Origin of the sequence: Frankia sp. AgPm24 (genome assembly GCF_023243055.1) — a bacterium.
Taxonomy (GTDB): domain Bacteria; phylum Actinomycetota; class Actinomycetes; order Frankiales; family Frankiaceae; genus Frankia; species Frankia umida.
Genome location: NZ_JALKFW010000157.1, coordinates 1 through 57,671 on the forward strand (window position 1 = coordinate 1; position 57,671 = coordinate 57,671).

Annotated in this window: 39 protein-coding genes and 1 pseudogene (1 of these 40 running past the window's edge); 26 read left to right on the forward strand and 14 right to left on the reverse strand. The window is 71.5% G+C overall.

Annotation, left to right across the window (positions count from 1 at the left end):
- On the reverse strand, window positions 1–1,736 hold a 1,736-nt coding region (locus tag MXD61_RS07675; protein ID WP_374628583.1), incomplete at its 3' end, for a tetratricopeptide repeat protein.
- Between the two features lie 27 nt (window positions 1,737–1,763).
- On the reverse strand, window positions 1,764–2,189 hold the full coding sequence (locus MXD61_RS07680) for a hypothetical protein (protein WP_248812143.1): 426 nt from the start codon (window positions 2,187–2,189) through the stop codon (window positions 1,764–1,766).
- A 662-nt stretch (window positions 2,190–2,851) separates the two neighbouring features.
- Between MXD61_RS07680 and MXD61_RS07685 the strand changes: the two genes are divergently transcribed.
- On the forward strand, window positions 2,852–4,174 hold the full coding sequence (locus MXD61_RS07685) for a low temperature requirement protein A (protein ID WP_248812144.1): 1,323 nt from the start codon (window positions 2,852–2,854) through the stop codon (window positions 4,172–4,174).
- Between the two features lies 1 nt (window position 4,175).
- Here MXD61_RS07685 and MXD61_RS07690 read toward each other — a convergent pair whose 3' ends face one another.
- Window positions 4,176–6,806 carry a type ISP restriction/modification enzyme gene (locus tag MXD61_RS07690; protein WP_248812145.1) on the reverse strand — a complete coding sequence of 877 codons (2,631 nt, stop codon included), beginning with the start codon at window positions 6,804–6,806 and terminating at the stop codon, window positions 4,176–4,178.
- On the reverse strand, window positions 6,803–7,807 hold the full coding sequence (locus MXD61_RS07695) for a YafY family protein (RefSeq protein ID WP_248812146.1): 1,005 nt from the start codon (window positions 7,805–7,807) through the stop codon (window positions 6,803–6,805). The genes MXD61_RS07690 and MXD61_RS07695 overlap by 4 nt, the downstream gene beginning before the upstream one ends.
- Window positions 7,808–7,955: 148 nt before the next feature.
- On the opposite strand from MXD61_RS07695, the gene MXD61_RS07700 reads away from it, so the two are divergent.
- Window positions 7,956–8,507, forward strand: coding sequence for a DinB family protein (locus MXD61_RS07700; RefSeq protein WP_374628594.1), 552 nt, complete (start codon window positions 7,956–7,958; stop codon window positions 8,505–8,507).
- A gap of 37 nt (window positions 8,508–8,544) precedes the next feature.
- A complete protein-coding gene (locus MXD61_RS07705; RefSeq protein ID WP_248812148.1) occupies window positions 8,545–8,982 on the forward strand; it encodes a VOC family protein in 438 nt (145 codons plus the stop codon).
- A 57-nt stretch (window positions 8,983–9,039) separates the two neighbouring features.
- Here MXD61_RS07705 and MXD61_RS07710 read toward each other — a convergent pair whose 3' ends face one another.
- Window positions 9,040–10,212 carry an NADH:flavin oxidoreductase gene (locus tag MXD61_RS07710; protein WP_248812149.1) on the reverse strand — a complete coding sequence of 391 codons (1,173 nt, stop codon included), beginning with the start codon at window positions 10,210–10,212 and terminating at the stop codon, window positions 9,040–9,042.
- Window positions 10,213–10,464: 252 nt separating this feature from the next.
- Between MXD61_RS07710 and MXD61_RS07715 the strand changes: the two genes are divergently transcribed.
- Both MXD61_RS07715 and MXD61_RS07720 read left to right on the forward strand, forming a co-directional pair.
- On the forward strand, window positions 10,465–13,962 hold the full coding sequence (locus MXD61_RS07715; RefSeq protein WP_248812150.1) for an aminoglycoside phosphotransferase family protein: 3,498 nt from the start codon (window positions 10,465–10,467) through the stop codon (window positions 13,960–13,962).
- Between the two features lie 86 nt (window positions 13,963–14,048).
- A complete protein-coding gene (locus tag MXD61_RS07720; protein ID WP_248812151.1) occupies window positions 14,049–15,962 on the forward strand; it encodes a class I adenylate-forming enzyme family protein in 1,914 nt (637 codons plus the stop codon).
- Window positions 15,963–16,010: 48 nt separating this feature from the next.
- Here the strand turns inward: MXD61_RS07720 and MXD61_RS07725 are convergent.
- Window positions 16,011–16,643, reverse strand: a pseudogene (locus MXD61_RS07725) (polysaccharide deacetylase family protein); the annotation flags it as partial.
- Window positions 16,644–16,824: 181 nt separating this feature from the next.
- On the opposite strand from MXD61_RS07725, the gene MXD61_RS07730 reads away from it, so the two are divergent.
- Complete coding sequence (locus tag MXD61_RS07730) at window positions 16,825–18,156, forward strand: YncE family protein (RefSeq protein WP_248812152.1); 1,332 nt, start codon at window positions 16,825–16,827, stop codon at window positions 18,154–18,156.
- A gap of 432 nt (window positions 18,157–18,588) precedes the next feature.
- Here the strand turns inward: MXD61_RS07730 and hypB are convergent, their stop codons facing one another.
- Window positions 18,589–19,272 carry a hydrogenase nickel incorporation protein HypB gene (gene hypB, locus MXD61_RS28750; protein ID WP_372512179.1) on the reverse strand — a complete coding sequence of 228 codons (684 nt, stop codon included), beginning with the start codon at window positions 19,270–19,272 and terminating at the stop codon, window positions 18,589–18,591.
- Between the two features lie 373 nt (window positions 19,273–19,645).
- Window positions 19,646–20,092: a hydrogenase maturation nickel metallochaperone HypA gene (locus MXD61_RS07740; protein ID WP_248812154.1), complete on the reverse strand. Its 447-nt coding sequence runs from the start codon at window positions 20,090–20,092 to the stop codon at window positions 19,646–19,648.
- 240 nt (window positions 20,093–20,332) lie between these two features.
- Here MXD61_RS07740 and MXD61_RS07745 point away from each other — a divergent pair, with 240 nt between their 5' ends.
- The 9 genes from MXD61_RS07745 to hypE all read left to right on the forward strand — a co-directional run bounded on the left by MXD61_RS07745 (window position 20,333) and on the right by hypE (window position 31,133).
- Window positions 20,333–21,304, forward strand: a complete 972-nt coding sequence (locus MXD61_RS07745; RefSeq protein WP_248812155.1) for a hydrogenase — start codon at window positions 20,333–20,335, stop codon at window positions 21,302–21,304.
- Between the two features lie 66 nt (window positions 21,305–21,370).
- On the forward strand, window positions 21,371–22,978 hold the full coding sequence (locus tag MXD61_RS07750; RefSeq protein ID WP_248812156.1) for a nickel-dependent hydrogenase large subunit: 1,608 nt from the start codon (window positions 21,371–21,373) through the stop codon (window positions 22,976–22,978).
- Complete coding sequence (locus MXD61_RS07755) at window positions 22,975–23,628, forward strand: hydrogenase maturation protease (protein ID WP_248812157.1); 654 nt, start codon at window positions 22,975–22,977, stop codon at window positions 23,626–23,628. The genes MXD61_RS07750 and MXD61_RS07755 overlap by 4 nt, the downstream gene beginning before the upstream one ends.
- Entirely contained in the window at window positions 23,621–24,886 is a 1,266-nt protein-coding gene (locus tag MXD61_RS07760) for a hypothetical protein (protein ID WP_248812158.1), read from the forward strand. The genes MXD61_RS07755 and MXD61_RS07760 overlap by 8 nt, the downstream gene beginning before the upstream one ends.
- Window positions 24,859–26,058 carry a hypothetical protein gene (locus tag MXD61_RS07765; protein ID WP_248812159.1) on the forward strand — a complete coding sequence of 400 codons (1,200 nt, stop codon included), beginning with the start codon at window positions 24,859–24,861 and terminating at the stop codon, window positions 26,056–26,058. The genes MXD61_RS07760 and MXD61_RS07765 overlap by 28 nt, the downstream gene beginning before the upstream one ends.
- Window positions 26,055–28,634, forward strand: coding sequence for a carbamoyltransferase HypF (locus MXD61_RS07770; protein WP_248812160.1), 2,580 nt, complete (start codon window positions 26,055–26,057; stop codon window positions 28,632–28,634). The genes MXD61_RS07765 and MXD61_RS07770 overlap by 4 nt, the downstream gene beginning before the upstream one ends.
- A gap of 5 nt (window positions 28,635–28,639) precedes the next feature.
- Window positions 28,640–28,945 carry a HypC/HybG/HupF family hydrogenase formation chaperone gene (locus tag MXD61_RS07775; protein WP_163548216.1) on the forward strand — a complete coding sequence of 102 codons (306 nt, stop codon included), beginning with the start codon at window positions 28,640–28,642 and terminating at the stop codon, window positions 28,943–28,945.
- Window positions 28,942–30,048 (forward strand): hydrogenase formation protein HypD, encoded by a 1,107-nt coding sequence (gene hypD / locus MXD61_RS07780; RefSeq protein ID WP_248812161.1) that lies wholly within the window; start codon window positions 28,942–28,944, stop codon window positions 30,046–30,048. The genes MXD61_RS07775 and hypD overlap by 4 nt, the downstream gene beginning before the upstream one ends.
- Window positions 30,045–31,133: a hydrogenase expression/formation protein HypE gene (gene hypE, locus MXD61_RS07785; RefSeq protein WP_248812162.1), complete on the forward strand. Its 1,089-nt coding sequence runs from the start codon at window positions 30,045–30,047 to the stop codon at window positions 31,131–31,133. The genes hypD and hypE overlap by 4 nt, the downstream gene beginning before the upstream one ends.
- A gap of 27 nt (window positions 31,134–31,160) precedes the next feature.
- Here hypE and MXD61_RS07790 read toward each other — a convergent pair whose 3' ends face one another.
- Window positions 31,161–32,930 carry a serine/threonine-protein kinase gene (locus MXD61_RS07790; RefSeq protein WP_248812163.1) on the reverse strand — a complete coding sequence of 590 codons (1,770 nt, stop codon included), beginning with the start codon at window positions 32,928–32,930 and terminating at the stop codon, window positions 31,161–31,163.
- A 288-nt stretch (window positions 32,931–33,218) separates the two neighbouring features.
- Here MXD61_RS07790 and recQ point away from each other — a divergent pair, with 288 nt between their 5' ends.
- The 5 genes from recQ (at window position 33,219) to MXD61_RS07815 (ending at window position 40,540) form a co-directional block, all read left to right on the forward strand.
- On the forward strand, window positions 33,219–35,165 hold the full coding sequence (gene recQ / locus MXD61_RS07795) for a DNA helicase RecQ (RefSeq protein WP_248812164.1): 1,947 nt from the start codon (window positions 33,219–33,221) through the stop codon (window positions 35,163–35,165).
- 68 nt (window positions 35,166–35,233) lie between these two features.
- Window positions 35,234–36,376: a hypothetical protein gene (locus MXD61_RS07800; protein WP_248812165.1), complete on the forward strand. Its 1,143-nt coding sequence runs from the start codon at window positions 35,234–35,236 to the stop codon at window positions 36,374–36,376.
- Between the two features lie 254 nt (window positions 36,377–36,630).
- Complete coding sequence (locus MXD61_RS07805) at window positions 36,631–37,500, forward strand: arpA protein (protein WP_248812166.1); 870 nt, start codon at window positions 36,631–36,633, stop codon at window positions 37,498–37,500.
- A 90-nt stretch (window positions 37,501–37,590) separates the two neighbouring features.
- Window positions 37,591–38,559: a class I SAM-dependent methyltransferase gene (locus tag MXD61_RS07810; protein ID WP_248812167.1), complete on the forward strand. Its 969-nt coding sequence runs from the start codon at window positions 37,591–37,593 to the stop codon at window positions 38,557–38,559.
- 82 nt (window positions 38,560–38,641) lie between these two features.
- On the forward strand, window positions 38,642–40,540 hold the full coding sequence (locus MXD61_RS07815; RefSeq protein ID WP_248812168.1) for a choline/carnitine O-acyltransferase: 1,899 nt from the start codon (window positions 38,642–38,644) through the stop codon (window positions 40,538–40,540).
- A 105-nt stretch (window positions 40,541–40,645) separates the two neighbouring features.
- Here MXD61_RS07815 and MXD61_RS07820 read toward each other — a convergent pair whose 3' ends face one another.
- Window positions 40,646–41,287 carry a DUF2461 domain-containing protein gene (locus tag MXD61_RS07820; protein WP_248812169.1) on the reverse strand — a complete coding sequence of 214 codons (642 nt, stop codon included), beginning with the start codon at window positions 41,285–41,287 and terminating at the stop codon, window positions 40,646–40,648.
- Window positions 41,288–41,788: 501 nt separating this feature from the next.
- Between MXD61_RS07820 and MXD61_RS07825 the strand changes: the two genes are divergently transcribed.
- From MXD61_RS07825 to MXD61_RS07840, 4 genes are all read left to right on the forward strand, one after another.
- Window positions 41,789–43,540: an ABC transporter ATP-binding protein/permease gene (locus MXD61_RS07825; RefSeq protein WP_248812170.1), complete on the forward strand. Its 1,752-nt coding sequence runs from the start codon at window positions 41,789–41,791 to the stop codon at window positions 43,538–43,540.
- Between the two features lie 325 nt (window positions 43,541–43,865).
- The gene (locus MXD61_RS07830; RefSeq protein ID WP_248812171.1) at window positions 43,866–46,325 is read left to right on the forward strand and encodes a hypothetical protein; all 2,460 of its coding nucleotides are present in this window, start codon (window positions 43,866–43,868) and stop codon (window positions 46,323–46,325) included.
- A gap of 154 nt (window positions 46,326–46,479) precedes the next feature.
- The gene (locus tag MXD61_RS07835; RefSeq protein ID WP_248812172.1) at window positions 46,480–47,493 is read left to right on the forward strand and encodes a hypothetical protein; all 1,014 of its coding nucleotides are present in this window, start codon (window positions 46,480–46,482) and stop codon (window positions 47,491–47,493) included.
- Window positions 47,490–48,470 carry a glycoside hydrolase family 26 protein gene (locus tag MXD61_RS07840; protein WP_248812173.1) on the forward strand — a complete coding sequence of 327 codons (981 nt, stop codon included), beginning with the start codon at window positions 47,490–47,492 and terminating at the stop codon, window positions 48,468–48,470. The genes MXD61_RS07835 and MXD61_RS07840 overlap by 4 nt, the downstream gene beginning before the upstream one ends.
- A gap of 81 nt (window positions 48,471–48,551) precedes the next feature.
- Here the strand turns inward: MXD61_RS07840 and MXD61_RS07845 are convergent, their stop codons facing one another.
- Window positions 48,552–49,088, reverse strand: a complete 537-nt coding sequence (locus MXD61_RS07845) for a glutathione peroxidase (RefSeq protein ID WP_248812174.1) — start codon at window positions 49,086–49,088, stop codon at window positions 48,552–48,554.
- 252 nt (window positions 49,089–49,340) lie between these two features.
- On the opposite strand from MXD61_RS07845, the gene MXD61_RS07850 reads away from it, so the two are divergent.
- Window positions 49,341–49,532 carry a Trm112 family protein gene (locus tag MXD61_RS07850; RefSeq protein WP_163548205.1) on the forward strand — a complete coding sequence of 64 codons (192 nt, stop codon included), beginning with the start codon at window positions 49,341–49,343 and terminating at the stop codon, window positions 49,530–49,532.
- A 153-nt stretch (window positions 49,533–49,685) separates the two neighbouring features.
- Here MXD61_RS07850 and rpsA read toward each other — a convergent pair whose 3' ends face one another.
- The 3 genes from rpsA to MXD61_RS07865 all read right to left on the reverse strand — a co-directional run bounded on the left by rpsA (window position 49,686) and on the right by MXD61_RS07865 (window position 54,925).
- Window positions 49,686–51,167: a 30S ribosomal protein S1 gene (gene rpsA, locus MXD61_RS07855; RefSeq protein WP_251079590.1), complete on the reverse strand. Its 1,482-nt coding sequence runs from the start codon at window positions 51,165–51,167 to the stop codon at window positions 49,686–49,688.
- Window positions 51,168–51,555: 388 nt separating this feature from the next.
- Window positions 51,556–53,271, reverse strand: a complete 1,716-nt coding sequence (locus MXD61_RS07860; RefSeq protein ID WP_248812175.1) for an acyltransferase — start codon at window positions 53,269–53,271, stop codon at window positions 51,556–51,558.
- A 154-nt stretch (window positions 53,272–53,425) separates the two neighbouring features.
- Window positions 53,426–54,925, reverse strand: coding sequence for a glycosyltransferase family 39 protein (locus MXD61_RS07865; protein ID WP_248812176.1), 1,500 nt, complete (start codon window positions 54,923–54,925; stop codon window positions 53,426–53,428).
- Window positions 54,926–55,218: 293 nt separating this feature from the next.
- On the opposite strand from MXD61_RS07865, the gene MXD61_RS07870 reads away from it, so the two are divergent.
- Window positions 55,219–57,671: the 5' portion of an acyltransferase family protein gene (locus MXD61_RS07870; RefSeq protein ID WP_248812177.1), read on the forward strand. The gene runs 49 nt beyond the window's last position; the window shows 2,453 of its 2,502 coding nt (coding positions 1–2,453); its start codon is at window positions 55,219–55,221; the stop codon falls past the right edge of the window.

A 57,671-nucleotide genomic window follows, 5' to 3' on the forward strand; every position in this document is an offset into this window, starting at 1 on the left:
GCAGCCAACCGGCGGTAGATCTCCACCGCCTGCTCGGTCGCCGCCAGCGCCTCCTCCCGCCGACCCAACCCGGACAGCAGGGCACCGAGGTTGGTCAGGGATCGGGCGAGGTCGGGTTCGAAGGCGGCCGGGTTCGCCGCAGCCAACCGGCGACGGATCTCCACCGCCTGCTCGGTCGCCGCCAGCGCCTCCTCCCGCCGACCGGCATGGTCCAGGCGCCACGCAAGCCGCTCCCACAGACGGGCCCGCTCGGCGGGGTCGGAGGTCTCGTCGAGCCGGTGGGTATGCAGCCGTGCGGTGACAGCAGCCATACCCGCGTCCAGGTCAGCGCTGCGATGATCCGGGAACAGGGCTTCCACCGCGCCCAGAACACCAAGGTCGACGCCATCCCAGGACGCAAGCGCCGTCAATACGGTCCCACCCGCCGCCACTACCAGCCCAGGACTGTCCCGCAGGATCTCGTGAAGACGCTCCCCGACATGAGGCCAGCGTTTCGCCGTCTCCACCAGAACCGTCCACCCACGACCCGCCCACACCGGCACCGCCTCACCAACCGCAGGTGCCACCAACCCAGACACCGCCGACACCGTCCACGGATCACCGTCCTCATGGCCCACGGCTCCAGGCACGAGCAGGGCGAGGAAATCCTCTCCCAGCCGATCCGGATACAGCGGCTCCAACACCAGCGACCGATCCGACGGCGGATAACACACCGCATGATCAGACAGGATCTGCCCGGCCACCTCCGGCACCGACGCCAACCCCACCCGACCCAGCACCCCCACCGCATCCTCATACGGCAACGGCCGGGTCACCGTCGCCGTGAACACCACCCGGCCCAACACCTCCGGCACCGTGACCACCGGCCGCGCGCCCCGCTCATGCAACCGCCGCCAATGATCACGCTCTCGGCGCAGCAGATAACCCGACAACCCCGCCGGATCAGCCGGCACCCTGCCCCCGACACGCAGCGCGTCCACCGCGGCCAGCGCCGCCATATGCACCGTCAACACCAGCCGGTACGCATCACCGTCAAGCCCCACCGGTGGCCGAACCCCCGACCCGTCCACCCCCAGCAGCTCACCGAACCGCACTGCAGCGGCAGCGAACACCTCCTCCCGGCCCGCCAGCGAACCCGCGACCGGACCCAGCCGCTGCTCCGACACCGCCACATCCTGATCGTCGAGGCGGTGTGCCAGCGACTCCCACCAACCCTGCCCGCTGCGCGCCAGCAGCAGCACCCGCACCCGCCCACCGGCGGCCTGCACCCGCCGATCAGTCAGCAGCCTCAACAGCTCCGTCAGCGGCCACCGCTCGGCGTAGTCGACCACCACCAGCAGCCCATCACCACCCGGCAACCCGCCCCGACCCCCGGCAAGGGAGGGTGTCTCACGGGCCGTCCACACCGCCCAGCCCGCCGCCGCCGACTCCACCGCGAACCGCGCCGCCAACCGGCTCTTCCCCTGCCCCCCAGGACCCGCCACCAGCCGCACCGCCAGCCCCGCACCGTCCTCACGCCAACCCGCCAGCGCGGCACGTTCTGATTCCCGGCCCGCGAACGGCACCAGCCGATACCGCGCCGACAACAACCGGCTCGGCGCCGCCGACACCGCCGGCACCGGCGCCCTCAGCGGAAACGGCGCCAGCTCATAACCCGGCTCAGCGTCGAAGAAATACTGCTCCCGCGCCGTATAAAGATCACGGCCTGCGATGTTGATCGGACCGGTTGACTTCATCACACTGCCCCCGTCATCGACGTGTGATCAGTCGTCCGGGCGGTCCCGGTAGAACACCTGCGACCCCTGCCCCACCGCGTACACATCACGGCCCGCAATGTTGGTCTGCACCCACGACCGCTCCGCCGCCGGCAACGCCGCCCGCGTCTGCTCCACCCACCCCCGCAACTCCTCCGCCGCCTCCGGGAACTCCGCCAGCAAATCCGCCAACCGCACCCCCCACACCGCGGCCAGCCGCTCCCGCACCCGTTCCCGCTCCGCGCCCGACACCGCCTCCACCGCCGCCGCATCCTCGTCCAACCACTCCCCAGCCAACTCCTCCCTGCGCCGCCCCACCCGGGCGAACAGCCGCACCGCCCCCTCCCGCGCCGACGTCCACGCATCCGTCGCCGCCGCCGCCACCAACGCCCCACTCCCCGACGCCGCCAACGGCACAATCCACTCCGCCACCATCCGCCACCCCCCGCACTCGACCAACCGTCACATGGCGCCACAGATCTACCACATAACGAAGCGCGCAGGAACCACCGCAACGACCCCGTTCTCCTTCGGTCGTCCCTGTAGCCAACCGTGTAGCCAAGCCCGCGGACGCCCACGGACAACGACGACCAGCAGCGGAACGGCGCCCGCCCAGGCCCGGCCAATTGTGTGGACGAGCCCGGACACCGGCGGACGGACCGAACCGACTTTGCAAGGCAGGGGTCCGCGGGCCCCTCAGCCGTCAGGTGTAGCAACGGGTGTAGCAACATGCCCGGACGTCGACGGACGGTGGCGGACACCGGCGGAGCGTGGAAGCAGCGCGGGAGCCTGGGACGCCTGGCGCATTTCGTGCCTTCTAAGCACCAGGTCGCAGGCTCGATCCCTGCCGGGCGCACCAGTGCATCAGGCCCGCATCTGGATCGCGCTTCTGTGGATCAGAGCTCACGTGCACAGCATGCTCGCGGTGGAGCACCACCTCGATGCACGTGAAGTCGCTGCGGCACTCGAAGGGACCGACTGGCCTCGGTGTTCGGTTCGCGACTGTGAGTACATACTGCGGATCTGCTGCCGCTCCGTCCGGGGCGACCTGCGAACTGTTTCGGCCTGGGGGTGCGGTTGTCAGGTCCAATAGGCCCATGGCCGAGGGAACGGGAACGGGTAAGCGCGTCACCTGGGTTGAGCTGTACTTCGATCTGATCTTCGTGTTCGCTGTGGGGCAGAGCGCGCACATCATGGTGGCCGACCCGGACTGGAGTGGGTTCGGCCGTGCGCTGGGGCTGTTCATGCCGCTGTGGTGGGCCTGGATCGGGTTCGTGATCCTCTACAACCGGCACGGCGACGATCGTGCCGCCCAGCGGCTGTTCATGCTGGCCGGGACGTTGCCGTGCGCGGTGGCGGCAGTCGAGACCCATGCCGCCGCCGACGGTCATGCCACGGCGTTCATTCTCGCGCTCGCCGGGATCCGGCTCGTCCTGGCTGTGGGATTTCTGGTCATCGTCGGTCGGTCCAGCTGGGTGGCGCTGGGATACGGCCTGTCCACGGTGGCCTTCGCCGTGTCGGCTGTGGTGCCCGAGCCGTGGCGGATCGCGCTGTGGGTGTTCGCCCTTCTGCAGGAGGCCGCGCACCTGCTGCTGCGCGACGACGACCGGGGGCGCAGACGAGGTGGGAGCACCCGGGCGGCCCGCGGGCCATCCGCCGGGACGGACGGCGAGGTGGCTGGCGGTCCGGCGGGCGTGGCCGCGGGCAGGCCGGCGCGGGAACGTCCGGCTCGCCGCAGTCGGGCCGCGGCGGTGCGGGCCAGGTTCCGCCGTCCGGTCGATCCGGCGCGCCGGGTGGACGCCGCGCATCTGGCCGAACGCTTCGGCCTGATGATGATCATCCTGTTGGGTGAGGTGGTGATCGCCGTGGGTGAGCCGGCGGCCGAGGCGGCCGAGCACGACGCGCACTACTGGCTTGGGCTGCTGTCCGGGCTGATGCTCGCGGGCGCCCTGTGGTGGCTGTACTTCACCGCGGCGGCTCCCATCAACGAGGCGGTTCTGCGGGCTTCGGGTGGGCACCCGGCGATGGCCTACGGTCTGTACGCCGGTGGGCATCTGAGCTCGGCCTTCGCGCTGATCACCATGGCGGCCGGGGTGAGCCTGGCGCTGTCCGGCGAGGAGGAGCCCACCGGAGCGGCCTGGTTGCTCACCATCGGCCTGGCCGTCTACCTGGAGGGCACCCGCGGCCTGACCACCTGGAGGTCGTCGCGCCCGGGCAGGGTGCTGCACACCGTGGTCATCGGCGGGACGGTCTGTCTCGCCCTGCTGCGGCCCCTGATCTCCACCCTTGGCGTGCTGCTGGTCGCCACCGCCTGGGCGATCACCCTGGCGGCCTACGTGTCCTGGCGCGCTCCCGAACGTCTGCGCCAGGTGAACGACGGGCCCCGTGCCTTCCTCCACTCGTCCGCGGCGCGGGACTGAGCTACGTCTGATCCACAACACCTGGAAGGATGTCGAGGTCCGGGAGAGTCCGGATGATCTCCGTTGTTGTCAGGGAGACGGTCACGACGCGGGCCAGCAGGTCGATGATGTGGCGGGGGTTGCCGGCCTCGCGGGACCAGTCGTTCGGGTCGTTGACGATGCCGGAGTCCCGGTCGGTCCTCACCCGGTAGCGGTCGATCACCCATTCGATCGCCGAGCGCGACCCGAGCGGGTAGTCGTAGGCGTCCGACGGGATGCCGGTGAGCACGATCCGGTCGTTGTAGTGGATCGTCGCGCGGTCCTGTTTCGCTCCTGCGGCGCGCTGCTCGGCGGTCGGCCTGGCGAAGCGCATCTTCCGGTCGCTGACCGCGAAGAACGCGTACGGGTCGCCTGTCGGGCTCAGTGTCGCCAAGGGGGACGTCACGTTGCCGACCGTTGCCTGCAAGGGGTAAGGCGTGGCCGATTCGTAGCCCAGGTGCAGGTCGCTCAACCGCCGGCCGGCGTCGACGAAACCGTGGAAGTCCGCGGCGAACGGGATGCGCGGCAGCATCTTCTTCAGGTCCGCGGCGTGGGCCTCCCGGTAGGCCGGCGAGTGCAGCAGGCCGTAGACGTAGAAGAAGATGTCGTCCTTCGTGATCTCCTCGCCCGGGTACGCGGCCCGGAAACGGCCGAGCGCGCCATCGGTGATGTTGTCGATTCTCCGGTATCCGCCGACCTTCTCGTATCGCCAGCGTGCGAAGTACTGGCCGGTGTCGAGAACATGCAGGTCGGGGCGTCCCTGGACGGCCAGCAGGGAGAAGGGCGCGTGGGAGGAGACGCCGGTGAGGACGAAACCGTGATTGTGGTGGTCCGGGGTTGGGAACGTGCTCGCCACGACACCCGGGCGGTGAATCCACCGCTGGTCCGCGTACATCCACTGGGGACAGAACGGCCGATACGTGGCCCGGACCGGGGGTCGTTCGTCGTACGGGAGCGGAACGCGGCGCTTCGCCAGTGACCGAAGGGTCACCGTCCACTTGATCAATGATTCGTCGTTGGTCGCATGGCCGTCGAGAACTCCGGCGTATGTTTGCGTGGCGCGCCCCATCACGTCGCGAAGGCCCGCCGCCGACGAGCCGTAGACCCACACGTCACGGCCGGTCTCATAACCACGCCCGTGACGTTCGAAGATGCCGCCGCCGCCGAGCGCCAGGTATGCGAGGAAGGTGTCGCTGCGCTGGTTCAGCCAGTCTCCCTGACTGTTCGGCACGATGGCCGTCGAGGCGACCGTGAGGATGTCCTCGGCCGCCGCGACCCGGGCGAGTTTCGCCTCGCGGTCAAGATAGTCACCGACCCGCCCGTAGTGCACGGAGGCCGGCGGGACCCGCGTCCGATCCCTGACCAGGACGATCACGCAGATGCCCACCTGGCTGCCCGCACCGAAGATCTTGCCGCCTTCCCTGCGCCAGTCGCCTTTCTGGTCGCCGCCGAGGTCGAAGACGTGGATGGTCGTGAACTCGTCGGCGAGTGATTTCCTGAGGCCATCGGTGCTGTTCCCGTCCAGCAGGCCGTTCGGTGTCACGAAGGCGATGACTCCCCGGTCCCCGATCCGCAGCGAGGCCCATCTGATCGCGCGGATGTAGGAGTTGTAGAGGGAGTTCTTGTTGGTCGCGGTCGAGCGATCGGCATAGGTACGTCTGATCTCCTCGTCAAGGTCCGGGTATCTCTCGTTGGCGTTGTTGTCGTTGGCCGAGGTCTGGCCCACCGAGTAGGGCGGATTCCCGACGATGACGGTGATCGGCGGCGACGGAAGATGGCCAGGCTGCCAGGACCGGTGCCAGGGCTGGAAGGTGTCGGTGAGAACCAGGCCGGGAAAATGTTCCGGCCGGCCGGTGAGATCGGTGTAGGTGGTCTGGATGTTGACGCCGGCGATGTGGTGGGCGAGGAGCAGGATCTCGTTGCCGTGGAGTTCCCGGGCGTACTTGCGGGCGAGGTCCGCGGGCCTGATCAGACCGGACTGCAGGAGACGGACGAGGAACGTCCCCGTGCCGGCGAAACCGTCGAGGATGTGGACGCCCTCGTCGGTGAGGCCCTGGCCGAACTCCCGGCGGAGCACGGCGTCAGCGGAACGGAGGATGAAGTCGACGATCTCGATCGGGGTGTAGACGATGCCAAGCCGATCGGCGACCCGTCTGAACGCGACGGAGAAGAACTGGTCGTAGAGCTCGACGAGGATCCGCTGTCGCCCCTCGGCGTTGTCGACACCGCGCACCCGGCGCCGGACGGCGGCGTAGAACGACTCCAGCGTCTCGTTCTCGACTGCCGGGCCGTGTTCGTCTGACGGGCCGTGTTCGTCGAGTGTGGCCAGCATCCGTTCCATGGCCGCCGCCACCGGGTTGGTGGTCACGAGGTCGTAGCCGTCGAAGAGGGCTTCGAAGACGGGGCGGGTCACGAGATGCTGGGCCAGCGTGTCGATCGCCTCGTCGGCGGTGATGCTGTCGTTCAGGGTGCCGCGCAGGTCTGCGAGGAAGACCTCGAACTGCCGTGCGGGAGCCGACCGCGTCTGGGCGAGCAGGCCCCTGATGCGGGTCACGTGAGCCGCGGCGATCGCGGCGACGTCCCTGGCCCAGCCCTCCCAGCCGAGAGTTGTCACCGGTGCCCGGTCCGCTCCGGGAGGGTGGTCATCGAGGTGAGGCGGTGCGCCAGCTGGCGGGCGGCTTCGCGCAGTTCGGGGGGTTCGAGGATCTCGGCGTCGAAACCGAGGCCGGCGATGCGGGCGGCGAGCCAGGTCAGGTCATCGCCGCCGACCACCAGGACGCACCAGTCCTGCGCGTCGCCGGGGTCCTCCTCGATCCGTCCTACCTGGGGTGGGACGAGGGCGCGGACCTGGTCGGGCTGGGCGCGCAGGCGGACGCGGGCCCGGTGCCGGTAGGGGGCCTCGGTGACGGCGCGTTGGACGTGGGCGACCGGGTCGGGGTGTTCACGGGGGCGGAAACGCCAGGTCGTCGCGGTCACCTGGTCCATCCGGTCCAGGCGGAAGGTGCGCCAGTCGGCGCGGTCGACGTCCCAGGCCATCAGGTACCAGCGGCGGCTGGTGGCGACCATCCGGACCGGCTCGACGGTGCGTTCGGGCAGGTCACCGCCACCGCCGACGCCACCGCCGCGGCCGGTGTAGTGGAAGCGGACGCGGACCGCGTCGCGGCAGGCGCGGGCGAGGGTGAGCAGGACGTCCGCGTCGATCTCGATGCCGGGGCCGAGCAGGGTGTCGGTGGCGCCGTGCACGGCGCGCACCTCGGCGCGCAGGCGCGGGGGCATCACCTGGTCGAGTTTCGCGAGTACCCGCAGGGCCGACTCCCCCGCGCCGGCGACCGTGCCACCGGCGGCCAGGCGCAGCGACACGGCGGTCGCGATCGCCTCGTCGTCGTCGAGCAGCAGCGGTGGCAGTCGGGTGCCGGCGCCGAGCTGGTAGCCGCCGCCGACCCCGGAGTGCGCGTGCACGGGGTAGCCGAGGGCGCGCAGACGTTCGATGTCGCGGCGCACCGAGCGGTCGGTGACGGCGAGTTCGGTGGCGAGTTCCGACGCGGTCCAGGATGGCCGGCGCTGCAGCAGGGCCAGCAGCCGCAGCACCCGCTCGGTGGTCGTCTCAGCGGACACGTTCCCATCCTGACACCGATCGCGGACCGAACCTGTCCGCGATCGGCGCGACGATGCCCTCATGACTTCGAACACGACGACCACCCAGCCCGCCACCACCCAGCCCGCCACCACCCGGCCCGCCACCGCCCAGCCCGCCACGGCCGGGCTGGCGCTCAACTCGTTGCTGCGTTCTCAGGTCGACGAGCACTGGAACGAGCAGCTACGCCCGCGGTTGGCCGGGCTCAGCGATGACGAGTACTTCTGGGAGCCGGCGGCGGACTGCTGGAACGTGCGTCCGCGGGGCAGCGGCACCGCGCCGGTGCAGGGCGGTTCCGGTGCGATGACCATCGACTTCGCCATGCCGGCTCCGGAACCGGCACCGGCACCGGTCACCACGATCGCCTGGCGCCTCGGCCATGTCATCGTCGGTGTGCTCGCGATGCGCAACGCCGCCCACTTCGGACGGACCCCCACCGACTACCTGTCCTTCGAGTACGCGCCGGACGCGGCCACCGCCCTGGCGCAGCTCGACGCCGAGTACACCACCTGGCTGGCCGGGGTGACGGCCCTCGGTGAGGCGGGCCTGGCCCGGCCCTGTGGCCCGGCCGAGGGTCCGTTCGCCGACCTGCCGATGGCGGCGCTGGTCCTGCACATCCACCGCGAACTGATCCATCATCTCGCCGAGGTGTGTCTGCTACGCGACCTGAACCGGTCCTGACGCCCCGCTCGGCCACGAACACGGAGGACGCCCGATCATGGCTCGCGACATCCAGATCACCTTCGACAGCGCGGACCCGGCGAAGCTGGCCGCCTTCTGGGCCGAGGCGCTCGGCTACCAGGAGCAGGAGCCGCCGCGGGGCTTCGCGACCTGGGAGCAGGCGCTGGCCGCGTTCGGCGTGCCACCCGAGCGGCGCAACGACGCCTCGGCCCTGCTCGACCCCGAAGGGCACGGGCCGCGGCTGTTCTTCCAGCGGGTCCCCGAGGGCAAGCAGGCCAAGAACCGCGTGCATCTGGACGTCCGGGCCGCGCCTGGCCTCAGCGGCGACGCCCGGATGGCCGTGCTGGAGACCGAAGCCGAACGGCTCGTCGCCCTCGGTGCCACCCGGTCCTCCCGGCTCGAACCCGCACCCCCGATGGTCGCCGGGCACATCGTCATGCTCGATCCCGAAGGCAACGAGTTCTGCCTCGACTGACCGCGGCCACACCCCAGCGCCGGGCCGCCGCCGCGCCGCGTCTCGTCTCGTCTCGTCTTAGGCGAAGCGGGCCTCGTCCCCCTTGCTGTACGGGTGGATGGCGGCCAGGTCGCCGGTGCGGACCTTGGTCGGCCACGCCGGGTCGGACAGCAGCACCCGGCCGAGGCCGACCAGGTCGAACTCGCCCCGCTCGAACAGGTCCACCAGCGGCGCGAGGCGCAGCGGCGCGGATGCCTCGCCGTCACCGCCGAACGCCGTGGCGACCCCGACGGAGCCGATCGTGATGGTCGGCAGCGCGGTGAGGTGCTTCGTCCAACCGGCGAGTGTGCGAGGCGAGTCGTCGAAGGCGGGCAGCCAGTAGCGGCGGGTGGACACGTGCAGCGCGCTGGCGCCGGCCTCGACGATCGGGGCGAGCAGCCCTTCGAGGTCGGCCGGCGAGTCGGCGACCTGGGCGTCGAAGGCCCCGCCCTTCCACTGGGAGAAACGGTAGATCACCGGGAAGTCGGGGCCCACCGCCGCGCGGATCGCCGCGACCACCTCGGCGCCGAGCCGGGCCCGACCGGCCAGGCCCGCGCCGTAACCGTCGGTGCGCCGGTTGGTACGCGACCAGAAGAACTGGTCGAGCAGATAGCCGTGGGCCCCGTGCACCTCGACACCGTCGAACCCGACGGCCCGGGCGTCCGCCGCGGCGCGGGCGAAGGAGGTCACCACCGCGTCGAGGTCGGCGATGGTCGCGGGCGTGCCGATCGTCGTGCCATCGGCGCGCACCCCTGACGGGCTGAGTACCGGTGCCTGCGGCCGCGGCGGCGCCCCCGGCTCCCGGGCCGCGCCCAGATGCCACAGCTGCGGCACGATCCGCCCGCCGGCCCCGTGCACCGCCTCGACCACCCGCCGCCACCCGGCGAGCGCGTCCTCGCCGTGGAAACGCGGCACCCGGTCACTGGAACCGGACGAGGGATGATCGACGTAGGTGCCCTCGGTGACGATCAGCCCGGCGTGCGCGGCCCGTCGGGCGTAGTACGCCGCGACGTCGTCGCCGGGCACACCACCCGGTGAGGCCTGGCGGGTCATCGGCGCCATCACGAACCGGTTGGCGAGTTCCACCCCGGCAAGCGTGAACGGGGTGAACAGTGGCGCCACCTCGGCCCCGTCCAGCAGATCGGACTGATCCGCGCGGGGCGAGGGCACTGCGGCTGCGGTGGTGGCGGCGGGGCGCGGAGACACGGTCACCCCTGGTTCAATCCACGTCGCCCTGCCGCTGTTCCCCCGCCGCCACAGTTGGCCCGCTCCACCGAGCGAGATATCGCTCACCTGCGCCGATGCTGTTCGGCGCAGGAAACTGCGATGCATCCCGCTAAATCGGCCGACACGGGGACCACCGACGTGATTGCATCGTGCGGCGTCGAAACGGTGCGACGATCGGAGGTGTACGTGGCGCCAACACCACGGTTTCGTCGAGTTGCCGCACTTCAGCGGCGATTCGTGGACCGTGAACCAGTCCTGGCGGCCTTCTGGGATGAACTCGCCCTGGCGGGTGAGGGTCCGCGAGTTCTCAATGTGACCGGGGTAGGCGGCATCGGCAAGTCCCGGCTGACCCGCGAGCTGAGGGACAGTGCGGCGGCCCACTATCGAACGGCGTCGCTCGATCTTCAGGTTCATGCCTCCCGCCAGCAGGAAGACGCCCTGGCGATGATGCGTAACGAGCTCGGCGCTCAGGGTGTTTCCTTTGATCGGTTCGACATCGCCTACGCCGTGCTCTGGCAGCGTCTGCATCCGCACCTGCGGCTGAGACGGTCGGAACTGGCCTTCGTCGACGAAAGTTCCATTCTCACCGACATCGTCGACGGTATGGCCGGGATTCCGGTCTTCGGAACGGCCCGTGGGCTGGTCAGACTCCTGGACCGCGGCGGGTCCGACCTGGTTCGGCGCCGACGGGTACGCCGCGATCCGACCCTGGCGACACTCGACGACCTACCCAACAGCGAACTCGCGGACGCAGTCACCTACCTGTTCGCCGAGGATCTGCGGGCCGCGAGCGTCAGCCGTCAGTACGTGATCCTCGTTGACACCCATGAGGCGCTCGTGCCGAACCCTCTCCGGGCCGGACGAGCGCAGCTCGCTGACGCCTGGTTGCGAGATCTGGTCGCCCAGCTCGACCGAGGACTGGTCGTCATCGCCGGCCGAGAGCCGCTGCACTGGGAACGAACCGATCCTGAATGGGACGGCCTCATTCGGGTCTGCGCCTTGGATGGTCTTCCCTGGCAGGCCCGTCTCGACCTGCTTGAAGGCGGCGGAGTCACCGACTCAGCCCAACGTCACGCGGTCGCCGAGGCCAGTGCCGGTCTACCGTTCTACCTGAACCTCGCGGTCGACACCCACCTGCAGAGCAATGGCCAGATCAGTGGGGTTCTTGTCTCGCCAGAGGAGATCCTCGCGCGTTTCCTGCAGCACGTCGCGTCCGAGGAAATTCGGTCGCTTGAGGTGCTGAGCCCGACCCGGCTGTTCGACTACGACGTGTTCCGCGCCCTGGCCACCGCGTTCCACCTGCCCGAACACCGCATCGCTTGGGAGTCGTTGACGGCTTATTCCTTTGTCTACCCGGCGGACGCCCACGCCGCAGGTCCGGCACTGCGCTTCCACCAGTTGATGGCCGCGGCCCTGCGAGAACGACTGTCCCCGGAAAGCACCGCCGAGATCCATGCGAAGCTGCGCGTGCTCTGGGAGGACCGCGCAACGCGCGCGACCGGACAGGACAGCGGCGCCCGTTCGGCACGGGCGCTGCGCGAGGCGATTTACCACGCCCTGCGCTGTGGGCAGGCGGACGCCACATCCGTGCTGGACTTCGCCGATCGCGCTGTTCGCTGTGGCGGCCACAGCGCCGCCCGAGGCATCAGTGACGATCTTCGCACACTCCTGGAGAGCCAACCCGCGCATGCTGACCTGCACAGGGCACTGCGTTGCCTGGACGCGGAGGCCGCCGTCCGGCTGGGCGACGCAGCCGAGGTCGCAGCGCTCGCCCCCGCACCGGAGCACGCGCAGGAACCCGGCCTCGGCATTGACCTGGGGACCCCTGCCGGCGCACGTCTGGCAGTGGCAGTGGGAAACGGCCGGCGAATCGGCGGCGAGACCACCGCCGCGCTGACTATCTTCACCCATGTGTGGGACCACGCCATAGGTCCGCCGCAGCTGGCCGCGGGCCTGTGGGCGGCGGACCTGCACATGGCCCAAGGCCGGTTCCGCGACGCCGAGACGCTGACCGTCGCCCTCGATGACGCCGGTGCGACCGCCGCATCACGGTCCCGTCCCACCAGCGTCGAACAGGCCGAGTTCCGGGCGGACGTGGCCCGACTACGTCATCTGGCGCACCGGTTCGCCTTCGACTTCACCGCGGCCGCCCGTCATCTCGAGGAGGCCGCCGCCTGGTACGCCCAGGCGGGCAGCGTCCTGGGCTCGGCCAACATCCAGACGAACCGGGCCGAGTTGCTCGCCCTGACCCATCCGGCGCAGGCGATCGTCGAGGCCGGCCGGGCGATCGAGATCCAACGTGAGATCGGCGCCCGCCATGAGCTCGGCAAGGCTTACACGGCGCTTGCTGTCGGACAGCTCAGATGCGGTCAGCTGGACGAGGCCGAGGGCTCGCTGCACGCGGCGCGCGACACCCTGGAGGCTGTCGGCTACCGGTCCGGTCGGGCCAGAGCCGAGTTCTACCAGGCCGTCCTGCACGCACGCCAAGGCCGCATGGACGAGGCGATCGACGCCCTGTGCTGGACAGTCGAAGAGCTGGAAGCCGCAGACGTGTATCCGACGATCATTCTGTGTGCGGCCCAGGTGCTGGACGCCCTCGGCATCTACCAGGAGGCCATCAGCGCCGCGGCCGGCAGAGCTCGAACGCGGATCCAGCCATACGGCACAGTGGCCGATCTGGAGAGCCGGATCGAGCGCTTCGTCGGCGAACTGCTCGATGGGCAGGTGTGGCGTCCCGAGGACCTGCATCGACGAGCGGTGGGACGCCTCGACGGCGCGGCGGGCTTCTACAACCGCAATGTCCGGCTGGACACCCCGAGTGGGGATGTCGTCGTCCGCATCCCGATCGCGGGCAGCGACATGATGGATCTGATGATCTGGCCGGAGGCGGACATTCTGCGGGCCATCCGCGGGACCGTCACGCACGCACCACGACTGCTGTACGCCAGCACACAGCCCCGCTACCAGATCGCTGACTTCCTTGTCGGTGACCTGCTCGACCACACCGCCCCACGCGACACGCGAGTACCAGCACATGTCCTCGCCGACGTGGCCGACCTGGTCAGCCAACTGGGAAGCATCACGATCGATCGGATACCGCCGCTACCGCCGGGCTGGCCGGAAGACGGCCGGACCACGGACTTCGCCCGTCGCCTGTCCGCGGTGACGGCCGGCGTTCACGCCCGGTTCCGCCCCGAGTTCGGTGCGCTGTACGTGGCGTTCGGCATCCCCGACGACGCTCTGCACGAGATAGAGAACCGGTGGGACACCTTGCACTCCCGACCCTTCCGACTCCTGCACACCGACCTGCATCGCAAGAACATCATCGTCGCCGACGGCCAGGCGTTCTTCCTCGACTGGGAGCTTGCGCTCTGGGGCGATCCAGTCTACGAACTCGCGGTCCATCTGCACAAGATGGCGTATCAGCCCGATGAGGCAGAAACCGTCACCGCCCAGTGGGCCAGGGCCGTCACCGGCCCGGCGGCCGCGGGATGGCAGGCCGACCTTGCCACCTACCTGGCCCATGAGCGAATCAAATCCGCCATCGTGGACACCGTCCGTTACACCAAGATCCTGACCGACGGGAACCTGACCGCCGAGGCCGCCGACGCGTTGCTCGACAAACTGGTCGGCAAACTTACTGCCGCGCACACCATTCTTGGAACGTCGCTGAGCATCGACCGGGCAGGCGCTGACACGCTGATCCGACAGTGGGCGGCCGGCCGGCGTCGGTAGCGCGTCCTGGCCGGACGCGGTAGATCACAGGAGGCTCGCACGTCCGGCCACGCCGTGCACCGTTGCGTTCGGAGGAGACGAGAACGATGACGTCGTCACAGGATGTCCCGGTCAGCCTGACGGTCGGCGCGCTGGTGCAACGGGCGGCGCGGGAGTTCGGCGCGTCCGACTACGTGGTGACCCTGACCGAGCGGCTGACGGTCGCCGAGGCGGAGCAGCGGTCGGCCGTCGTCGCCCGCCGGCTGCTCCATGGCGGCGTCGGGAAGGGCACCCGGGTGGGGCTGTTCTTCCCGAGCGGGCCCGAATGGACGCTGTGGTGGCTCGCGGTGAGCCGGATCGGGGCGATCGCCGTCCCGCTCAGCACCCTGCTGGCACCGGCCGAGATCGCCCGCATCGTGCGCCTGGCGGACGTCGCGGTGCTGGCCGCGCCGCGCACGGTGCTGCGCATCGACGTCGCCGAACGCTTCAAGGCCGCCTTCGCGGACCTCACCACACCAGCGGACCAGCCGGCGGACCACCTCGAGCTGGCTTCGGCGCCGTACCTGCGCCGCGTGATCCTGACCGCACCACCGGACCAGACCGAGCGAGCCGTCCCCGCCACATCGCCCGCACCAGCCACCTCAGCCGCACCAGTCACATGGCCCAGTTGGGCTATGCGGTGGGACGCCGAGCCCTGGGCTGACGCCGACCCTGAGGCGAGCGAGAGGTCGGGGACGAACGAGGGGCCGGGGGCGGCGCCGATGGTGCGGGCCGAGACGCTGGCCGCGGTGGAGGACGAGGTGAGCCCGGCCGACCTCGCCATCATGATTCACACGTCGGGGTCGACGGCCGAGCCCAAGGGCGTGCTGCACACGCACGGCACGCTGGTCCGGCAGACGTCCACCTGGGCCATGGTCATCCGCGGTCTCACCGGGGTCGAGCGGGCGCCGCGGGTGCTGTGCGCCATGCCGTTCTTCTGGATCGGCGGCATCCTCGCGGCGACCGGCGCGCTGCACGAACCCGTCACCCTGCTGGTGCAGGCGAAGCTGGACGCGGGACCCGCGCTGGAACTCGCCGAGCGGGAGCGGGCGAACGGCGTCGTCGGCTGGCCGGCGTTCACCCAGGCGCTGCGGCTGCACCCGAGCTTCCCCGACCGCGACCTGCGCAGCGCCCCGATGCTGTACGACGGCCCGGTGGACCTGGCGATGACCGGTGTCCCGGACGGCCATCCGATCCACCGCAGTCTCACCGAGTCCGCCGGCAGCTTCGCGTACACCGAGACGGCGATCATCGACGCCGCCGGCCAGCCGGTGCCCGAGGGGACCATCGGTGAACTGCTCATCCGCGGCCCGGGTTCGATGGCCGGTTACAACAAGCGGGAACGGTCCGATGTCTTCGACGCCGACGGCTGGTACCACACCGGCGACCGTGTCTACCGCCGCGCCGGCGACCCCCGACTGTTCTACGTCGGCCGCGACAGCGAGATGATCAAAGTGGCCGGGGCGAACGTGTCGCCGCGGGAGGTCGAGGCCGTCCTCGAGGAGTTTCCCGAGGTGGCGCACTGTGTCGTCACCGGCGTCGCGCATCCGACCCGCGGTGAGGAGGTGTGCGTCGTCCTCGTCCCGGCCGCCGCCGCTGCCGCCGCCGCTGACGCGGGCGTCCCGCTGGACACCCGGTCCCTCGCCGGACGGGCCCGGGGGCTGCTTTCCAGTTACAAGGTCCCGACCCGCTGGATCATCGCCACGGCGGACGAGGTGCCTTCCCTTCCCAGCGGCAAACCGGACCGCCGCGGCCTGCGCGCCCGCGTCGAACGCGGCCATCTGACGCCGAGCACCCCTACCGGGACGTCAGGTGGTCAGCAGGTCGTGGACGGTGACCGGGGTGAGGCCGGCGGTGCGCAGGAGGGTCGCGATCCGGGGGAAGGCTGCGACCGTGCCGGGGTAGCCGAAGTGCAGGCTCACGATGGAACCTGGCCGCAGGCCGGCGCGGACCCGGGCGACCACCGCGTCGGCACCGGGTGAGGTGTAGTCCAGCGGGTCGACGTCGAAGTCGACCACCGTGCGGTAGCCGGCGGCACCGGCCTCGGTGAGGATCAGCGGGCTGGCCGTGCTGGTGCCGGACGGGCGGAAGTACCGACCCTGGGTCGGTGTCAGCCGGGCGAGGACGTCCCGGCAGCCGGCGATCTCGGCCGCGACCTGGCCTGCGGGCAGCGCGGTCAGGGTCGGATGGGTGTAGGTGTGGTTGGCCACCTCGTTGCCGGCGGCGAGGATCGGCGGGATGAGGTCCTGGTGCGCGTCCAACCACTGGCCGACGGCGAACACGGTGATCGGCACGCCGAGGTCCGCGGCCTCGCCGAGCAGCTGGCGGGCGAGCACCGGGTCCTGGCCGGTCTCGTGCGGGCCGAGGTGAAAGGTGAGCGCCACCCGTGGACGGTCACGCGGACCGTTCGCGACCGCCGTGGCCGGACCACCCGGCACCAGATCCGGGCCGGGCGGTGGTGCGGACGCGGCGACGCTCCCGGGAGTGGCCGGCGCTGTGGCTGTGGCCGGCGCGCGTAGCGGTCGCGGCGTGGAACCGGCGCCGGCCGCACCGGCCGAACCGTCGGGCGAGGCCGAACCGGAGCAGGCGGCGAGCCCCGCGGCGGCCGCCGCCGCGGAGCCGGCGGCCAGCAGTCGACGCCGGGATGGGCCGTTTCCTTCCATATCCGGCACGGTGAACCGCTGCGATGTCACTGAAAGCCCCCCTCACCTGGCACCGATCGACGGCACCACCCAACGCGACACGACGGACCACAGTGAGCCGGCGACCACAACGTCGCGGATTCCCCTCACTCACCCGGGTGCCGCTAGCATCCGAGCGATGACCCATGGCTAGTCTGTCGCCGTGCCAGCCAAGGATTCGCCCCACTCCCACCGGTCGGCCAGGCAGCCCCGGCAGCGCGTGTTGGGCGCCGCGATCATCGCGGTTCTGCTGATCGCCGCAGGGGTAATCTACGTCGCCACCGGAAACGATCACGAGCCGAGTGCGGTGGCGTCGTCCACCAGCGCCCACCCGCACGATCATCATGGCGACCCGGCCGGCACCCCGGCGGCGAGCGCCCCCGCGGGGGGCTCGGCAGCGGTGGCGGCGGGTGGCGCGGGTGGGGTCGACGTCTACGCGCACGCGCGGGCCGGGATGCTCAGCCCGGTCGTCCGCAATGATCCGGCGTACGTCTACGTTCCGAACCTGGCCGACGGCACCGTCAGCGTCATCGACCAGAAGACGATGAGGATCATCGACACCTTCGCCACCGGACGGCAACCGCAGCACGTCGTACCGTCCTGGGACCTGCGCACCCTGTGGGTGAACAACAACGCCGGCAACAGCCTGTCACCGATCGACCCGAGCACCGGGCGGCTCGCCGGCCCGGCGGTCCCGGTCGCGGACCCGTACAACCTGTACTTCACGCCCGATGGCAGGTACGCGATGGTCATCGCCGAGGCCAACCATGACATCGACTTCCGCGACCCACACACCATGGAACTGCGCCACAGCCTCGACGTCGGCACCGAATGCGCGGGTGTCAACCATGTCGACTTCGCCCCGGACGGCAGCTACGCCATCGCCACCTGCGAGTTCGCCGGACGGCTCGTCAAGGTGGACCTCGTCCACCAGACGGTCGTGGGTTATCTGGATCTGGGCCGCCAGGCCGCGCCGCAGGACATCAAGATCGACCCGGCGGGCCGGGTCTGGTATGTCGCCGACATGAACGCCGACGGAGTCCACCTGATCGACGGCGACACGTTCACCAAGATCGGATTTGTGCACACCGGACCGGAGACCCACGGGCTCTATCCGAGCCGGGACGGGCGTTTCCTGTACGTGGCCAATCGCGGCGGCCAGATGGAAAGCATGAGCGTGCCGTTCCCACATGCCGGCCAGAACGGTTCGGTCTCGGTCATCTCGTTCGCCACCCGGGCGGTCGTGGCGAACTGGCCGATTCCCGGCGGTGGCACACCGGACATGGGCAACGTGAACGCGGACGGCACCCGGTTGTGGCTGTCCGGTCGGCGTAGCAACGAGGTCTACGTCTTCGACACCGGTGGCACCGGCGGTTCCGATCCGTCCGCCGGCCGGCTGCTGACCAGGATCCCGGTCGGCCATGAGCCGCACGGGCTGACCGTCTGGCCGCAGCCGGGCCGCTATTCCCTGGGCCACACCGGCATCATGCGCTGAACGGCCCGAATCCCAGCGGAGAGCCGGTCGACCGGTTGACTGGTCCTGGCGAGGTTGGTGATCCCTACCCACCTCACCCGCCAGGACCTCTCAGCCGAACCGGTCAGGGGTGCAGGATGCAGGGGTGGCTCGGCGGGTACGGCGCATTCGGATTACAGGGCGGCGGGCAGCCAGCCCCAGCCGTGAGAAATCCGAAGGCGGCCGCCGTAGCGACCGCCGCCAGGGCCCGTCGCCGTCGCATGGACCGCGGTCTTTTCGGGGTATAGCTGGGTGGGCGCATGACGTAAGCCTCTCCGAACGTTTCACCATCCCGATCGAAGCTTTTTATAGCGGACGGATCACCACAAGCAAAACCGGCACGCCGAACACGGCCCGCTTATCTGATAATAGCAATACGCCCGACCTCGACCAGACCGGTCCGTGTCCGGTGAATCAGGCTGGACGCCCCAGCCACTCGCACCAGGCGTCGACCCCGGTTCCCGTGCGCGCGCTGATCTCGAGCACCTCGACGCCCGGACGGACCATCTCGAGGTTACGCCGAAATGCCGCCAGATCGAAGTCGAGATGCGGCAACAGGTCGGTCTTGTTGACCAGCACGAGATCCGTTGACCGGAACATCACCGGGTATTTGAGTGGTTTCTCCTCGCCCTCGGTCACCGCGTACACCATCGCCCGACGATGCTCGCCGACCGTGAACTCGGCGGGACACACCAGATTCCCGACGTTCTCCACAATGACCAGATCGAGCTCGGCCAGCGGCAGTCGGGGCAGTGCCGAGGCGACCATCGGCGCGTCCAGGTGGCATTCCCCGCCGAACCCGTCGCCGGTGTTGATCAGGGCGATCGACGCGCCGAATCCGGTGAGGCGGTCCGCGTCGATGCTGGTCTCGATGTCGCCTTCGATGATTCCGATCCGCCGGTGCGCGGCGAGCCGGCGCAGCGTCTCGACGAGCAGTGTCGTCTTGCCCGCCCCCGGCGCCGACATCAGGTTCACCACCGCCGCGCCGGCCGCGTCGAACGCCGCCCGGTTCGCCGCCGCCGCCCGCTCGTTCTCCCCGAGGATCCGTTCCATCACCTCGACGCGTTCGGACGCACTGTCATAACCCGACAGATCCATACCGGCGAGCTCGGCCCGTCCGCCCTCGACCGAGGGCCGCCCGGCTCCCGGCTCATCGCCGTGGCGGTGCGGAGCCTGCCTCGTGTCGTGGGAATGGCCGCCGCCGTGCGGCGGACGGCTGCCCTGCGTGGGAGCGGCGCCCTGCGTGGGAGCGGCGCCCTGCGTGGGAGCGGCGCCCTGCGTGGAACTCGTGCCCTGCGGCGGACGGGTGCCCTGCGGGGGGCGTCCGCCCTGGGCGGGGGGTGGCTGGTCGGACGGGCGGGGGCGGCCCGCCCCGGTGGGGGGATGCGGCGGGACGACCCGGGGGGGCGCGGCCCGTCGGCTGGGGCGGTGGGGGAAGGAGCCGGGGGGATGGGGGTGGAAACGGCCCACGTCAGACCTCCGCCGGCGCGTTCGGCGCCGGTTCGCTGGGCGTCGGCGCACTCGGCACATGTTCGCCGGATGCCAGGTCGGTTGATGCCAGATCGGTCGGTGCCAGCTCGAAGGAGGTGACGAGAAACTCCTCGCCGCAGGTCAGGTCGAGGTGGCCGGCGTCGGCGCCGCAGGTGGCGCAGGCGACGAACGGCCGCACCAGCACGCCGTGCGCCCCGCAGGCCCGACAGCTCACCCGGGCGGGCACGTGATCGACCTCGAGGACCGATCCGGCCAGCACCGCGCCGTCCGGATGGCTCGCCCAGGCCCACTCCCAGCAGGCGATCAGCGTGTCCGGGACGACCTGGCGCAGCGCGCCGACCCGCAACCGGACCACGCTCACCCGCCGTCCGCCGGCGTGGCGGGCGACGATGTCGGCGACGGACCGGCAGATCGACAGCTCGTGCACGTCCCGCCTCCCGTCGGCTCCGTTGCCGGGCGTCCCGCGAGAGCGCGGCGGCGCTGGCCGGTACGGCACCGACCGGACTCCACTCTCACCGTTCGGGCGCCGGTCGCCAAACGTCACCCCGCATAGGTGGCAGCGTCCGCACACGACCTATCTGCGGGTCCGCCGCGGACGCATACCGTCGCCGTGCCGATGCCAGCAGGCACCTCGGCAGCTTGGTCGGGCCGGGAGGAAGGACCGCCGATGTCATCCGTGCTCTGGTTCCAGGGCGGGGCGTGCAGCGGTAACACCATGTCGTTCCTCAACGCCGAGGAACCCACCGTCATCGACCTGATCACCGATTTCGGGCTGGACCTCGTCTGGCATCCGTCGCTGGGGCTCGAGACCGGCGCGACGGCCCGGTCGCTGTTCTGGGACTGCGCCCGCGGGGAACGTCCCGTCGACATCTTCGTGTTCGAGGGGTCGGTCATCCGCGGTCCGGGCGGACGTGGCACCTACGACGTGTTCGCCGACCGGCCGATGCAGGACTGGGTGCGCGATCTGGCCGCCCAGGCGCAGGTCGTGGTCGCGGTCGGGGACTGCGCGAGCTTCGGCGGACTACCGGCCACCGCGCCGAACCCGACCGACTCCACCGGTCTGCAGTTCCACCGCCGTGACCCCGGCGGCTTCCTCGGCGCCGACTTCCGGTCGCGGGCCGGGCTGCCGGTGGTGAACATCGCCGGCTGCCCGGCGCATCCGGACTGGATCACCCAGATCCTGGTCGCGCTGGCCACCGGCCGGGCCGCCGACATCAGACTCGACGACCTGCACCGGCCGCAGACGTTCTTCACGTCGTTCACCCATTCCGGTTGCACCCGCAACGGGTACTTCGAGTACAAGCAGTCGACGGTCGCCTTCGGCGAGGGCACCCGCCAGGGCTGCCTGTTCTACGAGTTCGGCTGCCGCGGTCCGATGACCCACTCCCCCTGCAACCGCATCCTGTGGAACCGGCAGTCGTCGAAGACCCGGGCCGGGATGCCGTGCATCGGCTGCACCGAACCCGAGTTCCCGTTCTTCGATCTCGCGCCCGGCACGGTGTTCCGTACACAGAAGGTCGCCGGTGTCATCCCGCGGGAGGTTCCCGAGGGGGCCGGTCACCTGAGCTACCTGGGTCAGGCCGCCGCCGCCCGGATCGGCGCCCCGTCCTGGTCGAAGAAGGACATGTTCGTCGTCTGATCCGGCCAGCCCCGCACGCCGGCCAGCCCGCATCCAGGCCAGCCACACACGAGAAGAGACGCACCGATGACGACCGTCGATCTCAACGTCAGCCCGATGGGACGGGTCGAGGGCGACCTGGACGTGCGGGTCACGATCGACGACGGGGTGGTCAGCAAAGCCTGGACCTCGGCGGCGATGTTCCGCGGTTTCGAGATCATCCTGCGCGGCAAGGACCCGCAGGCCGGCCTGATCGTCACACCGCGGATCTGCGGGATCTGCGGCGGCAGCCATCTGTTCAAGGCCGCCTACGCCCTTGACGTCGCCTGGCAGACCGAACTGCCGCGCAACGCCACGCTGATCCGCAACATCGCGCAGGCCTGCGAGACGCTGCAGAGCATTCCGCGGTGTTTCTACGCGTTGTTCGCGATCGACCTGACCAACAAGCGGTACGCCGGCTCGCCGCTGTACGCCGAGGCCGTGCGCCGGTTCACCCCGTTCACCGGGACGAGCTACGGGCCGGGTGTGGCCCTGTCCGCGGGGCCGATCGAGGTGTACGCGCTCTTCGGCGGGCAGTGGCCGCACTCGAGCTTCATGGTGCCCGGCGGGGTGATCTGCGCGCCGACACTGGCGGACGTCACCCGGGCCACCGCCATCCTCGAACACTGGAAGTCCCAGTGGCTCGAGCAGCGCTGGCTTGGCTGTTCGGTCGACCGGTGGCTGGCCAACCGCAGCTGGGCCGACATCCTGGCCTGGCTGGACGAGAGCGCCTCGCACCGTGACAGCGACTGCGGCTTCTTCCTGCGCTACTGCCTCGACATCGGCCTGGACCGCTACGGCGCCGGCCCCGGCAACTACCTGGCCACCGGCACCTACTTCGACCCCGACCTCTACCGCCAGCCCACGGTGGACGGCCGAAACGACGCGCTGATCGGCCGCGGCGGCATCTACGCCGGCGGGACGCACTTCCCGTTCGACCAGGCCCGGGTCCGCGAGGACGTCACCCACTCGTACTACCAGGGCACGTCGGCCTACCACCCGTTCGACGGCGAGACGGTGCCCGTCGACCCGGAACGCGCCCAGGCCGACGGCAAGTACAGCTGGGCGAAGTCCCCCCGCTACGACGTGCCGGGACTCGGTCCGATTCCGCTGGAGGCCGGCCCGCTGGCCCGTCGGGTCGCCGCCGCCGCCCCCGGTGCCGCCCCGCATCAGGACGACGACCCGCTGTTCGCCGACATCCTGGCCACCATCGGTTCGTCGGTGATGGTCCGGCTGCTGGCCCGGATGCACGAGGCCGCCCGCTACTACCGCTGGGTCCGCGGCTGGCTCGACCAGATCGACCTGCACGAACCGTTCCACCTCGCGCCGACCGAACGCGCCGACGGACGGGGTTTCGGCGCGACGGAGGCCGCCCGCGGGTCGCTGGCGGACTGGATCGTCCTGGAACGCGGCCGGATCGCGAACTACCAGGTCATCACCCCGACGGCGTGGAACATCGGCCCCCGCGACGGCGACGGCGCCCCTGGACCGATCGAGTCCGCGCTGGTCGGCACGCCGGTGACCGACCCGTCCGACCCGGTCGAGCTTGGCCATGTGGCCCGCAGTTTCGACTCCTGCCTGGTCTGCACGGTGCACGCCTACGACGGCCGGACGGGCAGGGAGCTTTCCAGCTTCGTCCTGAACGAGACGGTGTGACCGCCGAGCCGGCCGCCGGCGCGCCCACCGGTCACGGGCCTGCCGCCGACGCGCCCACTGGGCTCGCGGCGCTGCTGGACCCGCCGGGGATCGCCCCACCGTCGTGGACGGCGACCGTGATCGGCTGCGGCAATCTGCTGCGCGGCGACGACGGGGTCGGCCCGGTGCTCATCCGCCACCTCGCCGCGGTGGGGGTGCCGGCGGACGTCCGCCTCGTCGACGGGGGCACCGCGGGCCTGGACACCGCGTTCGCGATGCGCGGCGCCCGCCGGGTGCTGATCGTGGACGCGGCCCGCACCGGTGCCGCCCCCGGCACCATCCACCGGGTGCCCGCCGACCAGCTCGTCGCCGCCGACCCGCCGCCCGCCGACCCGTCACCCGCCGGTACGCCGCCTGTCGGTACGCCATCGCTGGCCACCCTGCCGCAGCCGCACGCCGTGCGCTGGGACCAGGCGCTGGTGTTCGCCCGCTGGCTGCTCGGCGCCGACTTTCCGACGGACATCGTCGTCTACCTGATCGAGGCCGGATGCCTCGATCCCGGTGCCGACCTCACCCCGGCCGTGCGCCGCTCGATGGAACGAGTACAGACCATGATCCTGAACGACCTGGCGACGTCGGTCGACCTGACCGCCGGTGACCACGATGCCTGAGCCGACAGCACCAACCGCACCGACCGGGCCGACAGCGCTGGCGCGGCCGCAGCCGGTCGGGGTGTTTCCGCTGCCCGCCGGGTACCTGCTCGTCCCCGGCGACGACGACGAGGCGGTGGCGGTGCGCCGCGATCTGGCCGCCGGCCGCATCCCGGCGGTGTGGCCGCCGCGGCTGCGGGCGCTGGAACTGGCCCATCGCGGCGAGCTCACCGCCGCCGCGGACCTGCTGGTCGGCGACGACCCGATCGACCGCTACAACCGGTTCGTCCTGCGCCCGGCGGGACCTCCGGTGGAGGACCCGGCCGCGCTGCGCGCGGCGCTTGGACCCGAGATCGGTGTGCTCGTCGACGTGGTGCGCTTCTCCAACGGTGCCCTCGCCGAACCGCCGGCGCTCACCGACGAGACCGGCGAGATCGCGGCGCTCGTGCACGCCACACTCGCCGCGGCGTCCATGTCCGGGGACGCGCCGCAGCGGGCGGTGGGCCAGCTCAACCAGGCCCACGAGGCGGCCGCGCCGGTCAGCCCGGGCCTCGCCGCGCAGCTGCGGTCCGCCGCCGCCGACCTGCGCCACGGCCTTGAGGGGCCGACCGACGCGGTACTCGCCGACCTGGTCGCCGCCGGCGAGGCACTGGACGCCACCGATCTCGTCCTGGCCCGCGCCGAACTGCGCCTGTCCCTGGGTTCCGCCTACCAGCAGCGGGCCGGCGACGACGCGGAGGGACTGCGCCCGGCGATCGAGCAGTACCTGGCGGTGCTGCGCCTGGTCACCCTCGACTCGGCGCCGGAGGTGTTCGCCGCGGCCCAGGTCAACCTGGCCACCGCGTACCTGGCGATCCCGATGACCCAGACCTCCGACCAGCTGCGGATCGGCGTCGCGATCCAGGGGCTGCGCACCGCGCTCACCGTCTACACCCAGCGGACCCATCCACAGCGCTGGGCCAGCGCCCAGCTCAACCTCGCCAACGCGCTGGTGTACGCGCCGTCGCAGCATCGCCGGGAGAACCTGGTCGAGGCCGCCGGCCGGTTCTCCCAGGTCGTGGCCGCCCGCGACGAGCGGACCGATCCGATCGGCTACGCCCGGGCACTCGCCGGCCAGGGCAACGCGCTGGCGCATCTGGGTGCCCTGCAACCCGCGGTGAAGGCCCTCACCGAAGCCGAGGACGTCTTCGCCCGGGCCGGTTCCACCGACGAGGCCGGGGTCGTGCACGCCCTGCTCGACGAACTCGCCCAGTGGGCGACACAGGCCCGCGCCACGTGACGGTCGCCGCCGCCGACGGCGCGCTCAGCCCTCCCCACGACTGGACGCCCGCGGTCTGGCTGGGCGCCCCGGCGCCCGGAGGGCTGGCCCTGCCCTCGGCGCGGCCCTCGCTGACCGGTCTGTACGCGCCGCGCGGGGTGTGGCTCGGCGACGACCTGCTCGTCGTCGCCGACACCGGTAACCACCGGGTGCTGATCTGGGCGCACCGCCCACGGTTCGACGGCGCGCCGGCCGACATCGTCCTCGGCCAGCCCGACCCGCACAGCGAGGGTCCGGCGGCCGGGGGCCGCGGACCGCGCCGCGGCCTGCGGCTCCCCACCGGGGTGCTGGTCACCGACGACGGACGGCTCGTCGTCGCCGACGCGTGGCACCACCGGCTGCTCGTCTGGGACACGGTGCCCACCACCCACGACGTCGCACCCGACCTGGTCCTCGGCCAGCCCGACGCGACCAGCGTCGCCGCCAACCGCGGCGGACCGGACGGAACCGGCGGGCAGTGCGGGCCGACATCGCTGTACTGGCCGTTCGGGATCGCGCTCGTCGGCGGCCGGTTCTACGTCGCCGACACCGGCAACCGGCGGGTACTCGGCTGGTCGGACGGTCTGCCGACCTCCCCCGACACATCCCCCGACCTGGTCCTCGGCCAGCCCGACCCGAGCGCCCACGCGGACAACCGGGGCGGCGCCCCCGGCCCCGCGAGCTTCCGCTGGCCGCACGACATCACCGGGACCGACGATCGTCTGCTGGTCGCCGACGCCGGTGACCACCGTCTGCTCGGTTGGACGCCGCATCCCGGCGTCGACACCGACGCGGACCTTGTCCTCGGCCAGCCCGACGCGGTGACCTGCACCGAGACGCCCTACGCCCCCGGCCGTCCCGACCGGCTGCGGTTCCCGTACGCGGCCGACTGCGACGACACGGTGCTCGCCGTCGCCGACACCGCCAACAACCGTGTCCTGCTCTGGGAGGATCCGTGGGCCGGGGGGCGTCCCGCGTCGTCGGCGAGCGTGGTCCTCGGCCAGCCGAGTTTCGCCGACACCGGCGAGAACCGCTGGTCAAGCGTCTGCCCGGACACCTTCTGCTGGCCGTACGGGCTGTCCCTGCACGGCGGACGCCTCGCCGTCGCCGACTCGGGCAACAACCGGGTCGTCCTCTGGGAGCGCGGACCTTGATCACCGAGGCGCCCCCGACCACACCCCGGGTGCGGCGGCGGATCGTGGTCGAGGGTGTGGTGCAGGGTGTGGGTTTCCGCCCGCACGTGTACCGCCTGGCCCGCGCCCTGCGGTTGGCCGGGTTCGTCGGCAACGACGCCGTCTCGGTCGTGGCCGAGGTGGACGGCGCCCCCGCCGACATCGCCGAGTTCCTGCGCCGTCTGACCGACCCGGCGCCGCCTCTGGCCCGCGTCGACCGGGTCACCGTCACCGAGCTCGCCGTGCCGTCACATGAGGACGAGGACATGGCCACCGGCGGGCCCGGGTTCCGGATCGTGGCGAGCCGGGCCGCGAGCGGTCCGCGCACGCAGGTGCCACCGGACGCGGCGCTGTGCGCGGACTGTCGGCGGGAGCTGTTCGACCCGGCCGACCCGCGCCATCGGCATCCGTTCATCAGCTGCACCAACTGCGGTCCCCGGTTCACCATCATCGCCGCGCTGCCCTACGACCGGTCGGCGACCACGATGGCCCGCTTCCCGCTGTGCCCGCGCTGCGCCGCCCAGTACGCCGACCCCGGTGACCGACGTTTCCACGCCGAGCCGATCTGCTGTCCCGACTGCGGCCCCCGCCTGCGCTACGTCCCCCTCGCCGGTGACGACAACCCGCCCACCGGACGAGCCGGGTCGACAGCCGACACGGCTCTGGCAGCCGACCCGGCCCGGGCGTCCGGCGCGGTGCTGGGAACCGACGCGGCGCTGGAGGCGGCGCAGCGCACGCTCGCCGCCGGCGGCATCGTCGCGGTGAAGGGGCTCGGCGGCTACCACCTGGCCTGCGCCGCCGACAACGACGCGGCCGTGGCCCGGCTGCGCGTACGCAAGGGCCGACCCGAACGACCGTTCGCCGTGATGGTCCCCGACCTCGCGACCGCGGCGGGCCTCGCCCGGCTGTCCCCGACCGAGGCCGCGGCGCTGCGCTCCCCGGCCGCACCGATCGTCCTCGCCGCGCGGGTCGCACCGGAGACGGGGCTGATCGGGGTGATGCTGGCGTACACACCGCTGCACGAACTGCTGTTCGCCCCGGTCCGGGCGGCGCGGGTCGCACCGCCGACGGTGCTCGTGATGACCAGCGCCAACCGCGGCGGCGAACCGATCTGCCATGACGACGCGACGGCCGCCAAACGGCTCACCGGACTGGCCGACGCCATCCTCACCCACGACCGGCCGATCCTGGTGCCCTGCGACGACTCGGTGGTGCGCTGCGACGGCGACCGGGTGATCACGTTGCGGCGTGCCCGCGGCCAGGTGCCGCTGCCGGTGCCGCTGCCGCGGGCGGTCCCCGGTGTGCTCGCCGTCGGGGGCGACGGCAAGAACGTGAGCTGCCTGACCGTCGACCGGCGGGCCATCCTGTCCCAGCACGTCGGTGATCTGGGCGGCCTCGAGATGCTGGACGCCTTCGAACGGGCCACCGTCCACCTCAGCGGGCTGTACGCGACGACGGTGCGCCGGTTCGCCGCCGACCCGCATCCCGGCTACGCCACCCGGGCCTGGGCCGTCCAGGCCGCGGCCCGGCTGCCAGCGACATCCGGACTCGGGCGGCGCCCGACGTTCGTGCAGCACCACCACGCGCACATCGCGGCGCTGCTCGCCGAACACGGCCGCCTCGGCCAGCGGATCCTCGGCTTCGCGTTCGACGGCACCGGCCACGGGCCGGACGCGACGGTCTGGGGTGGCGAGGCGCTGCTGGTCGGGCCGGACGTCGCCGTCGCCACCCGGATCGCCCATCTGCGTCCGGTACCGCTACCCGGGGCGGACGCGGCGGTGCGCCATCCGGGCCGGGTCGCGCTCGCCCACCTGGCGGCCGCCGGGCTGGACTGGGACGCGGATCTGGCCCCGGTGCGCGCCCACAGCGCCGCCGAACTCGCCGTCCTGCGCACCATGCTGGAGCGCGGCGTCGCCTGTGTGCCCAGCAGCAGCATGGGTCGTCTCTTCGACGCCGTGGCCGCCCTGCTGGGCGTGCGTCAGCGCACCACCTACGAGGCGCAGGCCGCCGCCGAACTCGAAGCCCTCGCCGCCACCTCACCCCCACTGCCCGGTGCGGGCACGTCCACCGGCACCACGACGTCCACCGGTAGCCCCACGGCGGCCACCGGCACCGTCGCGCTGGCCTTCGGGCTGGTGGACGGGACGCTCGACCCGACGCCGGTCCTGGCCGGGATCCTCGCCGGGCTGCGCGCCGGGAACACACCGGCGGCGCTCGCCCTGGCGTTCCACCTGGCCGTCGCCGACGCGGTGCTCGCCGTCGCCGAGCAGGCGCGTCACCGGTACCGGATCCACCTGGTCGGGCTCACCGGCGGCGTGTTCGCCAACGTCACGCTGCTGCGGGCGTGCCGGCTGCGGTTGACGGCGCGTGGCTTCGAGGTCCTCGTCCACCAGACGGTGCCGCCGGGAGACGGTGGGCTCGCGCTCGGCCAGGCCGTCGTCGCCGCCCTCGGTGGCGTCCCCCTGCCCGCTGACCTCCCCGGATCACCCGGCGTCCCCGCCTCACCTGACGTCCCCGCTTCACCTGATGTGCTCGTCCTGCCCGCGAAGGGAGCCTGACCCCCATGTGCCTGGGCATACCCGGCCGGATCACCGAGATCTGGGACGACCGCGGCACCCGTATGGCACTCGTCGACTTCGGCGGGGCCACCCGCACGGCGTGCCTCGCCTACCTGCCGGACGCGTCCATCGGCGAGTACACGATCGTCCACGCCGGTTTCGCGTTGACCGTCGTCGACGAGGCCGCCGCGCACCGCACCCTGGCGACCTTCCGCGAGCTGGGCCTGCTCGCCGAGGAACTCGGACCCGACCCGCTACCGGCCACCCCGCTCCAGAGCACCCCGCTGCCGGCCGAGGAGGGCGGCCGATGAGGTACCTCACCGAGTTCCACGATCCGCGGCTGGCCGCGACCCTGCTCGACACGATCGCCGCCACCGCCACCCGCCGCTGGACCCTGATGGAGGTGTGCGGCGGGCAGACCCATGCGATCATCCGCAACGGACTCGACCAGCTGCTCGCCGACCAGGTCGAGTTCATCCACGGGCCGGGCTGCCCGGTGTGCGTCACCCCGCTGGAGATGATCGACCGGGCGCTGGCGATCGCAGCCCGGCCCGAGGTCATGCTCTGCTCGTTCGGGGACATGCTGCGGGTGCCCGGCAGCACCACCGACCTGTTCACGGTGCGGGCGCACGGTGGGGACGTCCGGGTCGTCTACTCGCCGTTGGACGCGGTCCGCCTCGCCGAGGCGCATCCCGACCGGCAGGTGGTCTTCTTCGCCGTCGGCTTCGAGACGACCGCGCCCGCGGCCGCGATGGCCGCGGTCACCGCGCGGCGCCGGGGCCTGACGAACTTCACGATGCTGGTCAGTCACGTGCTCGTCCCGCCGGCGATGCGGGCGGTACTCGCCTCGCCGGACAACCGGGTCGAGGCGTTCCTCGCCGCGGGCCATGTGTGCACCGTGATGGGCACCGCGCAGTACGAACCGATCGTCGCCGAGCATCGCGTCCCGATCGTCGTCACCGGCTTCGAACCGCTGGATCTGCTCGACGGTGTCCGCCACGCCATCACCGAACTCGAGGCCGGACGCATCACGCTCGTCAACGCCTACCCGCGGGCGGTGCGGCCCGAGGGCAACCCGTCGGCCCGCGCCATGCTCGAGGAGGTGTTCACCGTGTGCGACCGTCCCTGGCGGGGCATCGGGATGATCCCGGCCTCCGGCTGGCGGCTGTCCCCCGCCTGGTCGCAGCTGGACGCCGAGCTCCGCTTCGACATCGCGGACCTCACCGTCGCCGAGTCGGCCGACTGTCACAGCGGCGAGGTCCTTCAGGGCCGCCTGCGCCCACCGCAGTGCCCGTCGTTCGGGACGACCTGCACCCCGCGCCGTCCCCTCGGCGCGACCATGGTGTCCGCCGAAGGTGCCTGCGCGGCCTACTTCCAGCACCGCCGGCTGTCCGCCGTGGGCGGTGGACGGTGACCGCCCCCGTGCGCGCCGCCGACTGGAGCTGCCCCGCCCCGTTGCGCGAACACGCGCGGATCGTGCTGGGCCACGGCGGCGGCGGCATCCTGTCCGCCGAGCTCGTCGAACACCTCTTCCTCCCCGCCTTCGCCCCGCCAGGCCCCGACCCCGCCTCCCCCGGCACCGACGCCGCCGTCCTGGCGGACGCGGCGGTGCTGGCGGTCCCCGGCGGGCGGATCGCGTTCACCACCGACTCCTACGTCGTGCGGCCGCTGTTCTTCCCGGGCGGTTCGATCGGCGAGCTCGCCGTCCATGGCACCGTCAACGATCTGGCCTGTCGCGCGGCGATGCCGCTGGCGCTGTCGGCCGGGTTCATCCTCGAGGAAGGCCTCGAACTGGACCTGCTCGGACGGGTCGCGCAGGCGATGGGCCGGGCCGCGGCCACCGTCGGCGTCCCGATCGCCACCGGGGACACCAAGGTCGTCGAACGGGGCCTGGCCGACGGGCTCTACATCAACACCAGCGGCGTCGGGGTGGTTCCCGCCGGGGTCGACGTCCGCCCGGACCGCGCGGCACCCGGCGACCGGGTCCTGCTGTCCGGACCGATCGGCGAGCACGGGATCGCCGTGCTCAGCGTTCGCGAGAACCTGGAGTTCGGCGGGGACGTCCACTCCGACACCGCCCCGCTGCACGGCCTGGTCGCGGCCATGCTCACAGCCACCCGCACCGGCGTGCACACACTGCGTGATCCGACCCGTGGTGGACTCGCGACGAGCCTGTGCGAGATCGCCGCGGCGGCCCGGGTCGGGGTCGAGTTCACCGAATCCGCTGTCCCCGTGCCCCCCGTCGTCGCGGCGGCCTGCGGCTTTCTCGGCCTCGACCCGCTGCACATCGCCAACGAGGGACGCCTGGTCGCGTTCGTCGCCGAGGCCGACGCCGACGCCGTCCTGGCCGCCATGCGGGCCCATCCCCACGGCCGCGACGCCGTCGCGATCGGGACGGTCACCGCCGAGCATCCCGGTGTGGTCGTCGCCCGCACGGCCTTCGGCGGCACCCGGATCGTCGATCGCCCGCTCGGCGAGTCCCTCCCCCGCATCTGCTGACCTGTCTTGGCCCGCTCACCAGGCAGGTCAGGAGACAGCGGCGATCCTGGTGACGCAGCCGGCGGCCGCCAGGTAGACCTGGGCGTGACCGCCGGGGTCGAGGCGGACGGTCGGCGCGTCCGGGCTGGCGGTCACGACGTCGATGTCCTCACCGGAGGCGACATCGCGCAGCACGAGATCGCACGTGTCGCTGCCGTTGAAGTCGCGGACCTGGATCTCGACGGCCCCCGGCGCCTGGAACGCGGTGCTGTCGCCGTTGTGCTGCACGGTGAAGGGCAGCGGCGCGTCGCCCGCGCCGTCGATCGCCTGGAGGACACAGCCGGGATCGGCCGGCGCGACGTCCAACGCGAAGTCACCGACCAGGTGCATCTGGTAGCTCTCCTCCCCGTAGACCGCGTTGGTCGGCAGGGAGAGACCGGGCGGGTTGGCGGCGGTGTCGGACGCGGTGACCGTGCAGCCCACGTCGTCCCCGGACTGATGGTCGGAGATCATCAGTCGCCACGGCCCGGTCGCGGAGTAGGTGAAGGTCGACGACTCCCCCGACCCCTCCGATCCGTCCGATCCGTCGTTGCCGCCCATCAGCACCACGACCGTGACGACCGCGGCCGCCACCAGCACGACGGCGCCCGCGCCCAGCGCGAACACCCGCCCGCGCCGCCTCGACCGAGCCGCCCGCCCGCCGCCGCCGCCGTTGCCGCTGCCCGTGTTCATCGTGGAACCGTCCGCGGGCCCGCCCGGTCCCCGCGTCGCGGTGCCGGAGAGATTCCACGGCGGGGTAGCGCCGGACGCCCCGGCGCCCACCGGACCCATCGCCGCGGCGAACGGCGGCGGGCTGGCCGACGGGGCCGGTGTCACCACGGTCTCGGGAACCGTCCGAGCCGGCCCGGCACCGCCAGCGCCGCCAGACGCGTGGAAGCCACCGGTAGCAGCACCCGCGCCGCCCGCGGTGATCGGGCGGGCCGGGCCGAGATGGTCGATCAGGGCGAGGCGCAGCTGGGCGGCGGTGGGGCGGTCGGTGGGCTCGCGGGACAGGGCCTGGCGGACGAGTTCGTGCAGCGCTTCGTCGATCCGCGAGTAGTCGACCCGCGGTTCCTCGTGCACGATCCGATAGGCGATCGCCTCGGCCGGGCCCTGCCCGTACGGCGGGCTTCCGGTGGCGGCGTAGCAGATCAGGCCGCCCCAGGCGAACACGTCCGCGGCCGCGTCGATCCCGCCGGTGACCAGCTGCTCGGGCGAGAGCCAGCCCGGCGTACCGATCAACGTCCCGGTGACGGTGAGCTGGCCGGCGTCGCGCACCGCCGCCACCCCGAAGTCGATCACGATCGGGCCGTGCGTCGTCCACATGACGTTGGACGGTTTGAGGTCGCGGTGGATGAGACCCGGGCCGTGGATGGACACGAGCGCGTCGGCGAGACCCGCGGCGAGGCGACGCTGGTCGGCGGCGGCCAGCACGCCGTGGCGGGCGACCTGCTGTTCCAGGGTGGGAGCGGCGAGGAACTCGGTGGCGATCCACGGCGGGTCGGCGGTGATGTCGAAGTCGAGCAGGGTGGCGGTGTGACTGCCGCGGACCCGGAAACAGGCCTGCAGTTCCCGCTGGAACCGGACCCGGAAGTTGGGGTTGTCCGCCAGCTCCGACCGAATGATCTTGATGGCCACCTGGCCGAGTGGACCGTCACCCAGGTAGACCACGCCCATCCCGCCGCCACCGAGCCGGCCCAACAGGCGATGCGGCCCGACCTGCACCGGGTCGGACAGGCGTAGGGCGGCGACCGCGACCGGCGCCGGATCGGTGGACATCGCGTGATCCTCTCCTCAGCCCGGATACGAGCCACCCGGACGAATCACCTCAGCCCGAACGGAAGGCCCGCCGACGGACCACAGCGGCAAATCCTCTGGATCGTAACGAGGTACCGGTCGCTGTCCACCAGCGGCGACCGCCACCGTCGCCCACCACCCACCGCTCGTCGGACGCCCGACCTGCGACACCATCCGCTGTCCACAGGGCCCGCGGGGTCCGCGGGGGCACTGTCCACAGCCGGCGACCCACGGCGCTGGCCCCCGACGGGGCGACCGTAGGGTGAAGTCATGACCGTGCCTGTCGGCCCCGCGGAGCTTGCCCGTCCCACCGGCATGCGGCCACCCGCGGCCGAGGCCGGGGCCGAAGAGGTGCTGCGGCGGATCTTCGGGTACGACGCGTTCCGCTCCGGCCAGCGCGAGATCATCGACCATGTCGTGGGCGGCGGCGACGCGCTGGTACTCATGCCGACCGGTGGTGGCAAGTCGCTGTGCTACCAGATTCCCGCCCTGGTCCGGTCGGGCACCGGCGTCGTCATCTCCCCGCTGATCGCCCTCATGCAGGACCAGGTCGACGCCCTGCGGGCCCTTGGCGTGCGAGCCGGTTTCCTCAACTCCACCCAGGACGTCGGCGAGCGCCGGGCGGTCGAGGGCGCGCTGCTCGCCGGCGAACTCGACCTCGTCTACCTGGCACCGGAGCGGCTGCGGGTCGAGGCGACGACCCGCCTGCTCGACCGGGCGTCGATCTCCCTGTTCGCCATCGACGAGGCGCACTGCGTGGCCCAGTGGGGGCACGACTTCCGGCCTGACTACCTCCAGGTCTCGATGCTGCACGAGCGCTGGCCCACGGTGCCGCGGATCGCGCTGACGGCGACGGCCACACCGGAGACACACCGGGAGATCACCGCCCGCCTCGAGCTCGCCGACGCCCACCACCACGTCTCGAGCTTCGACCGGCCGAACATCCAGTACCGCATCGAGTCGAAGAAGGAGCCGAAGGCACAGCTGTTGGAACTGCTGCGCACCGAGCACGCCGGTGACGCCGGCATCGTCTACTGCCTCTCGCGCGCCTCGGTGGAGCGCGTCGCCGAGTTCCTGGTCGCCCAGGGCATACCCGCGTTGCCGTACCACGCGGGCCTCGACGCCCGGGTCCGCGCCGCCAACCAGTCCCGTTTCCTGCGGGAGGACGGCATCGTGATGGTGGCGACCATCGCGTTCGGCATGGGCATCGACAAGCCGGACGTCCGTTTCGTCGCCCACCTCGACCTGCCCAAGTCCGTCGAGGGCTACTACCAGGAGACCGGCCGCGCCGGGCGGGACGGGCAGCCCTCCACCGCCTGGCTCGCCTACGGCCTGCAGGATGTCGTCCAGCAGCGGCGGCTCATCGACTCCTCACCCGGCGACGCGGCGCACCGTCGCCGGCTGTCCACCCATCTGGACGCGATGCTCGCGCTGTGCGAGACCGTCGAGTGTCGCCGGGTCGGCCTGCTCGCCTACTTCGGTCAGCACGGCACGCAGCCCTGCGGCAACTGCGACAGCTGCCTGCGTCCGCCCGAGTCGTTCGACGGCACGATCCCCGCCCAGAAGCTGCTGTCCACAGTCCTGCGCCTGGACCGGGAACGCAACCAGCGGTTCGGCGCGGGCCAGTCCATCGACATTCTGCTCGGCCGGCGCACCCCGAAGGTCGAACAGCATCGCCACGACGCCCTCAGCGTCTTCGGCATCGGCACGGACCTGCGCGAACTCGAATGGCGCGCCGTCGTGCGCCAACTGCTCGCCCAGGGCCTGCTGGCCGTGCAGGGCGAGCACGGCACCCTGGCACTGACCGAGGCCAGCGCCGAGGTGCTGCGCGGTTCCCGTTCGGTCGCCCTGCGCCGCGAACCGGCCCGTCCCCTGCGTAGCAGCACGGGCGGCGCCCGCGGTGACGGCGGCGCCGAGGGCGGGGGCCGTACCCGCGCGGAGGGCGGCGGGCGGTCCCGGCGCGGCGCGGCGGCCCCGGTGGAGCTCTCGGCCGAGGCCGCGCCGGTGTTCGAGGCGCTGCGGGCGTGGCGAGCGGCGAGCGCCAAGGAGCAGAGCGTGCCGGCGTACGTCATCTTCCACGATGCCACACTGCGCGAGATCGCCAACCGCCGGCCGGTTGATCTGGCCGCGCTGGCCGGCATCAGCGGGGTTGGCGAGAACAAACTGGCGAAATACGGCCAGCAGATTCTCGAGGCTCTGGCGGAATTCTCCGGATGACGGTAGGCCGATTCGGCTAGCCTTCTTGCGGTCAATACAATCCACCACTCCGGGAAGAGCGATCTCGAATGCCGGATCCGCGTCCCCGCACGTTCCCCGCCCACCTTCGTCCGCTGCGGGCAGAGCGCGACACCGCCCGGCCCGACACCACTCGGCCCGACACCACCCGGCGCGACACCACCCGGCCCGACACCGCCGCGTCCCCGCCCGACGCCGCCCCGCCCTCGCCGCCCGCCGAGAACGTCTTCCCCCGGGTCAGCGGGCCGCGGGGCCCGCGACTGAGCCTGTGTGGCGGTGATGACGGTGCCGCCCGGCGACGGTGGCGCGGCGGTGAGACCGTCCGGATGGCCGGCCGGGCCTGCATGCTCGAGGGGGACCCGGCCGAACGGCGCGGCACCGACGACGCCTGGGTGCTGCGCGAGGGCACCGCCCGCGTCGTCGGCCCGAACCCGCGGCCGGTGTGGTTCCGCCATGTGCTGGTCCGGCAGCCCGGTGACCGTGGGCACGCCCTGCTCGCCACCGTCGACGGCCAGTTGCAGCTGCTCGCCGAGATCGGTGGCCGCGCCGGGTTGCCCAGCCTCGTCGCGGGCCAGCTCACCGCCGCCGAGGGGGTGCTGCTGTCGGCCCGGCCGGCTGGCCGCAGCTGGCGGGAGATGTTCGGCCCGCCGGCGCCGCGCCGGATGCCACCACCCGACCAGGCCCGGGCCGTCGCGTTACTGCGGGTCGCCGCCGGCGTCGGTGACGTTCTCGCCGCCCTGCACGATTCGGGCTACAGCCACCGCGCGGTCACACCGGACGCGGTGCTGCTGCCCGGGGCCAGCCGGTCCCGTCCCTCGGTCGCGGCCAGGCCGGTGGTGCTGCGCGACCTGGGTCTCGCCGCGGTCGCCCGGCTCGCCGGCGAAGGCCCCGCCGAATACCGCGCGCCGGAACAGGAACGCTACGGTCTGCCCGGCCCGCGCATCGGACCACGTACCGACGTGTTCCGCCTGGCGGCGATGGCCTACCACGGGCTGGCCGGGGTGGCGCCGGGCCGAGGCGGACTCCCCGCACCGCTGCGCGGCTGCCGGCTGCCGTTTCCGGTGGCCCAGACCCTCGACGAGGTACTCCTGCGCGCTCTCGACCTCGATCCGAACCGACGCCCCGCGCGTATCCGGGTCCTCGCGGATGCCTTCCGCCTCGGCGCCCATCATCTCACCCGCATGAGCCTCTGACCCGCGAAGAACCGCGCCCGCCGCACCGCTATGACCGGACCGCACCGGCTCCGACAAAGGCCCTGGCCACAGGTTTGACATAACACTTTGATGGTGGTCGCGCCATCGGTTCCCGACCACCCCCCACAGCACCGTGTGTCATCTCACACTGTCTTTCGTTACCGTGACCTCCGGGTCAGCATGGGGTAATTCCGGTTCCGATCACCTGTCACAGGTGATGCGCGAACCATCGAGCGGCGGTAAAGAGGTGATTCATGGGTGCCACCGACACCCGGACCATCAGCGACCTGGTCGATACGGCCAGCTATCCGATCAGCGAACCCACCAGCGCCCAGTGGTGGAACGTCGTATCACGGGCACGCCACGACCTGGCCGCCAACGGCTGCAGCGTGCTACCGGGATTCATTGCGCCGACGGCCTTCGGCCATCTGGCCGAAGAATGTTCGTCCATAGCCGGGCTCGGCTACGATCGCATCGAGGACGTCAACGCCTACAACATTCCGGTCGACGCGGCGCTCCCCGCGGACCATCCCGGCCGGCACATCATGCGGCGGGGCAACGCCTTCGTGGCCCGCGACCAGATACCGGCGGGATTCGACATCCACCGCCTGTACCGAAGCGCCGGGTTCCAGCATTTCGTGGCCGCCTGTTTTGGCCTGCCCGCCGTGCACGAACTGGCCGATCCGCTCGCCGGCCTGTGCCTGAACGTGATCTCACCGGGCCTGGAACACCCGTGGCACTTCGACACCAACGAGTTCGCGGTCAGCGTTCTCACCCAGGCGGCCCAGACCGGCGGCACGTTCGAGTACTGCCCGAACATCCGCACCGCGCAGGCGGAGAACTTCGACGACGTGCGGGCGGTCCTGCGTGGCACCGATGACCGTCTCGTCCACCGGCTGGCGCTGCGTCCCGGTGACCTGCAGCTCTTCCTCGGCCGCTACTCGATGCACCGGGTCAGCCCCGTCCAGGGTGACACCGCCCGGCACTGCGCGATCTTCGCCTACACCGAACACGCCGGTGTGATCGGCAGCCGGGAGCGTACCCGGCAGCTGTTCGGCCGCTTCCTGCCCGAGCACGAGAGCGCCGACGCCGGTGCCGTCCGCGTCGACGCCCTGCTCGACTAGCCGCCGCATCCGCCCCGCCCGCCCCGCCACCGCCCCTGCGTGACCGTCGCCCGACAGCGCACCACAGATTGTTCGAGGAGAAGCGCCCGCGTGCATCACGACAACATCAGCACCGCCGCCGGTTCCAACGACAGAATATTCGACGAAAAAGGCTTCGACGAAAGCGGCAAGGTCTCGCTCGACCACATCTACACCCAACCCGATCCACGCGCCTACTTCACCACCTTACGGCGCCTCGACTATGTTATTCCCGAGCTTGCCAAGCCCTTCTTCGGCCAGCTTGTCGACGAGCACGGAGACCGGCGGGGTCGGGCGCCGGTCATCCTCGACGTCGGCTGTTCCTACGGGGTGAACGCCGCGCTGCTGCGCTGCGACCTGACGATGGCGGACATGTACGCCCGGTACGCCGGTCTCCCCGCCGGCGGGGAGACCGGCCCCGCCTCGCTCGCGGCTCGGGACCGCGCGTTGACGGGCGCGCACCGCGGCCCGACCACACCCCGTTTCATCGGGCTGGACAGCTCCCGCCCCGCCATCGCCTATGCGCTGGCGGCCGGGTTCCTCGATGACGCGGTCTGCGCGGATCTGGAGAACCGCGAACCGACCAGCCAGGAACAGGCGCTGCTCGCCGAGGTGGACCTGGTGGTGTCCACGGGTTGCATCGGCTATATCGGCGCCCCCACCATAGAGCGGATCGCCCGCGCCGCCGACGAACACCGACGGCCGGCGATGGCCCATTTCGTCCTGCGTATGTTCCCGTTCGACCCGATCGCCGATGCGCTGGGCGCCCTCGGCTACGAGACCGAGCGCGTCGATGGTGTGTTCCCGCAGCGCAGGTTCGCCTCGGCCCGCGAACGCGAGCAGGTGCTGGACACCCTCGCCACGGTCGGCGTCGATCCGCGCGGTCTTGAGGCCGACGGCTGGCTGTACGCCGAGCTGCACATCTCCCGTCCCCGCGGCACCGCCTCGCTCGCCGCCGGCAGCACCTCCACCGCCACGCCCACCGGCGCCTCCCGCGCCCAGACCCACGGCACCCGCGGCGGCACCACGCTGACCGCGTGACCAGCCTGATCGCCCAGGTCAGGCCTGCTCCGGCGAGCCGGATCAGGTGATGATCGGGCATCTCGACACATATCCAGCCACGATGGAACCGCCCGACTCCACGAACGATGCCCCATCGGACAAACCGAGGCCACGATTGAACGCCACGACCTTCGCCCACGATGACCAGCTGCCGCGGGTCCCGCTGCCCAGCCTCGCCGACAGCTGCGAACGGTTCCTCGCCTGGTCCGCGCCGCTGCTCACCGAGGCGGAACGAGCCGAGACCGCCGCCGCCGTCGCCGCGTTCCAGGCTCCGGACGGCCCCGGCCCGATCCTGCACGCGGCCCTCGAGCGCTACGACGCGACCGACGGTGTGCACAGCTGGCTGGACGACTTCTGGGACTCCCGCTACCTGGGCCGCCGCGACCGCATCGCGCTCAACGCCAACTACATCTTCCTGTTCGCCGGCACCCCCGCGAACGACTCCTCGTCGTTGGACGCCGATGGCCAGGCCCAGCTCGAACGCGCCGCCGGCCTGATCACCGCCGCGGTCGACTACAAGCTGCGGCTGGACGACGAGCGGATCGCCCCGGTCCTGCAACGCGGCACCCCGCTGTCGATGGCCCAGAACACGTTCCTGTTCTCCACCACCCGCATCCCGGGCGCCGTCCAGGACACCGTCCGGACCCCCTACAGCGCCGCATGGCCTGGCCCGTCGACCGCACGCCATATCGTGGTGTTCCACCGCGGCAACCCCGTGCGCATGGACGTCATCGGCCCCGACGGCAGCCCCTACGCCCTCGCCGATCTGGTCGCGGGCCTCGCCGCCGTGGTCAAGCAGACCCCGCGCCGCGCCCCCGCGGACGGCGCCGTCGGCCACCTCACGACGAAGGCACGCGCCGCCTGGGCGGACAGCCGAGGCCGTCTGCTCGCGCTCGACCCGGCCAACCAGCAGGCTCTCGACACGATCGAGACAGCCCTGTTCTGCGTGTGCCTGGAAGACGAGAACCCCACCGACGACCTCGCCACCTGCGACCGACTGCTGCACGGCGACGCGGCCAACCGCTGGTTCGACAAGGCCGTCTCCCTGATCGTCTTCCCGGACGGACGGGCTGGCATCAACGTCGAACACTGCGGCCTGGACGGCACCACCATCCTCAGCTTCGTGGACGATCTGCTCGCCACCTCCCCCCAGGAGCATGCGGCGAGTTCAGGGGCGCGGGCGCAGGGGCTGCCCACGATCGACGCGGTCACGTTCGTCCTCGACGACACGCTGCGCGCCGACATCGCCGCGGCGGACGAGTCGTTCGTCGCCTTCGCCGCCGGGACCGCCTCGATGACCCTGCGCATCGACGATTTCGGTCAGAACGAGGCCAAGCGGCTGCGGATGTCGCCCGACGCCTTCGTGCAGCTCGCCTACCAGCTCGCCCACGTGCGGGCCAAGGGTCATGTCGGCGCCACCTACGAGTCGATCGCGACCCGGGCCTGGCGCCGTGGACGCACCGAGGCGATGCGGGTCGTCACCCCCGAGGTCCTCGCGTTCGTCGCCGCGATGGGCGACCCCACCGCGACCGCGGACACCCGACGGGCCGCCTTCCGCACCGCCGCCCAGGCCCACGTCACGCGGGCGAAGGACTGCCAGGCCGGCCGGGCTCCCGAGCAGCACCTGTGGGAGCTGCAGTTCATCGCCCGCCGCCAGGGCGACGAACTCGGGGTCCACGAGCCGCTCGCCCTGTACGAGACGCCCGGCTGGGTGAAGACCCGTGACGACTTCCTGAGCACGAGCTCCGCACCGTCGGTCAACGTCGAGTTCTTTGGCTTCGGCTCGACGAGCAGCCAGTGCGTCGGCGCGGCGTACGTCCTGCTGCCCGAGACGTTCAATCTCTACCTGAGCACCCCCCGAACCGTCGCGGACGGCCTGCACCGGTTCGCCACCGAGCTCCGTCAGGCCCTGCACGAGCTGCGGGACCTGCTCGCCTCGGAGGAACCGCCCGCGCGGTAGCGCGTCACCCGCGCAGACGGCGGGGACCGCACGCCGTTGTGGTCACGACGCGTCATCCCGCCCGGCCCGGCCCGGTCTCGGTGGCCAGGCCGGGCGGGCCATCGCTCAGCGCCGCGGCAGCCGGCTGGGCCCGACATGTCGGTCGAGCCATTCCCGCAGGACCCGCATCTCCCGCCAGGCGGCCGCGACCCGCACCGCGCACTCCGGCTCCGCCAGCCATGACGGTTCACCGAAATCCCGGGACACCGTCAGCGTGCGGTGGCGCAACAGCGCGATCCGCGGATGGTCGGCATCGAACCCGCGGGGCCGGGTCCTGAGCTGGTCACCGGAAACCTCATAGCCGCCGGCACGCAACGCGGCGACCACCGCCACGAGCTTCGGACCACTCACCTCGTCCGCGACGGCCACCCGCAGGCGTTGCACCTGGTCCGACGCGGTCTGCCAGTAGCCGGAGCCAACCATCAGCCCCCGGGCCGAGACCTGCACGTAGCCGCCACCGGTGATGTACGCCCCCATCGCCGTCTTGTACGGCGACTTGTCCTTCGCGAAACGGACATCGCGATGCGGCCGGAACACGTGCGGCTCCCCGAACTCCGGCTCAAGCTCGGCCAGCAGCGCGAGCATCGGCCCCCGCACGGCCTTCTCGTACGTATCACGATGATCAGACCAGTATGTCCTGCTGTTATCCGCTTCCAGCCCCTCGTAGAAGATCATCGCTTCGGTGGGGAACCCGGCGAACTCCGACATCGGACCTCCTGACGAGACAACAGGGCCGTCGGCGAGCACCTTCGCCCGGATCGGCGGCGCAGGGCACGAGCCACGGTGGCGCGCCGGCGACATCGCAGGCCGTGTCCGTCTCATTCCGCTGCGCCGACGAGGCCGCAGGCTCCCGACCAACCACTTCTACCTCACCCGAACGGATCGGCGAAAACAGGCCCCCACGACCACAACAGCGGGAAATTTCGGACACCAGGAGAATCCCACCCAGGACTTGCCAACCAACCGTGCGCGCCTAGACTCGAAACCGCGCCAGCGTCGGCCGGCGTGCGCACCCGACCGGGCAAACACCTCACGACCGTCAGCGGAATTATCGGGAACAGTCAGGTACACCATTTCCTGCCGCACCCGGATTCCCATCCGAAACGCTCGGATGGCGAGGCTCTCGCACACCCGGCCGGCCCGATGTCGGCACCCGGCACATCAGACCTGCCCAGGAATATCCGGCGACATTGACGGAGGATGCCCTCGATGCACACCGACGTCAACCTGTCACCCGGCGGGGGCGGGGCGAATGCCGGCATCGGCATGGTCACCGACGTTCCCGCGCTGCAGGCCATCGATGTTCGGATTCGCCGCGGCGCTCGGCGGCGGGGCCGCGGCGGCCACGAGGTCATCCACGGCATGTCGTTCACGATACCGAGCGGCCGTGTTGTCGGCGTGATCGGGCCGAGCGGCTCGGGTAAGACCACACTGCTACGAGCGATTGTCGGCGTGCAGTCCGCGGTGTCGGGCGATCTGCGGGTCCTGGGATACACCTCCGGCGACGCGTGCCTGCGCCGCCGTGTGGGTTATGCCACCCAGTCCGCTTCGGTGTACGGCGATCTGACCGTCCTGGAGAACCTGCGGTACTTCACCGAGATAATGCGGGCTGGCATTCCCGGTGATCCGGCCTGGTCCCCGGGTTATCTCAACGCGCTGCTGACCCAGGTCGGTCTCACCGAGCAGGCGAACCTCCTGGTGAACCAGCTTTCCGGTGGCCAGCGCTCCCGGGTGTCCCTGGCCGCGGCGATGATCGGCGGCACGGATGTGCTCGTGCTGGACGAGCCCACGGTCGGAGCCGATCCCCTGCTGCGCCGACGTCTGTGGTCCGATCTGCGGGAGCTGGCCCGCGACGGCATGACGATCTTCGTCAGTTCACACGTGATGGACGAGGCCGCCCGATGCGACCACCTCCTTCTGATCTACTCCGGTCGGCTCCTCGCCCAGGGAACTCCCTCGGAGCTGCTCGCCACGACGGACTGCAACGATCTCGAGGAGGGATTCGTCCGCCTGCTGGAACGCTCCGCCGCATCGGCCGGCCAGGCATCCCCGACGGTCCCGACCACGACGGTCCCGACCACGACCGTCCCGACCACGACCGTCCCGAGCATGACCGTCCCGACCACGGCGGCGCCCTCGGACGGCGTCCCGGGTGCCGCGGTCCCGACGCCCACCGCGGGTCCACATCCGTCCGGCGTCGCACCGTGCCCCGCTCGCCGCCCGGTGGATGCCCGACGCACCGGCGCCACGGCGGGACGCGTCCTGCGACAGCTCGGGCGAGACCGGCGCACCCTGGCGCTCGTTCTGCTGCTGCCACCGGTGCTGCTGCTCACGCTGCGCCTGCTCTTCCACCACTCGCCCGCCACGTTCGGGCGGGTCGGACCGGCGCTGCTGGGCATCTTTCCGCTGATGACGATGTTCTTCGTCACGTCGGTGGCGATGTTGCGTGAGCGCACGTCCGGCACGCTCGAGCGCCTGATGACGACCCCGGTCGGTCGCAGCGACCTGCTGGTCGGCTACGGGTTGGCGTTCGCCGTCCCAGCCGCGACCCAGGCCGCGCTCGCCACCGCGCTCACCGTCGGCCCGCTGGGCCTTGACGTTCGCGGATCGGCGTCGATGCTGTTCGTGGCGGCGATCCTGAGTTCGTTTCTGGGCACGTCCCTCGGGCTCTGGATGAGCGCGTTCGCCCGCACCGAGTTCGAGGCCGTCCAGTTCATCCCCGCCGTGCTCATCCCCCAGTTCATGCTGTGCGGAGTGCTGGTGCCTCGGCACACCATGCTGCCCGCCCTCGACACACTGAGCGCGCTGATGCCGATGACCTATGTCGTCGACTCCATGGCGCAGCTGAGTCGTTCCCGTGCCGTGGACGGCCGACTCGCGCTGGACCTCGGCATCGTGATCTGCTGCACGCTCGCCGCGCTTGGCCTGGCCGCTGTCACACTGCGTCGCCAACACCCCTGAGCGCGCCGCGAATCCGGGCGAGCGGATATCCACCGTCACCACATCGTTCGTTCCCGTAGCCGATCGCACCATGGCAGAACAGCCCTGCCCGGATGGTCGGGGCGTATCGGGCTACCATCTCCGTGGTGGCTGTCGAGTTCGGCCATGCGCGACTGTGCGCCTGCGTCACCACCGATCAGCACGGACAGCGGTCAACACGGAAAGTGGTCGGCACCGATGCAGGCAGAGCGCCACCAGCGGGCGGCGCCATCGGAAGTCCTTGACGCCAGGCGCGGCGGACGAGCCCACCCACACACTCAGGCGCGGAGAGGATGGTCGTCGGTGGATGGATGAGTCCGGTCCCGGATTCCCCGCCGATGACAGTCGTCCCGACCCGCCAGCCGGTTCGCCCGCTGGCGTCGGCGCCGAGCCGGCCAGCGGTGGAGATCCGCCCCCGTCCGCCGATCCGCTCCTCGCCACGACCGCGGAACTCGCGCAGCTGCGACGCAAACTCGGGATGCCGGACATCGCCGAGGTCCGGCGGGCCGAACGTGAACGCCGCCGCGGCATGGATCGAGCGGCTCCCGCGGACGCGACGGATGCCGCGGCCCGGCGCCCCACCGGCGACACCATTGATCATCAGCCTGGGCACGGCTACGGCCACGGCCACGGCCGGCAGTTCGGTCACGAACCCACCCGGGAGCATGGCCGCGGGCGGGAGCCCTCGTACCCACGCGAACCCGAACGCGGACCGGAGTCCACGTTCTCGGGCCCGCGGATACCGGGCGGGCGGACGGGCGAGCCGGCGGGTCGCGTCCACCCGCCGGGGAGTTCTCCCGGCGAGCAGCGGGCTGACGGCGCACGTGGCGACACCGGCACGGGGGCTGGTACCGCCGGCGGCACTGGGACACGGGCGGGCACGGGCACGGACGGACCGGGACCGCGGGCGGGCACGGATCGCCGGATGCCCACGCAGGCCCAGCAGCGCCCGGTCGTGGTCGAACCTGTCCGGCGGGTGGAGACCTACGACCCGGAGAGGACGCAGAGCCTGCGTGGCCTGCACGGCCGACGGGTGCCGGGTGCCGACAGTTTCCGGGTGCGGCACGCGCCGTCCGCCGAGGGGCTCATCCCGATGTCCGGCACGTTGACCGGGGAGTTCTTCCTGGGCTCGCTCACCCGGCCCGAACGCTCCGCGAACCCCGCTGAGGGTGACGGTCACGGCCAGCGTGACCAGGGGCGCCGTGGGGGCGCGACGACGGCCGGCTCGCACGCCCGGCGCACCACACGCGTCGAGCCGGTCGACTACGGTCTCGACGACCTCTCGGTGGACGTCGAGACCGGGTCGAAGCATCGCGCGGAGCGCACGACCAAGGGCTCGTCGCGGTCCCGGGCGATCTGGACCCTGGTCGACCAGGTGCTCTCCAGCGGGACCAACGCCGGCATGTCGTTCGTGATCGCCCACAGCGTCAGTCCGTCCGAGTTCGGCGCGTTCGCCATCGCGTTCGCGATCTTCTCACTGATGATCGGCTTCTCGAAGGCCGCGGGCACGTCGCCGTTGGGCATCCGGTTCGCGGGCGCCTCACCCGCGGTGTTCCGTGGCGCCGCGGCGGCCGGGACGGGCACGGCGTTCGCCGTCGGGTTGTTCTCCGGTGTCGTCACGCTGTTCGCGGGGCTGTCGATCGGCGGGTCGGTTGGTGCGTCTCTGGTCGCGATGGGGCTCGTCTTCCCGGCGCTGTTGCTGCAGGACGCCTGGCGACAGGTGTTCTTCGCCGAGGGACGGCCGGCGGCGGCCGCCGCCAACGACGCGGTGTGGGCGGTCGTCCAGTTCGGGGCGATCTTCGCCCTGATCGTCCAGGATGTGTCGACGTCCTGGGCGATGCTGGCGGCGTGGGGCGGGGCCGCGGGGGTGGCGGCTCTGCTCGGTCTGTACCAGGCGGGCTTCAACCCGGCGACCAGGCAGGTGAAGTCATGGCTGGTCGAGCACCGCGACATCAACGGCTACATGTGCGCCGAATATCTCACCGTCCAGGGCGCGCAGCAGGCCTCGACACTGCTGCTGGGCACCCTGGGGGCGATCGACCTCGTGGGTGCGCTGCGCGGTGTGCAGACCCTGCTCGGGCCCACCACGATCCTCGCGGTCGGGATCGTGAGCTGGGCGATCCCGGAGTTCTCCCGGCGCAAGGACATGTCGGCGCCGGCCCGCATCCGGGCGGCGTACGCGCTCTCCGGCGTCATCGTCGCCGTGGGTGTGATCTGGGGAACGGTTTTTCTGCTCCTGCCGGCGAGCGTCGGTCACTCCCTGCTGGGCGACACCTGGGACCAGACCCACCACCTGCTCGCGCTGTCGATCATCCAGCAGGCAGGCCCCGCGGCCACGGTGGGTCCGGCGTGCATGCTCTACGCTCTTGGCAAGGCGAAACTGACCTTCCGCGCCAATGCCATCCTCGCCCCGCAACTCCTGGTCTACCCCGTGATCGGGCTGCACTTCGGCGGGGCCACCGGCGCGGTAGTCGGCTATATCGCCGCTTTCTGGATCACCGTTCCCTTCTGGTATCTCCTGGTCGCGAGCGCCGCCCGGGAAGCTGACCGGGATGCGGCGCGGGATGCCGCCGGGGACGCCGCACCGCAGGCCGACGGCGCCACGAACACCAGCGGTGCCACGACGACCGGCAGTGTCACGACAACCGGCAGCACCACGACGACCGGCGGCACCACGACGACCGGCGGTGTCACGAAAACCGATGCCGAACGGACGACCGCCACGGCGGCGGACGACACGACGACCGAGACGGATGCCGCTCCATGACCCGAACTGCCTTCGTCGCCGACCGGCGGCCACGGGGGATCCCCCGTGGCGCCACCAGGCAGACCGGGGCGAACCAGCATCTGGGTAGGATTTCGACCGGCGCCGAGACCGTTCCAGTAGATGAAGCCTGGCCAGGTCCGGGTGGGGGGTTGCGATGAATCTGCGTGTCCTGTACCGATCGGTTGGCTCGGAGAACAAGAAGAACCGGCCGGAGTACTACAGCAAGCAGCTCGCGCTCGAGTCCCTTCTGCGCGCGGCCACGCAGGTGAAGGTTCCGATGTCGATCCACTTCGTCAACGACGGAACCATCCCGGCCGACCGGCTGTCGCTGATGGCCGAGGCCGGGGAGATCGTCCCGGTCAGCTGCGGCAGCAACCGAGCCTCCTACCGCCATGTGCTGCGCATGCCTCGGCTGCGCCGCTGGGCCGAGGATGATCTCGTCTGGTTCGCCGAGGACGACTACCTCTACACCGAGCAGGCCCTGTCCGCCCTGGTCTCGGCCGCCCAGGCCCGTCCGGACATCGACTACTTCACGCTGTACAGCACGTTGCGTTTCAGCGCCGCCTCCACCCGTCGGCGGCCCGCGATGGAGCAGAGCTCCAACGACCAGTTCGGCCTACCCCGCTTCGACGGTGTGCCGTGGAACCGGGCCGCGTCCACCACCAGCACGTTCGGTGTGCGGATCGGGGCCCTGCTGGCGGACGAGCGGCTGCTGCGGGCCATCCCGTTCGTCGGTGGCGCCTTCGACCGGGCGACCTGCCTGGCGTTGCAGGGTTACCAGCCGTTCCAGCTGGCGGATCTCGGTGGCGAGCCGCCCGCGGTGGAGCCGCCCACGGCCGCCCGGCGGGCCGCCCGACGCGCGGCCCTCACCGGTGTTCGGCTCACGCTCAACGCGGTGGCGCTGACCCGCCCGGAGCGGCGCTGGCGAACGATGCTGGTGCCCGAGCCGTCGCTGGCCACGCATCTGGAGCTGGGCGACGCGTTGGCCGCTGGCCGTGACTGGGCGGCCGAGGCGGCGAGCGTGACAGCGTGGTCGCAGGCCCGCACCGCGGTCAGCACCATCGGCGGGGGTGGCGGATCGGGGTCGCCCGCGCCCGAGGTCGCCGCGTCCGGCGGTGGCTTCGGTGGGTCGCCGGGAGCAGGGTCGCGGAAGCCATCGGTGGCATGAGCCGACGCCGCCTGGCGCTCACGGTGATCGCGGTGCTCATGCTGGTCGCCACGGGGCTCGGTGCGTGTTCGTCCTCGCCCGCACCCGGGCCGCGGACCACCGGGGTGCGCTGGGTGTCGGGATCCAACGGCAACTATCCGAGCGAGGTCAACGCCTGGGGGACGTTCGCCGGGCGCCAGAGCGGCCTGGCCATCGTGTTCACCGACCGGCGGAGCTGGAGCGGCCTGGTCTCCGCCGGCTGGCCGACGTCCGCGTTCACCCGCGAGGCGTTCCCGGGTGAACTCTCGATCGCCCAACCGCTGTACCCGCAGGACGGCAACGAGGCGGCCTGCGCCCGCGGCGAGTACGACCGGTACTGGAGCCAGTTCGGCACCACGTTGACGACGTACGGCCGCGCCGACGCCTACGTGCGTCTGGGCTGGGAGTTCAACGGCGGCTACATGTACTGGCATGTGCGCGATGTCGAGGCGTGGAAGACCTGCTTCCGCCGGACCGTGACCGCGATCCGTTCCACCGACCCGGCCGTGCGGATCGACTGGAACATGAACGCCCACAACGACACCCTGCCCGTGGGCAAGGAGGACGTGTGGGCGGCCTACCCCGGTGACCAGTACGTCGACATCGTCAGCATCGACGCCTACGACCACTACCCGGCCTCGCTGACCCAGGCGACCTGGAACAAGCAGTGTCATCTGCGGTCCGGGCTGTGCACGGTGATCCAGTTCGCCCGGGATCACGGCAAGAAGTTCGCGGTGCCCGAGTGGGGCGTGGTTCGCAGCGCCGGTGGCGGCGGGGACAACCCGTTCTACGTCAGCCGGATGTACGAGATGTTCGCCGCGAACGCCCAGAACCTGGCATACGAGGCCTACTACCGGACCGCCGAGGACGGCAACGTCAAGTCCTCGCTGACCGGCCCGGACCTCAATCCCAGGGCGTCCCAGCGCTACCTGCAGCTGTTCGGCCCCAGTACCAGCTGAACACCCGGTACCAGCCGCGCGTGCGACCGCGCCGGGAGTGCCCCGGGGCGGTCGCACGCGCGGCGTCCGTGCTCAGGCTGCTCAGACGAGGCTGGCGTCGAGGTCCTTGCGGATCTCCTCGGGGGTCACCGTCGGCTCGTAGCGGCGCACGACGTTGCCCTCGCCGTCCACGAGGAACTTGGTGAAGTTCCACTTGATCTCGTCGGTGCCGATGGCCTCCGGCCGGCTCTTCTTCACGTGCTCGTAGAGGAAGCCGGACTCGGGTCCGAAATCACCCGGCGCCTGCGCGCGCAGGTACTGGTAGAGCGGGGCGCTCTCCGGGCCGTTGACGTCGATCTTGCCGAACACCGGGAAGGTGACGTCGAAGGTCGTCGAGCAGAAGCTCTGGATCTCCTCGTTGGTGCCCGGCTCCTGCCCACCGAACTGGTTGCAGGGGAAGCCGAGGACCTCGAGCCCCCGGCCGTGCAGATCGCGGTAGAGCGCCTCGAGCCCCTCGTACTGCGGGGTCAGGCCGCACTTGCTGGCGACGTTGACGATCAGTAGCGTCTGGCCGGCGAACTCGCCGAGCGACCGGGATCCGCCGTCGGCGGCTTCGACGGTGAAGTCATGAACAGTCACGATCAACCTGGCTCTCGATCGGTGCGATCAGGAAGGTCCCGGCCGTTCGTCCGACCGCGGACCATCCTCGACGCTACTCCCCCGAGCCCTTTATGTCACCATATCGGTATCGTAATTCGCCCGCTCTGGTCGAGTGGGCCTCGAGGGCCGGTGGGTGGCGACGGGCGATGGGCCTCGACGGCCGCGACCGCCGGTCTGGGATGCTTGCGGGCGCACCCGGATACCGAACGAACAGGAAGAAGCCGCGCCGCGATGAGCATCGATCCCGAGCTGTTGAAGATCCTGGCCTGCCCGGTGGACAAGGGGCCACTGGAACTGGTGGACGACACCCTGGTCAACCCTCGCCTCGGCCACCGCTACGAGGTACGCGCCGGCGTGCCGATCCTGCTGCGCCCGGACCACGTCGACGCCGCGGAGGCCCGCGCCGGGCGCGCCGTGCGCTGAGCTGAGCCGTCCCGGCGCCACGCCGCCGCCAGAAGCGGCGTCGCTCCCCCGGACACGAGGCGAGGGCCCGAGGAAGACGTTCTCCTCGGGCCCTCGCCCGTCGCTCTACCGTGCTGCCGGCGTCACCGCCGGGTCAGCGGCGGCCAGGTAGGACTACTCCCCCCGGCCGAACTGCTCCCGCAGGCGGCGCAGCGCCTCCTCGTCGATGGCCGAAGGGGCCTGATCCGACGACGGAGAGGAGGTGTAGGAGGACGGTGCCGCGGCTGCGGCGTCGGCCTCCTGGGCGGCCCGGATCTGGGCCTGGTGCGCCTCGAAGCGGGTCTGGGCCTCGGCGTACTGCCGCTCCCATTCCGTCTGCTGCTCCTCGAAGCCCGGCAGCCATTCGCCGGTCTCCGGGTCGAAGCCCTCGGGGTACACGTAGTTGCCCTGCTCGTCGTACTTGGCTTCCATGCCGTACTGGCTCGGGTCGAACGCGTCGCCGTCGACGGCGAGCCCCGCCACCTCGTTCGCCTGCTTGAGCGACAGGCTGATCCGCCGCCGGTCGAGATCAATGTCGATGACCTTGACGAGAATCTCGTCACCGACGTTGACGACCTGCTCGGGGATCTCCACATGCCGCTCGGCGAGCTCGGAGATGTGCACCAGACCCTCGATGCCCTCGTCCACGCGGACGAACGCGCCGAAGGGCACCAGCTTGGTGACCCGGCCCGGCACGACCTGACCGATGGCGTGGGTGCGGGCGAACTGGCGCCACGGGTCCTCCTGCGTCGCCTTCAGCGACAGGGAGACCCGCTCGCGGTCGAGGTCGACGTCGAGAACCTCGACGGTGACCTCCTGGCCGACCTCGACCACCTCGGAGGGGTGGTCGATGTGCTTCCAGGACAGCTCCGAGACGTGCACCAGACCATCGACGCCACCCAGGTCCACGAAGGCACCGAAGTTGACGATGGAGCTGACGACGCCCTTGCGGATCTGGCCCTTGGCAAGCTGGGCGAGGAACTCGGAGCGGACCTCGCTCTGGGTCTGCTCCAGCCAGGCACGACGTGAGAGCACGACGTTGTTGCGGTTCTTGTCCAGCTCGATGATCTTGGCTTCGAGCTCACGGCCCACGTAGGGCTGCAGGTCGCGGACGCGGCGCATCTCGACGAGAGAAGCCGGCAGGAAGCCGCGCAGGCCGATGTCGAGGATGAGACCACCCTTGACGACCTCGATGACGGTGCCGGTGACGACCCCGTCCTCGTCCTTGAGCTTCTCGATCGTGCCCCAGGCGCGCTCGTACTGCGCACGCTTCTTGGACAGGATCAGGCGGCCCTCTTTGTCCTCCTTCTGGAGGACGAGGGCCTCGACGTGGTCGCCAACACTCACGACCTCATGCGGGTCGACATCATGCTTGATCGACAGCTCGCGTGACGGGATCACGCCCTCGGTCTTGTAGCCGATGTCAAGGAGCACCTCGTCCCGGTCGACCTTGACGATGATGCCGTCAACGATGTCGCCATCGTTGAAGAACTTGATCGTCTTGTCGACGGCCGCGAGGAAGTCTTCGGCCGAGCCGATGTCGTTGACCGCTACCTGGGGCGTGCTGTGCGGGGTGGTCACGGTCTCCACGGGTCGTACGTCGGTGGTGCTCGTCAAGGGGTCGGCTCCGGCTTGGGGTGGTCGTCCGCGCGAGGGCCGGATCGAACCGCCGGGACCGAGGGACAGATACAACGCTGGAAACGAAGAAACTGTCAGGACCGATAACGACGCTCGAGTGGATCCGCTCGGTCTGAGACCCACGGACCCTCGTGCACAGACCCGAGTCTAGGGACGCCGGTCCGCAGAGGTCAACGGGAGTCCGCGTCAGAACGCGTGCGACCCGCGACGACGGTCACGCTTCGCAGATACTGGGCGGCTATATGTAGCTATGGGTGCCGAGGATCGCGGGGGACAAAGACCGATCCCACCCCGGCGCCCGGAACACGCTGTGTGCCCGGATCCCGACGGCCGGGTTCGGGCGTGCCCGGATCGTGGCCGTGCGCGCTCAGGTCCGCCCGATGTCGCGGGTGCCCGACGGGCCGGGCTCCACCACCGGAAGCACCTCGCCGCCCGTCGCCGGGGTGCTCGTCACCCCCGGTCCGCCGGTCGGACGCGGTCGGCCCGCCCCACCTGGGCGGGGCGGTTGCGGCGTGCCATCCGGCCGCCTCGGCCGGGTCAGCCGCGCCGTCACCTCGGACCCGTCGCGCTCCCCGAGCCCCGCCGTGCCCGGCGGCAGGGGCGCCACCCAGCCACGAGCGGCCCAGGCCTGCGGACCGGTCCCCAGTGGCACGGTCGGGGCGTCCAGGGGCGCCCCCACGCGCGTTACCCCGACCCTGGCCGCCGCGGTGACCGGCGCCGTGGCCGGTGCGCCCAGCGGCCCGTCCAGCGTGGACAGCGGGCCCGTGGGGGCGGCGGGGACGCCCGGCGTCGCCGGGCGGGTCGCACGTCGCCTCCAGCGGCCCACCTGGGCATCCACCCGGCGCGCCCAGCCCCGGGACAGCCGGATGCAGGGCAGTTCGACCAGGTAGTGCGTCACAGTGGCGAGCGCGATCGTCCCGGCGAGCACCGTGGCGAGGAAGGGCACGTAGGGGATGTGGAAGATCCGCCAGCTGGTGTGGTCCAGCAGCAGGTCGATGACGGCGGTGTGCCACAGGTAGATCCCGTAGGAGATCGACCCCAGGAAGACCGGAACCCGGCTGGCCAGCAGGCGAGGGATCAGCCCGCGCCCGGGCGGCCCGAACACCGCCGGCAGCAGCAGGAAGAAGCCGAACAGGCCGTACATCAGGTGCCGGGCCAGGTCCTGCGACCGGCTCGGGGTGAAGATCGGCGACAGCGGCAGACCCGAGTGTCGGACGGCCAACCAGTAGCAGAACGCCGCGACCGCCCAGCAGGCGAAACCGAAGCCTGGCAGCCCGGTCCAGCGTGGCTGGCGGCCGAGCTGGGTGCACCGGGCGGAGATCACCGCGAGGGCCATACCGAGTGCGAACAGGTCCCACCAGACCGGCAGCCAGACGTTCCAGCCACTGGTCCACCCATGCCGCAACGGGACGACAGTGAGATGCACCACTCTTGAGGCCAGGTAGCCTCCCGCGAGCGCCGCCAGCTCCACCCGGACCTGCCGTTCGGGGGTTCGCCGCCGACGGCCCAGCAGCCACGCGTAGACGGGAACGGCCAGGTAGAAGGCCACCTCGATGTCGAGGGTCCAGGCCTGGGTGAGGCCCTGGATCGCCCAGGTGTCCTGGTAGCCCTGCACCAGCAGCGCGGTCTGCACCACACCGGTCAGACCGTGCACCCCGATCCGCTCGTCGCTGACGACGTTGAGCGTGACGGCGAGCGCCAGCCAGTACAGCGGGAGGATGCGCATCAGCCGCCGCACCAGGTACCCGCCGGGTCGCGGTGGCGACGCGCCGGCCAGCCGGGCGGCGACGAACGGCCGGTAGAGCAGGAACCCCGAGATGAGGAAGAACACCGCGACGCCGGCCTCGGCCCGGGCGACATAGGGACCGAGGCGGCTGGAGGTCGTGAATCCGGCCGGGAACCCGGTGTGCACCACGACGACCATCAGCGCCGCGATCGCGCGCAGCCCGTCGAATCCGGCGAAGGTCACACTCGGCGCACGCCGGACGGACGTGGCCGCGCTCTCGGTCACCACCGGCGGCGCGGATGTGCCTGGCCCCGTGGTCCGCGCCGCGGCCGACCCGGGCAGCAGGCGACCCGTCACCGACCGATCGCCCTGGGCGCGAGATCGGCCCGGGGCAGGAGAACACCCCTGTGCGCAAGAACAACAGGGGCCCTGCGGGTCACGGTGGCCGGCACGGTGGCACGGTACCAGCGGTGCGTGACCCCGAGACACCCGAACCGGTCGAAGACAGCGATCAGCTGTCGGTCAGTTCGGCCGCGTTGGGCGTTCGTTTGCCCGAGCGCCGATCGGACGCCATTGACGGGGCCGGATCGAGAGCCGGGGAGGACGGGGAGGACGTGGGGTAGGCCGGGACCGCGCAGCCGGGCCGGGCGCGTCGGTGCAGCGCCTGGGCCGCGGCGGTGATCGCGACGGCGGCCAGCAGCACCAGGGCCGGTTCCGCGGCGGCCCGAAACCGGGTCGTGCCGTAGACGATCACGGTGGCCAGACTGAGCGCGATCGGCACGGCGACCAGCGGCAGCACGGCCTGACGGCGGCGCACCAGCACGACCACCCCGGCGGCCGCGGCGACCTCCACCGCCCACAGGGTGACCATCCCGAGCTGGCTCAGACCGATCGGGCGCAGCTCGATCGCGTCGAGGCGAACCTGTTGCCAGGGGTGGAACACCCCCCACGTCCGGCCGAGGCGGGCCGCGGCGACCACCGGCAGTCGGTCGCTGTGGGCACGCAGGTAGGTCATGGCCTCGTGCCGGTAGAACACGTCCCGTTCGGAGCGTTCGGATGGGGCCGGCGGCAGCGCGAGCACGCAGTCGAACGACCACCAGCCCAGATGCTCGCCGTAGTAGGTCGCCGGGCAGTGGGTGACGGCCAGGGTGGTGCCCAGGCCGGTCGAGAGGTACTCGGGCTCACTGAAGCGGGTCAGGTTGTAGATCGTCCATGGCACGACCGCCAGCACGCTGGTCAGCGTGGCGAGGGCGAGCAGCCCCAGGCGGCGGCGCCAGGCGAGCCCGCGGGCCAGCCCGATCAGTGGCACGACGAGCACGAAGGCGAGCAACGCCAGTTCGGCCCGGGCCAGCATCACCGCCGCGAGTGCGAGCCCGAGGACGGCGGCGTCCAGGCGACCGCGGCGGTCCCGGAAGCGGCAGGCGGCCAGGATCAGCCAGGCGCAGGTCAGGATGCCGGTCGTCTCCGACATCACCAGTGGGTCGTTGAGCCACATCCCCGGGTACACGGCGGCGAGGCCGGCCGCCACGAGGCCGGTGGCCGGGTCCGCGACGCGACGCCCGGCCAGCGCGACCAGAACGATCGCGCCGACGCCGAGCAGGCAGGAGAAGATCTGGTGGCTCAGAAAACTGGTGAATCCGAACAGTGACGGAATCGCCAGCAGCACGCTGGTCAACGGGGGATGCTGCGCATCCGCGACGTAATGTCCAGAAAGGCGTAGTTCGTACGGGTCGGGCCATCCCCGTCCGTCGGCGAAGAGATTCGCAGCCTCATGGTAGTAGTACGGATCGCCCTGCACCGGAACGGGATGCAGCCAGTGGACCAGGTAAAAAAGCCGAATCCCAAGACCCACCAGGCAGATCAGGGCCAGCCAGGTCCGCCAGCGCCGGATGGGGGCGCGGTGGCGCGCGTGACCGAGCCCACCGAATCCGGCCAGCCAGGGCCATCCGCCGCCACGCGGCATCGACCGCGCCTCCACCGAACGTGGGTACCCGGCTGTCGTCTCGGACACGGCCGCAAGGTACCAACGTCCTGTGCCCGGCCAAGCAGGGCGTCCCCATCGAATGGCCCGGATGTACCGCGGATGTACCGCGGGTGCACGGCCCAGGCGACCGGCAGCTAGCCTTTTCGGTCGGACGCCTTCTCGTGGTCGAGGTGTGGCCCGGCGGGTGAACCGCGGCCCGGTCCCGCACCCGAGGAAGGCACCACCAACGCCCGACGACGACGGCGAGGAGGGACAGGCTGACCACCAACGACGCCGACACGGTCCCCCTCGCCTCGGGCGGCCGGCCCGGGCAGCAATCCATGGACGCACAGCCCGCCACTACCCCGATCGTGACCCGCGGCAACCGCGGGTCACCCCGGGGCGGCGGTGGTGCCCACCGTCGCGGCGCGGCCCAACCGGGCGTCGACGTCGAGGGCCCGGCCTGGCCCGCGCCGCCACCCGCTCGGCCCGACGGTGGCGGGCGGCCCCCCGCGCGAGCGGTCCGCCCCGAGGACGACCGCCGCGTCCCCGCGCTCCCGCAGCACCGCGAACACGACCGCGAGGCCCGTCCCGCCGAACGGCGCCCGTCCCCCGCGCCCCCGGTCCGCGTGGGCCGCGGGCCGGCCCCGGGCCAGGGCGGGCCGGCCGAACGGGAGGTCCGGGGTGTCCGCACCGGTCGTGGCATCCCCGATGTCCGTCGCGGCGCCGGCTCGCACCGTGACGGGGCCCGGGACGCCCCGGCCACCACCCGCCTGCGTCCGATCGACGACCTGGACGCCACCGGGCCCGTGCTCGCCCCGCTGGGCCATCTGCCCGCGTTGGACGGCCTGCGCGCCTTCGCGGTGATGGCGGTGATCGCCTACCACGCGGGCATCTCGTGGATGCCGGGCGGGCTGCTCGGGGTCGACACGTTCTTCGTGCTGTCGGGGTTCCTGATCACCGGGCTGCTGGTCACCGAGTACCGCAACACCCGGCGCATCGATCTGCGCAGTTTCTGGATTCGGCGGTCCCGCCGGCTGATGCCCGCGCTGCTGGTGCTGCTCGTGGGCGTGGCGGCCTACGCCCGCTGGGTCGCGGCTCCCGGCGACGTCGCGACGGTGCGCCTGGACGCGCTCTCGACCCTGCTCTACGTCGCGAACTGGCGCTTCGCACTGTCCGACCAGAGCTACTTCAATCATTTCTCCGCGCCGTCGCCGCTGCTGCACACCTGGTCGCTCTCGGTCGAGGAGCAGTTCTACGTCCTGTGGCCGCTGGTGGTGTTCCTGCTGATGCGCCACAGCGCGCGCACGGTGGACCGCTGGCGTCGGCAACGGCAGAAGGCCCAGTCGCTGGCCCTGTCGGTGGCCGTGCTGGGCGGGGCCGCCTCGGCGCTGATCGGCGCCGGACTGCTGCTGACCGGCACCGATCCGTCCCGCATCTACTACGGGACGGACAGCCGCTCGCAGGCGCTGCTGGTCGGTGCGGCCCTGGCGGTGTGGCGGGGGCAGCGCACCCGGCCGATCTCCGACCGGGCCCGTTCGGTGCTCTCCGGCGCCGGCTGCGTCGCCGCGGTGGCGTTGCTGGTGATCTGGATGACGGTCAGCGGTGAGAGCCGGCCGCTGTACCTGGGCGGTTTCCTCGGGGTCGCGGTGCTGGTGATGGTGCTGGTCGCCTCGCTGGTGGAGGCGCCGAAGGGGCCGCTGTCGCGGTTTCTGTCGCTGGCCCCGCTGACCTTCGTCGGACGGATCTCCTACGGCCTGTACCTGTGGCACTGGCCGGTGTTCCTGACGCTGACGGCCACCCGTACCGGTGCGACCGGTGTCGTGCTGCTCGCGCTGCGGCTGGCGGCCACGTTGGCCATCACGCTGGCGTCGTTCCACCTGGTGGAGAACCCGATCCGACGGGGGCGCGTCCGGCTGCCCCGACCGCGGGTGATGGTGCCGGCGGTGTTCGCGGGTGTGCTGGGGGTGATCCTCGTCGCCACCACCGGCACCCCCGGGTCGGTGCGCACCCCCGCGCAGCTCGAGGCGCTCGCCCGGCAGGCGCAGAGCGCCCCGGTGCCGGCCGTCGCCCACCGGTCGGCGGCGGGATCGGGGGCGCCGGTGAAGGTCGCGCTCGGCGGTGACTCGGTGGCGCTCACCCTGGACTACAGCCAGTTCTCCACGATGGCCGCCGCCCAGGGCCTGCAGATGCACGACTACTCGATGCTGGGCTGTGGTGTCGCCCGGGGCATGCAGCGGCGGATCCTCGGCCAGGCCGGGCCGCCGACCGACGGCTGCGACCAGTGGCCGGCCCGGTTCGCCCGTGAGATCAACGAGGTCAACCCGGCCATCGCGATGCTGCTGGTCGGCCGCTGGGAGGTCACCGACCAGCTCCAGGACGGTCGCTGGACGCACGTCGGGGAACCGTCCTTCGACGCGTATCTCGCCCGCGAACTCGATCTTGCCATCACGACGCTTGGCGCAAAAGGCGCAAAAGTGGTGCTCCTCACCGCGCCGATCTTCAAACCCACCGAGGCTCCGGACGGCGGCATCTATCCGGAGACCCGGCCCGAACGGGTCCTGCGGTTCAACGACCTGCTGCACCAGGCCGCCGGCCGCCACCCCGGCACGACCGTCATTGATCTGGGCTCCGTTCTCACGCCGGGTAACCGATACGTCGACGAACTCGATGGCGTGCGCCTGCGTGACGACGACGGCGTCCACATCTCCGACGGCGGTGGCCAGCGGATCGGCACCGCGATCATTCCCCAGCTGTTGCGGATCGCCCGCGCGCTCCCACCGTCCGCATCCGC

Bases quoted from the DNA above. Each gene is read 5' to 3' on its own strand.
- MXD61_RS07680 (WP_248812143.1), bottom strand. From the start codon at position 2,189: ATGGTGGCGGAGTGGATTGTGCCGTTGGCGGCGTCGGGGAGTGGGGCG.
- MXD61_RS07685 (WP_248812144.1), top strand. From the start codon at position 2,852: ATGGCCGAGGGAACGGGAACGGGTAAGCGCGTCACCTGGGTTGAGCTG.
- MXD61_RS07705 (WP_248812148.1), top strand. From the start codon at position 8,545: ATGGCTCGCGACATCCAGATCACCTTCGACAGCGCGGACCCGGCGAAG.
- MXD61_RS07720 (WP_248812151.1), top strand. From the start codon at position 14,049: ATGACGTCGTCACAGGATGTCCCGGTCAGCCTGACGGTCGGCGCGCTG.
- hypB (WP_372512179.1), bottom strand. From the start codon at position 19,272: ATGGATCTGTCGGGTTATGACAGTGCGTCCGAACGCGTCGAGGTGATG.
- MXD61_RS07745 (WP_248812155.1), top strand. From the start codon at position 20,333: ATGTCATCCGTGCTCTGGTTCCAGGGCGGGGCGTGCAGCGGTAACACC.
- MXD61_RS07750 (WP_248812156.1), top strand. From the start codon at position 21,371: ATGACGACCGTCGATCTCAACGTCAGCCCGATGGGACGGGTCGAGGGC.
- MXD61_RS07760 (WP_248812158.1), top strand. From the start codon at position 23,621: ATGCCTGAGCCGACAGCACCAACCGCACCGACCGGGCCGACAGCGCTG.
- MXD61_RS07775 (WP_163548216.1), top strand. From the start codon at position 28,640: ATGTGCCTGGGCATACCCGGCCGGATCACCGAGATCTGGGACGACCGC.
- hypD (WP_248812161.1), top strand. From the start codon at position 28,942: ATGAGGTACCTCACCGAGTTCCACGATCCGCGGCTGGCCGCGACCCTG.
- MXD61_RS07790 (WP_248812163.1), bottom strand. From the start codon at position 32,930: ATGTCCACCGATCCGGCGCCGGTCGCGGTCGCCGCCCTACGCCTGTCC.
- recQ (WP_248812164.1), top strand. From the start codon at position 33,219: ATGACCGTGCCTGTCGGCCCCGCGGAGCTTGCCCGTCCCACCGGCATG.
- MXD61_RS07800 (WP_248812165.1), top strand. From the start codon at position 35,234: ATGCCGGATCCGCGTCCCCGCACGTTCCCCGCCCACCTTCGTCCGCTG.
- MXD61_RS07805 (WP_248812166.1), top strand. From the start codon at position 36,631: ATGGGTGCCACCGACACCCGGACCATCAGCGACCTGGTCGATACGGCC.
- MXD61_RS07815 (WP_248812168.1), top strand. From the start codon at position 38,642: ATGGAACCGCCCGACTCCACGAACGATGCCCCATCGGACAAACCGAGG.
- MXD61_RS07820 (WP_248812169.1), bottom strand. From the start codon at position 41,287: ATGTCGGAGTTCGCCGGGTTCCCCACCGAAGCGATGATCTTCTACGAG.
- MXD61_RS07825 (WP_248812170.1), top strand. From the start codon at position 41,789: ATGCACACCGACGTCAACCTGTCACCCGGCGGGGGCGGGGCGAATGCC.
- MXD61_RS07830 (WP_248812171.1), top strand. From the start codon at position 43,866: ATGGATGAGTCCGGTCCCGGATTCCCCGCCGATGACAGTCGTCCCGAC.
- MXD61_RS07835 (WP_248812172.1), top strand. From the start codon at position 46,480: ATGAATCTGCGTGTCCTGTACCGATCGGTTGGCTCGGAGAACAAGAAG.
- MXD61_RS07840 (WP_248812173.1), top strand. From the start codon at position 47,490: ATGAGCCGACGCCGCCTGGCGCTCACGGTGATCGCGGTGCTCATGCTG.
- MXD61_RS07850 (WP_163548205.1), top strand. From the start codon at position 49,341: ATGAGCATCGATCCCGAGCTGTTGAAGATCCTGGCCTGCCCGGTGGAC.